Genomic DNA, 53,537 nt, shown 5'->3' with positions numbered 1-53,537 from the left:
CGCAACTCGTGCTGCATCCGGGTGTCGACGATCCCCGGATAGATCGTCGACACGCGCACCCCGGCCTGTCGCTCCTCGTCTCGGAGGGCGTCGGCCAGCGCCTTCAGTGCGTGCTTCGACGCGGCGTACGCCGCGAACATCGGCGACGCCTTCATTCCGGCGCCCGAGTTGACGAAGAGGACGAGGCCGCGTGACGCCCGCAGCGCCGGGAGCAACGCCCGGGTGAGTTCCGCGGGCGCGATCGTGTTGACGGTCAGGTGATCCCGCCATGAGTCCACATCGGTGTATTCGACGGGTGCCGCGTGCGCGATGCCGGCGCAGTGCACGATCACGTCGAGTCGATCGATGTGGGCTACGGCGGTCGCGAGGGAACCGGGTTCGTTGAGGTCCGCGTGGATCGTCGGCCCCGGGTGGTCCTCCAGCGCCGCGCGATCGCGGCCGAGCGCGATCACCGTGTCGCCTCGTTTGGTGAGCAGCGAGGTCAGTTCCGCTCCGATTCCGCGATTCGCTCCGGTTACCAGGATGGTCTTCGTCATGTGCGAAGCGTATTCCCCGGGCCGTCGGTTGTGCCGTGCGGCCGTCGCTCGGACACCTCAATGGACGCGGCGGTCGTCGACCGATGTCGGTGGCGGTTCTCGGTGACGTCGGGTAAGCGTTGGGGCCGAAGCGTTCGGTACTGTCTGGAATCGGGATCGGCTGGAGAAGGAGGCTTGAATGGGTGCTCCCTGGAGATCCTTCGTGGTCGGATCCGTGTGTGTCGCGCTCGTGAGCGCCTGCGCCTCCGATGGTCCGCCGGAACCGGTGGAGACGGTGAAGGCGGAGGAGGAACCGCCGACGTCGGCTTTCGAGTCGATGGACGACGTGATGCGCTTGTGCGGCGCGACCGACGGCTTGGACGGCCACGAGGACTTCGCGGAGTACACGGGGGAGGGACCGCATCCGATCGTGATCGCGACGAACGCGATCGAGTTGGATTCGGCCTATCGGGTGTACGGCGTGGTCGACACCGAGGGCGTCGGCAACTGGGGGATCAACGAGGAGCACGAGGACTACGTTGAGGGCGGGTGGGCGCCGCAGACCCCTACGGACGCGCAACTCTTGGCGTGCGGCGCCACGAGCACGGGCGAAAAGATCCACACCTGTGAGTACGAGGATGTGCTCTTCGGCTACGAGCGGTCGGCCGATCTGGTCGCTCAGACGTATTCTTTCACCGTCTACGAACTTCGCACGGGCCGAGTGGTGGACACAATGGAATACGAGGCGGCGAATGTGCCGTGCCCCTACGAATATCCCGACGGCGCGGAGGCTTCGGATCTCGTGTCGCTCATCTCGGACGGTCAGCTGCACGACCTGTTCGTCGATCTGGTCACGGATCCCGCTCGCGCCGCGTGACGATCGCGGGACTCGTGACGCGAATGGTCTTCGTCATGAGCGCAGCGTGCCCCCTCTAGTCTTCAATGCGTCCCGGTCCGGCCCCCTGTTTCATCTCAGTGGACACAACGGTTGAGGTGCGCGCATGGTCGCCGTGCTGGTGACGCTGTTTCGTTACCTGGGAGTAACCCAATGGTCGGCCCATTCTGTTTCGCTGAGGTGTCGTCCCGATCTTGAGACGACCTGCGTTCGTGGCAGATCACGACCATCCGCCATTTCATGGAGTATTTAAATATGTCCATTCGGACTAAGCGCCTGATCGGTGGTGGCGCCGCCGCCGCCCTCGTTCTGGGCGTGGCCATCGCGACGGTGCCCTCCGCCTTCGCCGATGCCAAGACCACCGACATTCAGCTGTTGGCCATCAACGACTTCCACGGCAACCTCGAACCGCCGTCGGGTTCGTCCGGGAAGGTCAAGGCTCTCGACGACAACGGTGAACTGGTCGAGATCGAGGCCGGCGGCGCCGAATACCTCGCCACCCACCTGGAGCAGGCCCGCGAGGGCCACGACAACTCGCTGACCGTCGCCGCCGGCGACCTCATCGGCGGCAGTCCGTTCCTGTCGGCGGCCTTCCACGACGAGCCGACGATCGAGGCGCTCGAAAGCCTCGGTCTCGACGTCTCCGCCGTCGGTAACCACGAGTTCGACGAGGGCATCGAGGAACTGCGGCGCATCCAGTTCGGCGGTTGCCACGAGGTCGACGGCTGCGTCGACGAGGACAACCCCTACGACGGTGCCGACTTCCCGTTCCTGGGCGCCAACGTCGTCAACAAGCGCACCGGACTGCCCGAGCTTCCCCCCGTGTGGGTCGAGCGGATGCCCGGCGGCGCCAAGGTCGGCTTCATCGGCATGACCCTCGAAGGCACCGGCAACATCGTCAGCCAGGAAGGCATTAAGAACCTCACCTTCAAGGACGAGGTGAAGACCGCCAACCTCTACACCGCGCTCCTCGAGCTGATCGGCGTCAAGTCCGTCGTGGTCCTGTTGCACGAGGGCGGCATGCCCGCCGGCGACGCCTACAACTACGACTGCGACTCGCCCGGTCCCGGCGACGGCATCTCCGGTCCCATCGTCGACATCGCCGAGAACCTGGACTCCCAGATCGACCTGGTCATCACCGGGCACACCCACCAGGCGTACACCTGCACCATCGACGACCCCTCCGGCCAGCCCCGGCTCGTCACGTCCGGTTCGTCCTTCGGTCGTCTCTTCACCGAGATCAACATGGAGTACGACCACCGGTCCCGCGACATCGTGCGCACCAGCATCGCCGCCGAGAACAAGGTCGTCACCCGTGACGTCGCCCCCGACCGCACGCAGTCCGATCTGATCGAGAAGTACAACACCCTCGTCGAGCCGATCGCCAACCAGACCGTCGGTTACATCGCCGAGGACATCCCGATGGGCGAGACCCGCGACGTCGAGTCCCCCATGGGCGATCTGATCGCCGACACCCAGCTCGCCGCGACCGCCGACGAGGCCACCGGTGCCGCTCAGATCGCGTTCATGAACCCGGGTGGCGTCCGTGCCGACCTCAGCTACGAGGCATCCGGCAGCGAGGGCGACGGCGTCGTCAGTTACGCCGACGCGTTCACCGTCCAGCCGTTCAACAACTACCTGGTCACGATGAACCTGACCGGTGAGCAGATCATCGCCGCTCTCCAACAGCAGTTCTCCGGAGCCAACCAGCAGAAGAACCTCATGCTGCAGCCCTCCGAGGGATTCACCTACACGGTGGACTCCACGGCGACCGGCGCTGACAAGGTGATTGTGGACAGCATCGCGCTGAACGGTGAGGCGCTCGACCCGGCCGCGACGTACCGGGTCACCGTCAACTCCTTCCTCGCGGACGGCGGCGACGGCTTCGCCGCGTTCGCCGAGGGCACCGACCGCCTGGTCGGCGCCCTCGACATCGACGCGTTGAAGGCCTGGTTCGCCGAGCACACCTCGGAGTCGAACCCAGCGTCGGCCCCGATCGCCGACCGGATCACCATCCAGTAACGACACCGTCCCCCGGTGTGTCGCCGGGCCGTCCGCACTCGTGGACGGCCCGGCGCTTTCCGTTCCGACCAGCGTGTGGCCCGACCGTTCATCCGCACACCGGTACGGTATGGACATGCCTGGCCGTACACCGGCGGCGAAGAAGACAGCCGCCCGCAAACGCACGACTCCAGCGCGTGCCCGTGGCGCCGGGGCGCCCGCGCGCAAGATGAGCGCGCCCCGCAAGCGCGCCGCGGCGAAGACCACCGCCCGCAAACGCCGCCCAGCCAAGGAGATCCCCGGCCCGCTCGAGGCCTCCGGGATGGCCCTGCGCGGTTTGTGGACCGGCATGTCGCGTTCCGTCGGGTGGGTCGCCCGATCCATCGGCAAGGAGGCCGCGACCGCCCGCGAGATCGACAGCGCGCATCGCCGTGACGGCCTCGGCCTCGCCGTTCTCGGGCTAGCGATCCTGCTCGCGGTCGCGCTGTGGTTCGACTCGGGCGGCCCGGTCGGGTACTACCTGTCGTTCGGAGTCCGCTGGCTCATCGGCGTGGCCGGGATGGCATTGCCGCTGCTGTTGGGGCTCGGCTCCATACGGATTATGCGACAGGCGTCCAATCCGGAGGCTCACGGACGAGGCGTCGTCGGTTGGACGGCACTGGCGATCGGCGCCGTCGGCATGATCCATCTCGGCAACGGCCTCCCATCCGACCCTGCGGGTCTGCGCGGTGCCGGCGGCCACGCGGGGCGCGTGGTCGGCGGCGCCCTGGAAGCCGCCGTCTCGGCGTGGGTCGCCGCGCCGTTCCTGGCTCTCGTCGTCGCGTTCGGACTGCTCGTCATCACCGCCACGCCGGTCAACCAGATCGGGCCCCGACTGAGATCCCTGTGGGAACTGGCGACGCGCGGCGGTCAAGTGGAGGACACCGGTGTCCCCATGGAGGCCGCGGAGGACGAGCCCAAGCCGCGTCGCCGTCCCGCGAAACGCCGTCAAGCCTCCCTTGTCGATGACGGTGACGGGGACGACGCGGGCATCGACATCCTCGCCACCGAACCCGCCACTCCGGTGCGCCGGGACTCGGTGCCCAAGCGCGTTCCGCCGGAGAAGGTCCCCGAACGGCGCGAACCGCCGTCCCACACGGCCCCGCCCGGGAAGGCGCGCCAGCCCGCCCTTTCCGAGGTCGAACCGGGGGACTACCGGCTTCCCCCGCCGGACCTGTTGAGGTCGGGACCACCCTCCAAGTCGCGCAGCAAGGCCAACGACGTCGTCATCGCGGCGCTCCAGGAGGTCTTCGAACAGTTCAACGTGGACGCCGCCGTCACCGGTTTCACCCGGGGTCCGACGGTCACCCGCTACGAGGTCGAGCTCGGGCCGGCGGTCAAGGTCGAGCGAATCACCCAGCTGTCGCGCAACATCGCCTACGCCGTGAAGAGCCCCGACGTGCGGATCCTCAGCCCGATCCCGGGCAAGAGCGCCGTCGGCGTCGAGATCCCGAACACCGACCGGGAGGACGTGTCCCTGGGCGACGTGCTGCGCAGCGGTGTCGCCACGGGCGACAGTCACCCGATGGTGATCGGTCTCGGTAAGGACATCGAGGGCGGCTTCGTCGTCGCGAACCTCGCGAAGATGCCGCATCTTCTGGTCGCGGGGGCCACCGGCTCCGGGAAGTCCAGTTGTATCAACACCATCCTCGTTTCCATTTTGTCCCGATCGACGCCGGATCAGGTACGGCTGCTCCTCATCGACCCCAAACGCGTCGAACTGACCGCCTATGAGGGAATCCCGCACCTGGTCAACCCGATCGTGACCAATCCGAAGAAGGCCTCGGACGCTCTACAGTGGGTTGTCAAGGAGATGGACATGCGCTACGAGGACCTCGCGGCCTCGGGCGTGCGCCACATCGACGACTTCAACCGCAAGGTCCGTGCCGGGAAGATCAAGCCGCCGCCCGGATCAGAGCGGGTGTACAAGCCGTACCCGTACCTGCTGGTGATCGTGGACGAGCTCGCCGACCTGATGATGGTCGCCCCCCGTGACGTCGAGGACGCGATCGTCCGCATCACGCAGCTGGCGCGGGCTGCGGGCATCCACCTCGTCCTCGCCACCCAGCGCCCGTCGGTCGACGTCGTCACCGGGCTGATCAAGGCGAACGTGCCGTCCCGGCTGGCGTTCTCCACGTCCTCCCTGGCCGATTCGCGCGTCATCCTCGACCAACCGGGCGCCGAGAAGCTCATCGGGCAGGGCGACGGCCTGTTCCTGCCGATGGGCGCCAGCAAGCCCGTGCGCATCCAGGGCGGCTGGGTCAACGACGGGGAGATCGAGAAGATCGTCGGTTTCGTCAAGGACCAGCGCGAACCCGAGTTCGCGCCCGACGTGCTCACCGTCGCCGCCCCGAAGAAGCAGATCGACGAGGAGATCGGCGAGGATCTCGACATCCTCCTCCAGGCGGTCGAACAGGTCGTCACGAGCCAGTTCGGGTCGACGTCCATGCTTCAGCGCAAGCTACGTGTCGGTTTCGCCAAGGCGGGTCGGCTCATGGACCTCATGGAGACCCGGGGCGTCGTCGGACCGTCCGAGGGCACCAAGGCGCGCGACGTGCTCGTCAAACCCGACGAACTCGACGCCCTCCTGGAGAAGATCCGCGGCGGAAGCTGAGCCCTCCGAATGGGCGATATATCGACTGCGAGGGCTTGGGGCGCAACGGAATCTTTCTTGCCTCCGTGCCGAGGCGCCGCGCCCGGCGTCGGGTTCGTCGTGTCCTCGGGCACAAGTCGAGGCCCCGCCTACCGGCAAGTTATCCATATAGGATGTGCTGTCTGTCGGTGAAGGGAGTCAGCATGAACGTCGACGTCCTCGGGGATCCGTACCGCGCCCGCGTCATCGACTGCGGCCGGGACGACGAGGGTCCTCTCGTCGCTACGCTCGTGTCCCGTCCGGCCAGGAAACCGACCGGCCGCGCGGTGTTGTTCCTGCACGGTTACGTCGACTACTTCTTCCACACGCACGTGGCCGACGCGCTCGTCGACCTCGGTTTCGACTTCTACGCCCTCGACCTGCGCCGTTCGGGCCGGAGCCTGCGCCCCGGCCAGACTCCGTACTACATGGACAGCGTGGAGGAGTACTTCGAGGAGATCGACGCCGCAGTCGACATCATTCGGCGCGTGGACGGACACGACACCCTCGTCATGCTCGCGCACTCGACGGGAGGCCTCACCGCCGCGCTGTGGGCACACGATCGCCGCCGGGACGGCCTCCTCGACGCGCTCGTCCTGAACAGTCCGTTCCTGGACTTCGCGGGCGGGCCGCTCGCCCGGGCGACGGTCCTGCCCGCGCTCCTGTTGCTCGGACGGTTCCGGCCCCGCGCGCATCTCGCCCGGCGCTCGTCGGGCGTGTACGGGCGGAGCCTGCACGTGTCGCGGGACGGCGCCTGGGACTACAACCTCGACTGGAAGCCCATCGGATCGCTTCCTCCCCGGGCGGGTTGGGTGCGGGCCGCGCGGCTGGCGCAGCGCCGCGTCCACGCGGGCCTCGCCATCGACGTGCCGATCCTCGTCGCCTGCTCGACCGGCAGCTATCTCAAGGGCGTGTGGAACGAGCGGGCGAGCCGCAACGACACCGTCCTCGACACCAATCTGATCGCCCGGTGGGCCCCGATGCTCGGTCGGCACGTGACGGTGACGCGGGTCGACGGCGGGCTGCACGACCTCACACTGTCCGAGGTGGGTGTCCGGCGCGTCCTGTCGGACCGCTTCCGGCGCTGGGTCGAGGCGTGGGTGCCGACCGGGCGGACCGCGGACGCCTGATCGCTCGAACGTCGGTGACAAGCAGTCGACCACCAAGGGGGATTTGCGATAGCCACATCTAGATATTGCTATATATCGCGCCCGAGGTATGCGAGCAGTCGATCGGCGGCGCTCGCCTCGTCCGAGATCGACGTCTCCTCGCTGAAGTTCACCCCCATCGCCGAGCGCGGGAACCCCGCGAAGAACGCTCGCCAACTGGCGAGCACGCGTTCCACGTCGTCGGGGGCGAAACCCGCGTCGGTGCGCAGACCGCGCGCCAGGTCGAGGCCGTGCGTCAGAAGTTCGTTCACGACGTGCTGGACGGTGACCTTCCCCGGCTGCGGGCCGATCGGTGTCGGCGCCACGGTCTCGAGGTAGCCCTCGGCGGCGAACGCGCGACCGGCCCGCGCGGCCTGCACACCGACGGCGGCGATCGGGTCGGGATAGTTGGGTTCGTTGGGCGGCATCTGACCCGTCTCCGCGAGATTCGCGAACTCGTCGTCGATGTCGGCGAGGTGCGTCACGAGCCGCCGGAACGTCCAATCGCCGAGGCCCGACGGTTCGTCCAGCCGCGCGGGATCGACGTCGCCGACCAGGCGGGTCACGGCATCGGTGACACGGCCGTGGGCGGCGAGCACGTCGTCGAAGGTCACATAGCTCTCCACGAAATCGATCATCCGTCTATCGTCACCCGTCGGTGCGACAGGGACGAGGATTTCGGGGGTGCGGACCGCTTTCCCTCGGTTGCCTAGGCGTCGGCGACGAGCGTCGCCGCGCCGAACGACACTCCGAAGCGGACACACCAGATGGACACGCTCGACACCTTGTCGAGGTCCACTGAGTCGGGAACGGGGTACGCCTGGTCTCCCTTGTTGCCCTTCAGTTCCCCGAGCTCGGCGTGGTATCCGTCGTCGAAGACGAACCACTCGTTCGGGTCCACCGCTTGATCGGTGAGCCAGACGCGCAGGTCGGGGCCGTTCGACGTGTCGAGCCCGTGGAAGACGATCTGATGTGTCCCGTCGGCGTTTCGGATCAACTGGGCGGTGCCGGTGGTCTCGTGCTCCTGCGTCACGAATTCGCCATCGGAGACCACGCTCGGCCCGTCCGGTTCGGGATCGTCCTCGCCGTCATCGCGTTCCTCCGGTTCGATCGTCGGCACCGTCTCGTCGACCGTGACGTCGTAGAGCAGGGTCTGCGGGGCGAACCAGTACACCGCGCCACCGATGAGCAGGATCGCGGCGACTACGGCGGCCCAGCGGGGGCCGGTCATGATGCGACGTGTCATGCGTCCATCCGATCAGGGCAAGCGTCCTATCGCCAGGGGTTGGCTCCTTACGTCAGTATTACGTCCCGAACCGGCAGCTCACGACGGTCGCGCCGGTGACTATGGCGGGTGTCGCACCGCTTGGTGGCCGAGACGTTTCGGGGGTCCTCGTACCGATAGGTAGTCTCGTGGGGTGTCAGATGCCGCTCCCGCACAGTCCGTTCGTCGCGTTGCCGTGATGACCCTGGGCTGCGCCCGCAACGAAGTCGACTCCGAGGAGCTCGCCGCCCGGCTCGCCCAAGGGGGTTGGCAGGTCACCGACGACAGCGACGGTGCCGACGTCGTGATGGTCAACACCTGCGGGTTCATCGAGCAGGCGAAACAGGACTCGATCGACACCCTGCTCGACGCCTCCGACACCGGCGCCAAGGTCGTCGCGACCGGGTGCCTCGCCGAGCGCTACGGTCGCCAGCTCGCCGACAGTCTTCCCGAGGCCGACGCGGTCCTCGGCTTTGATCACTACCCCGACATCGCCGCCCGACTCGACGCGATCGTCGCGGGCGAGGAGATCGCCTCGCACGAACCGCGCGATCGACGCAAGCTGCTGCCGATCACTCCGACCGAGCGCAGCGCGACCCAAGCGGTCATTCCCGGCCACGCCCCGGCATCGCGAGCCGACGAGGATGACCACCGACCCCAGCATCTGCCGGTCCTGCGCCGCCGTTTGACGGGCGGACCCGTCGCGAATCTGAAGATCGCCAGTGGTTGCGACCGGCGGTGCGCGTTCTGCGCGATCCCGACGTTCCGGGGCGCCTTCGTCTCGCGCTCGCCGGAGGAGATCCTCGCCGAGGCCGCGTGGTTGGCGAGTGAGGGCGTGCGGGAGTTGACTCTCGTGAGCGAGAACACGACGTCCTACGGCAAGGACCTCGGGGACGTCGCGGCGCTGGACAAGCTGTTGCCGCAGTTGGCGGCCGTCGACGGCATCAGTCGTGTTCGGTTGTCCTATCTGCAGCCCGCTGAGCTGCGGCCGTCGCTGATCGAGGCGATCGCTCGCACCGAGAAGGTCGCGCCGTACTTCGACCTGTCGTTCCAGCACTCCAGCCGCTCGTTGTTGCGTCGGATGCGCCGCTTCGGATCGACTGACGGCTTCCTCGAACTCCTCGAGTCGGTTCGGGCGCTGAGTCCACTGGCGGGTGCGCGGACGAACGTCATCGTCGGTTTCCCCGGCGAGACGGAGGAGGACGTGGCCGAGCTCGAGCGCTTCCTGACGAACGCCCGGCTCGACGCCATCGGCGTTTTCGCATACTCCGATGAGGATGGCACCGAGGGAGTCGACCTCGATGGTCACGTCGACCCCGACGAGATCGCCAAACGCTACGAGCACTTCAGCGTTCTCGCCGAGGAGCTGTCGTCGCAGCGCGCGGCCGAGCGCGTCGGCGAGACGATCTCGGTGCTGATCGACGCCGTCGACGACGACGGTGTGGACGGTCGTGCCGAGCACCAGGCCCCGGAGGTCGACGGCAACACCGCTCTCATCGGTGACGTCGACGACCTGCGTCCTGGCGACATCGTGACCGCCAAGGTCGTTGACAGCATCGGAGTCGATCTCGTGGCCGAGATCGTCTCTTCCGGCTGAGGACGCGTCGGTGCCGTCGCGGGAATTGGTGGCAGGGGATCAGATGACCAACTCTGTCTACAATGTAGCGAATGCGCTCACTGTGCTGCGGCTGGTGCTCGTGCCGGTGTTCGTCGCCTGCTTCATCGAGTCCGACTTCACGAATCGACAGTGGCTGATGATCGCGGCCGCCGTGTTCCTCTTCGCGTCCGCGACGGACTTCGTCGACGGCTGGCTGGCGCGCCGACACGACCTCGTCACGTCATTCGGGAAGATCGCGGACCCCATCGCCGACAAGGCCCTCACCGGAACCGCCCTGGTCCTGCTGTCGGCGTGGGACGCGCTGCCGTGGTGGGTCACCATCGTCATCCTCGTGCGGGAGATCGGCATCACGCTCCTGCGGTTCTGGGTGATCCGCTTCGGCATCATCGCGGCCAGCCACGGAGGCAAGATCAAGACGGTTCTCCAAGTCGTCGCGATCGGCTGGTACCTGTGGCCGACGACCGGCGTCCTGGGCGACATCGGACCGTGGATCATGGGCGCGGCGACGATCGCGACGGTCGTCACCGGGATCGACTATCTCGTCCGGGTCTTCGCGATTCGCCGTCGAGGCAAGGCCGCCTGATACCGTCGCTCTGGTGACGACGGCGACACCTGACACCACCGACGACGACATCTACGCCCTGGCCACCCGCATCGTGGCGCAACTCACGTACCGTCGCGAACGGATCGCGGTCGCCGAATCGTTGACCGGGGGGCTGCTCGCGGCGGCGATCACCGCCGCGCCGGGCGCCTCCGACGTGTTCACGGCCGGCATCGTCGCCTACCTCCCGGAGACGAAGACCGCGCTCCTCGGCGTACCCGCCTCGATCATCGACACGGCAGGCGTCGTGTCGAAACCGGTCGCGGAGGCGATGGCCGTCGGCGCGGCCGAACACGGCAACGCCGACTGGGGGATCGGGACGACCGGCGTCGCCGGTCCCGCCGCACACGGCGGGCGACCACCCGGCGACGTCGTCATCGGCCTGCGCTCGCCCGACGGCTCGGTGCACAGTGTCGAGCACCGGTTGAACGGCGACCGGGGCACGGTGCGACGCCAGTCCGTCGCGGCCGCGTTGCGCTTGCTGCTCACCGGAATGACGGACGTTGCGAATTGATAGAGCCGGGGCGGAGTAATCTGGCCTCCTGCCCGGTTATACGGCTAGTGCCGTTGCACGGCTGCCCTCGGATCAGACAGGAGATGACGATGGTCTTGCTGCGTCGAGTCATCGGTGAGACGCTGCGGAGCCGCAGGCGCGCCCAGCAGCGCACCCTGAGGGACGTCTCTGCGTCCGCGAATGTCAGCCTCGGATACTTGTCGGAGATCGAACGCGGACACAAGGAGGCGTCGAGCGAACTGCTGTCGTCGATCTGCGACGCGCTGGACGTCCGACTGTCCGAGGTGTTGGGCGACGTCACCACGACTGTCGCCAAGGAAGAAGGCGCCGTCGTCGCGCCCGCGGAGCTGCGCGATCGTGTGGGCGCTCTCGTGGGGATGCACGATCTCGGCAAGCCAGGGGAGGCGTTCACGGCACCGAAGCCGTCGACCGCTCCGCAACAGGAGAACCGCCCCGTCTCGGCGCCGACGTCGCTGGCCGCCGTACGCGCGCGGCGTGCCCGTCCCGGTTCGCACCGTTCCGCCAACCCCAAGGCGAGCGTCGCGGCGTGAGATATGGCGGTCAACCCGGCGCGGGTTGGGCGAGATGTTGCCCGGCACCATAGACTTGGTTGATTGAACCGCTGAAGACACTGGAAGGATCGCACCAATGGCCAATCCCTTCGTCAAGGGTTGGAAGTACCTGATGGCGCTGTTCGGCGCCAAGATCGATGAGCACGCCGATCCGAAGATCCAGATTCAGCAGGCGATCGAGGAGTCACAGCGGCAACACCAGGCGCTCGTGTCACAGGCCGCCGCCGTCATTGGCAATCAGCGCCAGCTGGAGATGAAGCTGTCCCGGACGATGTCGGAGGTCGAGAAGCTTCAGGCGTCGGCCCGGCAGGCGCTCGTCCTCGCGGACAAGGCACGTGCCGAAGGCGACGAGAAGAAGGCGGGGGAGTTCGAGAACTCCGCGCAGTCGTTCGCGGCGCAGCTGGTGTCGGCCGAGCAGTCGATGGAGGACCTGAAGACCCTCCACGACCAGGCGATCAACGCCGCCGAGCAGGCCCGTCAGGCCGTCGAGAACAACTCGATGATGCTTCAGCAGAAGCTCGCCGAGCGGACGAAACTGCTCAGCCAGTTGGAACAGGCGAAGATGCAGGAGACGATCGCCACCTCGTTGGAGTCCATGTCACAGCTGGCAGCCCCCGGCAATGTGCCCAACATGGATGAGATCCGAGACAAGATCGAACGCCGTTACGCCACCGCGATGGGCCGCGCCGACCTCGCCAGCAACTCGGTCGAGGGTCGCATGATGGAGGTCCAGAAGTCCACCATCGACATGGCCGGATCGTCGCGTTTGGAACAGATCCGGGCGAGCCTCTCCGGCGAGAAGCTCGGCTCCCAGGACAAGGCGATCGGCTCGTCGACCGACGGCGCCAGCGTCTCCCGTTTGGACGAGATCCGCGCCAGCCTCGGCAAGGACAAGGACTCCGCGACGGGCTGACGACCCGCCGCACACCGACCACGGCACGGCCCGGCTCATCGCCGGGCCGTCGCCCTATTCGAAACGCGAGGTGACATGAACGAGTCGATGCGTCGACGACACGTCGTGCCCTGGTCGGAGAGGGAGAAGTCATGAGGTTGTTCAGCGGTGTGCCCACTCACCTGAAGCGTCTCCGTTCGCGGAAGCGCGCGGCGCGGAGGTGGAGCGTCCTCGCGGGCCTGTTCGGCGGCGTCTCCGCCGTCGCGGTCCCGCTCGGCGGCCTCACCGCGGTCGACGCGGTCTGGACGGGCCTGTTCGGCGCCTCCGCGATCTTCGCGGCGTTCCGCTGGTCGGACTACCGTGCCCTCGCGAAAGCCTCGCCACAGGACCAGCAGCGGCTCAACGAGGTCGGTGTGGGCGCGTTGACGATGGAGGCGCACGCCGTCGCCGGTCAGTTGGCGGGGAAGTTCCGAAAGGGTCGACTCGGCGCCCAGTTCCGGCGTTCCGCCGCCGGGCCCGGCTATTCGAGGCTCGCCGACTGCGCGGCGGCTCTGGACCAGATCGAACCCCAACTGCCCGAGCACGCCCGGGAGACCGTCGAACAGGCACACGGAGCGGCCCGGGAGCTCAAGTCGCTCGCGGAGCGCATCCGCGGGATGGAACAGACTCTGGACGTGACACCGCCGCACCGTCGATCCGCTCTGGAGGAGTCGCACGCGGCGATGGTCGATCAGTTCAACGCCGGCGTCTCCGCCTACGAGGAACTCGTGGCGGCGTGCGCGGAGGTGCTGGGCCAGCACAGCGCTCTCACCGGCTCCGGCCACTCGGGCGCGGATCTGACGATGACCCAGCTCGACGACGCGACCATGAGATTGCGCGGCTTCGCCGACGCGATCGCGGAGATGCGCCAGCACCGTTCGCCGGGCTGACCCCCGCGAGTCCATACGAGACGATCCCGTCCGTGGAAGGTCTCGTCGCGGTCAGCAGGCGCCGCCTCCTCGTCGTCGGCATTGCGCTGTCGTGCCTCGGCATCCCTGAAGTTTGGCGACACCGGTTCGCGGAAGCGCCTTCGTCCCGGACGAGTCGGCCGCCAGGCCAGGGATCATGGGCTAGGAAGGTCTTGCGGCGGATTCACCACCGAGCTGCGCCTGGCTCTCGAACAGGGGCAGAAGCCCACGTCTATCGGGATCGGTGCCGGACAGCGCGGCGACTCGCCTCAGTTCGAACCCGTTTGAAGACTGGGCCATGTCACCCGCCTGAGTCCGGGCGTCCGTGGACCCGGCCCGGCCGGTCCGCGCCGACAAGGCCTATGCGTCCCGAGAGAACCGCGCCTTCTGCACGGACGTGGGGCCTCCGCTGCACCGTCCCGCGACAAGGTTGGCCAGGATCCACAACCGGGAGAAGCCGGCTCGCGTGGTGGCCGACCGCCCAGCTTCGACGCCGAGGACTACGGGGCCCCGGCATGCCGTCTAGCGCGGCATTGATCGCCTCAAAGTGAACTGTGCTGTGACCTCGAGATGCGACAAGTTCGCGGTTCGTAACGGCGCCACTGTCCCCGTAGTGGTCATCAACGAGTAGCACCGTCAGGAAGGGCGGGCGGCGGCCAGTGGAGGCCGGGCGGTTCAGGGGTTGATGGTGTGTTCGGTGAACTGGCCACAGGAGCGGAACCCCAGGCGGCGGTAGACGGGCTCGCCGTCGGCTGACGCCTGCAGGACCGCGATGCGGTGATCTCGGTCGCGGGCCGTGCGGAGTGCCGCGAGCGTGATGGCGCCGCCGTGCCCACGTCGGCGGTGGGCGGCCAGAGTGGAGATGTTGTAGATGCCGGCGACTCCCGCGTGGTGAAACACTTCTGCGGAGCAGACCGGACGGTTCTTCGCGTAGCCGACCAGGTACCGGGCCGGGCAGTGTGTGGCCAGTGCCTGCGGGGCGGCCTGGGCGAAGAAGCGGCGGACGGTGTCGGCGGGCGGGTCCCAGTTCGCGGCGAGAACCGTGGCGTAGTCGACGAGCTGTTCGGGCGTGCCCACCTCCTGGATGTCCAGTCCCTCGGCGGCGGGAGGTGGCAGGGTGTCGTCCAGCTCGGCACACATCGCCGTCTCGCGTTCGGACGCCGGCAGACCGGCCGCCGTCAGGCGGGCGGTGAGGTCCACTGGTGTCGAGGCGGGCCCCACCCACCAGGAGAAGCGACGGCCAGTGCGAGCCAGCGTCCGAGTGGTCTCGGTGATCCGCGTTGTAGCGTCGGCGGCGGTGAAGCGGGCCGCGGCAACGATGTTGAAAGTGTCGTCGTCTAGGCCGCTGTCCGCGACCAGGAGGTCCCCAGCATCTGTGACGGTGGCACCGGTCATGCTCCGGTGCAGGTGACAGGCATGTTCCGCCAGGTTCCGTTCCATCCTGTCCATCAAGTCGGCTTCATTGAGGAAATGATCATTCATATCGATTGATCCCAACATGACTGGGCGAGGATCGCATGCGATTTTGGGTCGCCCGACGGCAGTGTCGCGCCGGCGACGAGCACATTCGAGACCTGCCCCTAGTCGGCGGCCGTCAGTCGGACCATGTCGCCGATACGCACGTCGAGCGACTCCGCCGCCGATCCTCCGTTGCGTGCGATCGTGACGCGATCCGCCGAGTCGACGAGGACCACGAGTTTCCCAGTCTCGACCGAGCCGAACGTCTCCCCGGACTTCGCCGCCGTCCCATTGACGAGAAGCCGCTGCGCCAGTCCCGTCGCTGCGGACCCCGGTGCCGCCGTCTGGACGTTTCCGAACCTGTCGATCGCGATGACCTCGGCCGTCAATCCGTTGGCGGTGATGGACAGCAGGGGATCGGGCAGCCGCACCAGATCGCCCGGGTCGATCGGACCTCCGAGCGACGTCAGCGCGGTCCCCGTCGCCACGGCCGCCGCGACGGGTCCGAAGACGTCCCGACCGTGGAAGGTCCGTGACACCGGTTCACGGTGCCAGCGGGACTCCGTCAACTCCACGGCCCGGTCCACGCCACCGAGCGCGTCCGCCGCCCACGGCAACAGCCCGTTGTCGGGTCCGATGAGGACACCGCGTGGTGCCTCGATCGCGATCGCCCGTCTGTTCGTGCCCACGCCCGGATCGACGACGGCGACGTGGATCGATTCCGGCAGATACGGGACGGTCTGAGCGAGCACGAGAGCTCCTCCTCGCACGTCACCCGGAGGGATCTCATGCGTCACATCCAAAATGGATACATGCGGGGCACTCCACAGCATGGTGCCGTGGCACGCGGCGACGAACCCGTCCCGCGTCCCGTAATCGGTCGTGAAGCTGATCAACCGGTAGGTCATCCCGTCCCGCCTTCGAATCCTGGCCGCGTTACGTCAGTGACGCCGATCGGTACTCCGTCACCGTCCGATAGCCCATCCGGTCGTACAACGCGTTCGCGGTGGTGTTGTGCGCGAACACATGCAGCCGCACCGACGACAGTCCGAGTGTCAACGCGCTGGTGGCGGCGCGACGCATGACGCGGCGGCCGAGGCCCCGCCCGCGCAGCTTCTCCTCCACCACGACGTCTTGGACGTACACCTCGTCGACGTCCGGTCTCGGGTGCAGCCACAGGTACGCCGCCGGTTCGCCGTCGACCGCCAAGGTCCAGAGTTCGTTTCCGCTCGTCGCCGCCTCGTCTGGCAGCATCACCTTGATCAGCTCGTCGGCCTGGGCCAGGGCCTGATCCATCGAGACGCCGTCGCGGGTGGCGAGGCTCGTCGCGAAGTCGTCGATCATGAGACCCAGCCAACGCGGGTACTCCTTGGGAGTCATCGGAGCGATCGCGTCATCCGGCCCGCCGTCCTCCGCGCGGACCGTCAGCCGCTTGTGCCGTGAGGCCACGTCGTAGTCGGCGAAGAGCCGGGTCAAGGCCTCGTTCGTCGGTTCCGTCATCACCCGTATCTGGGTCGCCTCGCGTTCGAGTGCCCATCGCGTCACCAGTTCGCGCGCCGCGCGCCCGTAGCCCCTGCCCCGTTCGTTCGGTTCAATGTGGATGTCGTCGATGAACACGCCCATCGGCAGATCGGACGGCGAGAAGCCGACCGCGACGGTGCCGACGTCTCTCCCGTCGACCTCGACTCCCCATGCCTTCCATTCAACGAACACGCCCCTCCGCGCCGGTTCCCGCCAGCCGGGCCGCTCACGCCACCCGCTTTCCCACTGTTCCCGCCGTTCCCGTGACAACTCCGTCAGCCTCATGGCTGAAGGGTAGCCCTGGCGCACAGCCCGAATCGCCCACGATCAGGCCGTTCGTGATACTGGGGTCATGCCATTGCTGCCGCCATTCGTGATCACCACCATTGACACGTACTTCGGTGACCGCGGTCGGGAATGGATCGACGCCTTGCCCGCGACGATCGCGGCACGCTGCGAAGCGTGGGGTCTCACCGTCACCGGGAGCGCGCTCGACGGAGGCACCCATTCCTACGTGGCGCCGGTCTCTCAGGCCGATGGTTCCCCCGCCGTCTTGAAGCTGCCGATCGTGGACGAGGAGAATCTCGCGGAGGCGACCGCCCTGCGCTTGTACGACGGCGATGGAGCCGTCCGGCTGTACGACTTCGACCCCGTCAGCGGGGCGATCCTGATGGAGGCCGCGATTCCCGGCGGCCCGCTCGTCGTCCAAGGCGATGGGCCGCATCGGGAGGGTCGTCCCGAACACGCCGACGAGGTGCGCCTCGGTTGCGAGCTCTATCGGCGCCTGTGGAGGGTGTCGTCCGACGTCGTGGACGGCTACCCGGCGTTTCCGCTCGTGACGGACCTCGTCGCGCAGTGGGGCGACGACATCCCGAAACTGGCCGCCGCCGCGCCCGCCGGGGCGATTCCGTCGCGGCTTCTCGACCTCGGCGAAGGGGCCTGCGCCAGAATGTCCACACCGGATGGACAGATCGGGGTCGTCAACCGGGACACCCACCTCGGGAACATCGTCGCCGCCGGCCGTGAACCCTGGCTCCTCATCGACCCGAAGCCGCTCCTCGGCGAGCGCGCCTTCGACGCCGGGTACCTCACCGCGATCCAGGTGGAGACCGACCCGACGGTTCGGCAGGCCCGGCTCGCGATCGAGCGCACCGCCCGCTGGCTCGACGTCGACCCCGACCGTGTCGCGGACTGGGCATTTCTACGCGCGCTGGAGAACACCGTCTGGGCGTTCGGCGCCGACACGACCGACGACGCCGATCTGCAACTCGCCGTCGCCGTGGCGCTCGCGGACCGTTGATTTCGGATTCGATGCGACACGTCGGATCGAGAAGCGTGCCGTGTTGGCCACTATGCTCTCGCACTCCGATCACAATGGTCGGCGCATAACGACGGTGCGCGCTCCTCGCGGCGGATATTTCCGTCCGTCACTTCTATTGGCATCGATACCTGCTGTCGCCTCGCCGACAATTCCGCGAGTCGTTCTGTTGTAGCGTTCTTGTGACTGTGCAAGTGGGAATGTGAGCGGAATGGGGACGCAGATGAGTCAGGAGAAAGCCGACGTCGTAGTCGTGGGTCTCGGCGTCGGTGGCGAGGAAACGGCGGGCCGACTCGCCCAGGCTGGTCTCGATGTCGTGGGAATCGAACCGGAATTGGTGGGCGGCGAATGTCCATATTGGGGCTGTGTTCCCAGTAAAATGGCGATCCGCGCGGCGAACCTCTTGGCGGAGACCGCGCGAATCGACGGCATCGCCGGCCGAGCGCATGCTATTCCTGATTGGACACCGGTGGCGGAGCGCATTCGCGACGACGCCACTGACGACTGGGACGACACGATCGCCGTCGAACGGCTGATCGGCAAGGGGGTACGGCTCGTTCGGGGCCGAGGTCGACTCGCCGGTCCAGGCATCGTCGAAGTCGACGACACGACCTACACCGCCACCCGTGGCGTCGTTCTCGCCACCGGGGGCGCCCCCGTCGTGCCGCCGATACCCGGCCTCTCCGACACCCCCTACTGGACTAATCGCGATCTGTTGGCGGCCAAGGAACTCCCGGATTCGCTGCTCGTCCTCGGCGGCGGCGCGATCGGTGTCGAGATGGCGCAGGCACTCGCTCGCTTCGGTGTCGGGGTGACCATTGTCGAGGCACGGGATCGGATGCTGGCGCAGGAGGAGCCCGAGACGTCGGCGCTGATCGCGGACCTGTTGGGCAGGGCCGGGATCGATCTCGTGCACGGCGCGGCGGCGGCCCGGGTGACGTATGACGACGGCTTCGTGATCGCCTTGGACGACGGTCGGGAACTCGCCGCCGAACGTCTGCTCGTCAGCGTCGGTCGGAGGCCGTCGCTCGGGCCGATCGGCGTCGCCTCCGTCGGTCTCGACCCGAAGGCCCTGAGCGTCCCGGTCGACGACCGAATGCGTGCGGGCGAACGACTGTGGGCGATCGGCGACGTCACCGGCAAGGGCGCCTTCACCCACATGGCGATGTATCAAGCGGGAATCGCCGTTCCCGACATCCTCGGTGAGGACGGTCCCCGCGCCACGTACCACGCGGTGCCTCGGGTGACGTTCACCGATCCCGAGGTCGGCAGTGTGGGCATGACCGAGCGCGAGGCGCGCGACGAGGGGCGCAACGTCCACACCGGTACGGCTTCGGTGCCGACCACGACGCGCGGTTGGGTCCACAAGGCCGGAAACGAGGGCCTGATCAAACTCGTCGTCGACGCGGACGAGGATGTCCTGATCGGCGCCACATCCGTCGGTCCGTGGGGCGGCGAGGTGCTGAGCGCACTCGTGGTGGCCGTTCACGCTCGTGTCCCGATCTCGACGCTGCGGCAGATGATCTACGCCTACCCGACGTTCCATCGGGGCATCCTCGACGCCCTCAACGATCTCGGGTGAACGAAGCTGTCTCGTCGAGCCGGGCGACGTACCCGGTGGGGGAGAAGCCGGTCGCGGCGCCAAACTCCCGGATCAGGTGGGCCTGGTCCGCGTAGCCGAGCCGAGCCGCCAACGCCGACCAGTTCACCGCGCCGTCGGCGTGTTCGATCGCCTCGATCGCCCGGTACCGCCGGATCACCCACTTAGGAGAGAGGCCGATGTGGGTCGCGAAGAGTCGTTGCGCGGTGCGAGCCGACACTCGACCGGCGGTCGCGAGATCGTCGACGCGCAGGATCGACCGATCGGTGCGGCAGCGGTGCGCGAGTGCCATCGTCCGAGCGACCGCGTCGTCCACGGCGGACGGCATCGCCCGCTCCAGGAGCTCCTGAACCGCCGCGACTCGGTCCTCATCGGACGCCTCGCTGTCGATGACGGACGTGGCGGCGGCGAGGTCGTCTCCGTCGAAGAGCTCCGCGGCGGAGATCGACGTGTCGACGAGCGTGTGTCCCGGCGCGACCCCGGCGAATCCGCCGGGCCGGAACTGGACACCGAGAACGCGGCCCCGCCCGGACAGGGGACGCCGGGTGAGCGTCCGGCTCGGACCGTGGGCGCGCGGTCGATGGTCGTTCTGCCACACGAGATTGACGCACGGGTGCGCGACGACCTTCTGTTCGATCGGTTCCGTCAAGTCCCAATCGGCGAGCCAACAGTGCTCGACGACGGGGGTCAGCGGTGGGGCCACCGCGACCCGCCGGAAGTCGACGGCGCGCCGCATCCGCTCCGCGAACAGGATGCCACGGTTGTCGCTGCGGGGTCCGGTGTCGATGGTGGTCACGACGCCGTTATAGCTCTCGCGTGTGACATCGAGCCTCCCGGGATTGGCGCGTTTCTTCAAGCCGGGTCGGGCCGTCGGGCGTATGTTCGCCGTCGAGGAAGAGGAGACCCCATGCTGAAACTGTCCGATATGTACGAACAGGCGGCGACGCTCACGGTTCCGATCGTCGCGGCCGTCCGGGACGACCAACTCGCGGACCCGACGCCGTGCACCGAGTTCACGGTGCGCGACCTGTTGGGGCACCTGTTCGCGGTCGTCACGGAGTTCGAGAAGTCCGCACGCGGTGAACCGATGGACTTCGGCGGCACCCACGATTGGTTGACGGGGGAGTGGCGGACCGATTTCGCGACCCGGGTCGACGCGCTGCGGCACGCCTGGATGGCGGAGGACGCGATGTCCCACCCGTCGACGATGTTGCCGCGCGAGGTCGCCGCTCAACTGCCGCCGTTCGATCTGACCATTCATGGTTGGGACCTGGCGCGTGCGCTCGATGTTCCGTTGGTAGTGCCCGCCGAATTGACGGAGGCCGTCGCGGCGCTGAGCGAGACGCTCGCACCGATGCGGGGAGGCAGCGGCATGTTCGCGGAGGCCGTGCCCGTCCCCGCGGACGCGTCGGACTTCGATCGTCTGCTCGGGTCCCTCGGTCGCGACCCCGAGTGGAGCCGGACCGCACGCTGAGACGGTCGCGGGCCGCGACGCCGAGTGATGCGTTCGGCCCACTTGCCCGTCGGCGGTGGCGCGACCTAGAGTTGGCGTGCCCCGTCGACGTTCGAGGAGTCACGACCATGAGCCGCCGTAACGAGAACACCGGCTTCGTGTGCGCCCATTGCGGTGAGGCCGTGAAGGCATTGACGAACGGCAGCTATCGCAACCACTGCCCGTTCTGTCTGCATTCTCGGCACGTCGACGAGATGCCGGGCGATCGCGCGGCCGACTGCGGCGGCGTCATGGAACCGGTCGAGCTGCGCCACAAACCCGGCAAGGGCCTCCAGATCCGTTTCCGGTGCCTGGAGTGCGGAGCGGAGTCGTTCAACCGCGTCGCGACGGACACGGTGCAGCCCGACGACATGACGCGCCTGGCGCCACGTCTGCCCCTGTAACCTCGGCGACGCCTCGTTCATCCGGGCACCGCCAGACCGGCCCCGTGACCGGGGCCGTACGGCCGCTGCGTCAGTGCTGGCGCGAGAAGAACGTCTTCGACGCCAGGTAGATCAGCGTGATCAAAGCAACACCGGTGAAAACCAGTAGGACTATGCCAGTCATAGACAATCACCCCCGATGTGTCTTCCGGCATAACGCCGAGCACGCTCGGGCTATTCCGATGACCACCGAGTCGTCGCGACGAGCGGGTGAAACGGCGCGAGTTATCGGGCAGGCGGTCCAGTTCCAGAGCCGGTCGAGCGAGTGGAGTCGACAGACTCTAGAGGCTCTCTCGTCACCCGGCAGGTCGGCTACGGCGGCGTCGCGGTGTTCATGGTCGAACCGTTGACGCGGTGCGAGGGCCATCGGCCGCGTTGACGAAGCCCCCGCCGTGCTCAGGCACGCCGGAAGACATGGCCGACATCAGCACGTTGGAACCGCCTCGCCGAATGACGCCCGGCCACTCGCCTCACGCGACCCGAGACGACCTCTAGTCACGGCGTTCGATCTTGCGCAGCAGCGCCGACGACGGCAACGGGTACGCGCCGAGCCGTCGCGTCCCGTCCGCGACCTCCTTGTCGGAGGACACGACGATGAGCGGCCGTCCTGGCGGTTCGTTGCGGACGAGCTCCCGGATCAACTCGTCGGCGGTCCTGCCCTTGCGGCTGAACAGGACCCGCACGCCCTTCGTCTGCTGCTTCCGGCTCGCCGTGACGTCCGCGCCGTCGAAGACGACCGTCACTTCGGCCCCGGACTGTGCCCGTAGGCCCGCGACATGGTTCACGAGGCGCTGCCGTTGTTGTTCCAACGTCAACCCGCCGTACCCGCCGATCGTGACGTTGTAACCGTCGATGATCAGGTGCGCTCGCGGCATCGTGAGCAGTTCGTCGAGCCTCGCCGGGTCGTCGGCGTCGAGCGCGCGCGTCCGGGCGCGTCGAGTCGCCTCGCCCTCGTCGGTGAGGCCTTCGGCGTCGGCGACGATATCGGCGGGTGAGCGTTCCGCCGGATCGAGTGCCAACTCCCGACGCAGGCCCGTGGCGGCGCCCGAGATCGTCTCCAGGAGCAGCCACAACCGGGCCTCGTGCAGGGATCGCGCGTCCCGAGCCCCGCGCCGGGCCCGTTCCAGGGCGGTGCTCATCTCGTCCAACTGGGACTGGAGCTGTCGGGTCTCCTCGGAGTGCGTCGTCTCCGCCTGCCGCAGCCGACCGCGCTCCGCCGACAGCATGTCGCTGGCCTTGCGTTCGCGTTGCTTGACGGCGCGGGTCTCGGCGAGCGCCGCGCGATGCTGACGACGCAGCTGTTCTATTTCGGACCGCAGCTCGGCGAGTTCGGTGCGCAGCTTCTCGGCCTCGCGTTCGGCGACGGCCCGATCGTGTTCGGCGGCGGTCGCCCGGCGCTGGGCCTCGTCGACCAGAGCGTTCGAGTCCTGTTCCTCGCGTTGATGGGACTCGGCGTCGCGCGCCACGTCGATCAGGTCCGTCCAGCCGTCCGGGCGCAGCAGGAACGCGACGGCCGCGGCCTCGGCCGGGTCGTCGTTCGTGTCGGTACCGGTGTCGGACACCGTCGCGGGCAGAGGCAGGTCGGAGCGTTGGAGCAGGTCCGCGATCCGTTGCCGGAACAGGGGATCCCCGATGAGTTCGGTGCGCAGCGCCGGTGCGGCGAGTTTCGCTCGACGGGCGGGCGTGAACCGCGCGAAACGGCGCAGCGAGCGCGGCAGGTCGTCGGGGCGCACGGCGGGCAGGACCGTCGCCGCGAGCGGGACGAGTTTCAGCCAGACCGACTCCGGGAGCGTCGTCGGCTCCAGGTCCTCGGTGGCGGGCGAATCGCCAGGGACGTCGCTCATGTCGGGTCCGCCGTTCGCGACCACGCGAGTGCGAGAACGCCACGGTGGGCGCCCGCGTGTGGTGATCTCGAAGCCGACATGTCCCAAGTCTGCCACCGACGCGGGCGTAGACGTCGGCCCACCCGCGATACCGCGCGCCGCGACCGGCGACAATACGGGCGTGGGAACCGTCTTTCGAAACCCGGCCTTCGTCACCCTCCTCGTCGTGTTCGGTCTGCTGGCCGTGGTGGCCGCGATCCTCGTGCCGTGGGGCCCGCCTGCGACGCCGAGCCGCGCCGCCCAACTCGCGGCCGTCGCGAAACTGCCACCCGAGGTCGTCGCCGCCGGTAAGGCCTTCGCGGCGGCCACCCGGCCCGGCAGCTACCTGTCGATGGGGATCGGTCTGGTCGTGGCCCTGGTGCTCGGATTGACCCCGATCGGGGCGACGATCGTCGCGGCCTGCGGTCGAGTGTTCGGCGGCCACTGGCTCGCGGAGGCCGTGCTCGGCGGGCTGGCGATCATGATCATCTCGCAGGCGGTGACCCTGCCGCTGTCGGCGTGGCGCCACACCATTCTCGTCCGATATGGAATGTCAACGCAGGGTTGGGGAGGCTGGATCGCCGACGTCGCGCGGTCCTACGCCGTCACGATCGTCGTCGGCGCGCTGATCCTCGCCGCGTTCTACGGGTTGACACGACTCTCACCTCAGCAGTGGTGGGCCTGGGCCGCAGGTGGTGCCGCCGTCCTCGTCATGCTCGGATCGGCCGTGTACCCGATCCTGATCGAGCCGGTCTTCAACTCCTTCAGCTCTCTCGACGACGGGCCACTCAAGACGGAACTGTTGGAGATGGCCGAACGTGACGGCGTGCCCGTCGGCGATGTCCTCGTGGCCGACGCCTCCCGCCGCACCAACGCCGTCAACGCCTATGTGTCCGGGCTCGGCCCGACCCGTCGCATCGTCGTCTACGACACGCTCCTGACCAAACCGGACGACGAGGTCGTCTCCGTCGTCGCCCACGAACTCGGGCACGCCAAGAACGGCGACGTGTGGATCGGGACGGCCCTCGGCGCGCTCGGCGCCGCCGCCGGAGTGTGCCTACTGGCGCTACTCGGCACAGCGACCGGTTTCCTGCGCCGCCTTGGCATCGACACGATCACGTCGCCGCGCGGCGTGGCGTTGCTGCTCGCGGTGTTCGCCGTGGTAGGTCTGGTGGCGACCCCGATACAGAACATCGTGTCGCGGTCGATCGAGCTGCGCGCCGACGAGCACGCGCTCGAACTGACCGGCGATCCGGACACGTTCATCCGGATGCAGACGACCCTCGCGGAGACCAATTTGTCTGATGTAGACCCACCAGTGTGGTTGCACTGGTACTTCGGCTCGCACCCGACGACGGCGCAACGGATCGCCCTGGCGGAGGGCTTCCCCTGGTGACGCGCGTCCTGCTCGTCACGAACGACTTCCCTCCTCGTCAAGGCGGCATCCAATCCTTCGTGCACGGGATGGCGACGCGCCTGAAGGTCGACCACCTCGTCGTCTACACGTCGACGAGCTCCGGCGCCGTCGCGTTCGACACCGCCCAGCCGTTCCCCGTTGTCCGCGCCGACACGACGATGCTGCTACCGACCCCCGACGCCGCCAGACAGGCCCGTCGGATCGCCGTCGACCACGACTGCGACACGGTCCTGTTCGGCGCCGCCGCCCCACTCGGGCTGCTGGCGCGGGAACTCAAACGACGCACGCCCGTCCGCCGCGCCGTCGCGCTCACCCACGGCCACGAAGCCGGGTGGGCGGCCCTTCCCGGTGCCCGCCAGGCACTCCGGCGCATGGCCGCCGACCTCGACGTCGTCACCTACCTCGCCGAGTACTTCGCCGACCGGTTCCGCCCCGTCATCGGCGGCCTGACCCGGCTCGAACAGCTCACATTCGGCATCGACACCGACCGATTCCATCCGGACGCCGACGGCACGGCGGTCCGCCGCCGCCACGGTCTGACGGGACGACCGACGATCGTGTGCGTCTCCCGTCTCGTCTCCAGGAAGGGCCAGGACCGGCTCATCGACGCGTTGCCGCTCATCCACCGCCGCGTCCCGGACGCGGCACTGCTGTTCGTGGGAGGCGGCCCCGCCGAGACGGTGCTCCGGCGCCGGGTCGCCCGCGCCGGTCTCGGCCCCGACGTCGCGTTCGCGGGTGCCGTCGACGACGCCGACCTGCCGGCGCACTACGCCGCCGGTGACGTGTTCGCGATGCCGTGTCGCACCCGGCGCGGCGGTCTCGACGTCGAAGGGCTCGGCATCGTGTTCCTCGAAGCCTCCGCGACCGGCCTACCGATCATCGTGGGCGACTCTGGCGGCGCCCCGGACGCCGTGCGGCACAACGAAACCGGCTACCTGGTGGACGGCCGGGACGTCGACCGGATCGCCGCGCTCACGTCCCGACTCCTCACCGACCGCGCCCACGCCGACGCGCTTGGCACGGCGGGTCGGGAATGGATGCTCCGGGACTGGACGTGGGACCGCTGCGCCGACCGGCTCGCGGTTCTACTCGACGGCTGACCGCCGGAAACTTCACCCGGACACGATCGCACCCGGTGACCATGTCTGTCACCGGGTGCGATCGTGTCGTTCGGTTAGAACTTGGGCGAATCGGGGGCCTCCAACAGCCCCAGCTTCAATGCCGTCATCAACGCCTGAGCCCGGTTCCCCGCCCCCAGCTTCTCGTACAACTTCGAGATGTGCGTCTTCGCCGTCGACTCCGACACGTACAGCTGCTTCGCGATACCGGCGACGCTCATCCCGTCCGCCAACAGCTTCAGCACCTGGGCCTCGCGCGGGGACAATTGCGGGCCGGTCGGCGTCAGACGACGCTTCATGGCCTCCGCGAGATCCGCGGCGGTGAACGCGTTGGGAGTCGTGGCCGCGTGCCGCGCCGCCGACACGACGTCGTCGGACGGAGCGCTCTTCGGAACGAACGCGCTCGCCCCGGCTTCCAAGGCCCCGAACAACTGGTCGTCTCCGGCGTACATGGTCAATACGACGATCCCCATCGACGGGTGCGCCTTGCGCAGCTTCCGCGTCGCTTCAAGCCCCGACCCGTCGGGCAAACGCAGGTCCATGATCACGACGTTCGGCTGCAATGCGGCGGCCTTGCGCAGGCCGTCCCCCGCCGTGCTCGCCTCGGCGACGACCTCGAACTGCGGGTCACGGCTGAACGCGTGCCGCAGACCCTTGCGGATCAGGTCGTGGTCGTCGACAATGAGCACCGTCGTCGATGATTCGTTCCTCGTAGGGCTATTCATATCTATTACTCCCTTGCAGTTTCCGAGGACACGCTACCTGGCCGCGCTGAGGGCGCTAGCAGCACCGCGACGGTTGTCCCTTGCGGTTGACGTGGCCTTATTTCCAATGAACCCCTGATGCGTTCGGCGCGCTCGGACATGATCGTCAACCCGTACCTGCCGTCACCCGCGTCCTTGGCCAGTCCCTTGCCGTCGTCGGCGACCTCGACACGCGCGTACGGCGGGTCGACTTCGCAGGTGACCCAAAGGTTCTCGGCGCGGGCGTGCTTGCGTGCGTTGTTGATCGCCTCCTGGGCGATCCGGAGAAGTTCGGCCTCCGTGGCGGCGGGCAACCGGGCGCCGCCCTCGTCCAGCGACAGGTGAACACGCAGCCCGGCGGACGAACCGACGGTGCGGGCGTAGTCGGCGATCGCGGTCGTCAGACCGCCGTGCCGGTCGACCTCGCTGCGGAGTTCGAACAGCGACAGTCGCAGTTCCGTGACGAGGCGGGTCACCTCGTCGCGCAGCTCCTGAAGCTGGGACTGGGAGTCCTCGGCGTCGTCGGGCAGTTGGGCGAGCGCGTGGTCGATGCCGTAGCCGAGCATCGCCAGCTCCTGGGCGATGCCGTCGTGGATCTCCCTGGCGAGGCGTTGCCGCTCCTCGGCGGTCGCCAGCGAACGGACCTCGTCGAACAGGAGCGCCGTCTCGAGACGCAGCGACGTGCCCGACAGTTTCTCGGCGACCTGGTCGACGACCTCGGGCGGGTACGCGCCCTGCTCGTCGGTTTCGGCGAGGACGAGACCGACCGTGCGTCGGTCCGCCACCAGTGGCACGACGAGCGCGGACACCTCACCAGTGTGCGATCGAGACAGGGACGACGAGCCGGTGTGCGGTTGCTGGCCGGCCCACGAGTCCGCCAGGAGCGTGTTCGCCGGAAGCGATGTCTCCCAGTCGACACGGTCGGCCGCCGACTGGGCGAGGACGACGAGCCGGTCACCGCCTCCGGCGGCGAGGACGGCCGCCCGCTCGGCGGACACGCTGTCGCGTACCTGTTCGAGGATGTCCGCCGCGATTCCGCCGGGGTCGAGCGTCCCGCCCGGCAATTGTCGGGCGACCGCGCGCAGCTGGGTGAGCAGCGCCGTCGCCTCCGCGTACGGCCTGGACGCCATCGGGACTTCGGTGTGGAGGAGCTGCCGCAGCCAGTGGCCGACGATCAGCGCGATGGTGCCGAGGCCGAGCGCCGTCACCATGCCCGCGAGGTAACGCTGCGAGTCGAAACCGGCCGTCACCCAGGACGCGGCACCGAAAGTGACCGCCGCCGACATGTACAGGACGATCGCTTCGATCGCGCCCGGGTACCGTTCCACCAGGCTGTGCGGCGGAGCGGCGCGAACTCGTTCGCCGCGAAGACCTCCGAAGATGGCCGCGCCGCCCACCGGAACGATGATGAACGGCAGCAGCCAGTTGTTGTAGTCCGCCGCGAGGCAACCCACGACGACGACGGTGACCTCGGCGAACCTACCGACCCGTCCCGCGATGGGATGGGTAGTGGCGAGGATGACCGGCAGCGACGCGATCGCCAACAGCCCGCACCACAGCAGTGCCACAGGGCCTTGCCGGATCAGCCCGGCGAACAGGACCAACAGGAACGCTCCCAGTTGCAGCCCCAACGCCGGCCACATCCAGCGTTGTTTGACCCACAGCAGGTACCTCATGTCCTCCCCATCGCCGGGCGCCGATCACGACGAATAGAGCGCCTCGAAATCGTCGGCATACTTCGCCAACACTACGTTGCGTCGGACGCTCTGTTTCGGAGTCACCTCACCGGTCTCCTCCGTCAACGCGGCGGACAGGACGCGGAACTTCTTGATCGCCTCGGCGTTCGAGACGGTCTTGTTCGCGGCGTTGACGGCGTCCTGAAGCTGTTCCAGCACCTCGGCGTTGTCCACGAGCGTCGAGATCTGCGTGTCGGCGGGGAGTTCGTGCCGCTCCAGCCAGCCGGGCAGCGCCTCCGGGTCGAGGGCGATGAGCGCGCCGATGAACGGCTTCTGGTCACCGACGACGAGCACCTGGCCCACCAGCGGGTGCGACCGGATTTTGTCCTCCATCGGAGCCGGGGCGACGTTCTTGCCGCCCGCGGTGACGATGATCTCCTTGCTGCGACCGGTGATCGTGACGAAGCCGTCGGCGTCGAGTTTCGCGATGTCGCCCGACTTGAACCAACCGTCCGCGTCGAAGGCCTCCTTCGTCGCGTCCTCGTTGTTCCAGTAGCCCTTGAACACCTGGGGGCCCTTGATGAGCAGTTCGCCGTCGTCGGCGATCTTCACCGTCGTCGACGGGATCGGCCGACCGATCGACCCGATCCGCAGCGCCGTCTCCAGGTTGATCGACACGACCGGCGACGTCTCCGTCAGGCCGTAGCCCTCGTAGATCGTCACGCCGACGCCCCGGTAGAAGTGCGCCAGACGCTCACCGAGCGGAGCGCCGCCGGAGACCGCCGACTTGCAGCGACCGCCGAGCGCGGCCCGCAGCTTCGAGTAGACGAGTTTGTCGAACAGGCCGTGCTTGAGCTTCAGGCCGAAACCGGGGCCGCCGGTGTCGAGCGACTTCGAGTAGTCGATCGCCGTCTGCACGGCCTTGTAGAAGATGGACTTCTTCAGTCCGCCGCCGTCGATCGCCTTCTGCTCGGCGCTGTTGTACACCTTCTCGAACACGCGCGGAACGGCCAGCAGGAACGTCGGCTTGAAGTCGGGCATCAACGCCGCGATGGCCTTCGTGTCGGGCACGTGCCCGATTCGCACGCGAGCCTGAAGGGCGCCGATCTGGATGATCCGGGCGAGCGTGTGCGCCAGGGGCAGGAACAGCAGCGTCGTCGCGCCGGGGTGGAACAGCGTGTGCAGACCGGGAAGCGTGTTCCCGATGTCCGCCAGCAGGTTCCGGTGCGTCAGGGTGCAGCCCTTCGGGCGGCCCGTCGTTCCGGACGTGTAGATGATCGTCGCGAGGCCCTCGGCGGTGTGATGGGCGCGCAGCGCGTCGACGTCGGCGTCGCTCTCCTTGCCGGCTTCGCTCAGCTCGGCGACGCAGCCGGCGTCGATCTCCCAGACCTTGGTCAGCTCGGGCAGCTGATCCTTGACCGAGTCCACGATCTCCGTGTGCCTGGGCGCCTCGGTGAAGCACGCGACCGCCCCCGAGTCAGACAGAATCCACTGTGCCTGGTCGGCCGACGACGTCTCATAGATCGGGACGACGACGCACCCCGCGCTCCAGATCGCGTAGTCCAGGAGCGTCCACTCGTAGCGGGTCCGCGACATCAAACCGACCCGGTCGCCCGGCTTGATTCCGGCCGCGGCGAGCCCCTTCGCGACGGCGATGACCTCGTCGCGGAACTGCTGGAGCGTGACATCTCGCCAGTCGTCACCCTCGGGAATCGCGTACACCACAGAGTCGGGGTGGTTGTCGGCGTTTTCCCACAAGATCGTGGTGGTGTTGTGGTCATCGGGCACGGTGACCACGGCTGGTACGGAATATTCGCGCACGGCTGGCTCCATTGACTTCTTTCACGCCGACGTAATGAGCGTGAAACTTCCGTGATGTGGACTTGTGTACGGAAACGCTACCGGTGTGAACGGATCCTTGCATAGGGCAGGGCATGATACGGACGTGCCACAAGTTGATCTCATTATCGATACGTACCTGCACGTAGTCGCCGAGGAGGCGGCCATGCGTGTCGGCGACCCGGCCTTCGGCGTCGAAATTTGGCCATTGTGGAACTGCGTCGTGTCGGAGGAACGGGGGAGCGAGGGCGTCCGGTGGGCACTGGACGACGCCCGTTTCACCGGTACCTGTGAAGTATGGCTCAAACGTCTCTCCGACGACTCGTGTCTGGCTCGCGCGTTCGTCCGGGTCGACCCTCGGCGTCCGTGGCCCGACCTCGCCGTCAAGTGGCACCGTCGTCGTGCGCGGGCGCGTGCGCAGGCGGCGCTGTGGAGCCTGAAAGACCAACTCGAATGCGCCGATTCGGTCGACGCGGGGTAGGGTCTGCGATCATGGCGGACTCGTCGACTCAATCCATAGTCATCACCGCTCCGGTCGTGGACATCGCCGAAGTCATCGCGGATTTCGAGCGTTATCCAGAGTGGATCAGCGATGTCAAGTCAATCGAGATCATCGAGGAATACGAGGATGGATACGCGCACCTCGTCGAGTTCACCCTTGACGCGGGAGTATTCAAGGACTCCTATTCCCTGCGGTATGAATACGCGCCCGACCTGAGCCGAATCAGCTGGACCCTGGATCGGGCGTCCTCGGTGCAGAAAGCCCAGGTCGGCTCCTACGACATTGCCGACAATGGCGACGGCACCTCGACGGTCACCTACACTCTCGCCGTCGACTTGAGTATCCCCATGCTTGGCATGTTCAAACGGAAAGCAGAGCGCATCATCATGGATTCGGCCCTCAAACAGTTGAAGCGGCGCGTGGAGGGCACGGCGTGACCCTCACCATCGGAATCGACATCGGCGGCACCAAGGTCGCCGGGGGAGTCGTCGACGGCTCCGGCGTCGTGCTCGCCTCCACCCTGAGATCCACCCCGGCGTCCGACCCGGCGGCGATCCGCGACGTCGTCGCCGACGTCGTCACCGAACTCCGCGCCAAGCACGAGGTGACCGCCGTCGGCATCGGCGCGGCCGGTTGGATCGACTCCGACCGCTCCACCGTCCAGTTCGCCCCGAATCTCGCATGGCGGGACGAACCGCTGCGCGACGCCCTCACCGAGCGGCTCGATCTCCCCGTCGTCGTCGAGAACGACGCCAACGTCGCCGCCTGGGCCGAGTTCCAGTTCGGCGCCGCGCGCGAGGCCGCCAGCGCCATCCTGTTCACCGTCGGCACCGGCATCGGCGGCGGCATCATCTGGAATGGCCACCTCGTCCGAGGTTCCCACGGAGTCGCCGCCGAGTTCGGCCACGGGCTCGCCGTTCCGGGCGGCCGCGAATGCGGCTGCGGACGTCACGGCTGCCTGGAGCAGTACGCCAGCGGCAACGCCCTCGTCCGGTACGCCCGCGAGACCGCCGCCGCCGACCGGGACGCCGCCGAGTTCATGCTCAAGGCCACCGGCGGTGACGTCGAGGCCATCGACGGCCCGCTCGTCACGCAGGCCGCCGAAGCCGGTGAACCCGCCGCCGTCGCCGCCTTCGTCGAGATCGGCGGCTACCTGGGCGAGGCCATGGCCGACATGGCGCAGTTCCTCGACCCCGACGTCATCATCGTCGGCGGAGGCGTCATCAAGGCCGGAGAGCTCCTGTTGGCACCCACCCGCGAACGATTCACGGCCGCGCTCGGCGCTCGCGCCCAGCTGCCCACCGCCGTCATCACGGCCGCCCAGATGGGCCGACAGGCAGGGATCATCGGCGCCGCCGACCTGGCCAGACACTGATCGAACGCGTGTGGCCGGGACACTCCGGCCACACGCGCAGACCTGCTCCCGACACCGCGTTCCTACGTCGCCCATCCGTTGATAGTCCATAGTGATTGATCTTGTTGGCGGCGTAGGCTCGCTCGATGACCGAATCCGCTTACCTGTCGCCGACGCGCGTCGCCTACGACACCGTCGCCGTCGACTACGCGGCCTTTCTGCGCGACGAACTCGACGCCAAGCCCCTCGACCGGGCGCTGCTGGCGACGTTCGCCGAACTCGTCGACGCGAATGGCACCGTCGCCGACATCGGCTGCGGCCCCGGCAGGGTCACCGCGCACCTCGCGGGCCTCGGTCTCGACGCATTCGGCGTCGACCTGTCGCCCGCGATGATCGAGGTCGCCCGCACCTCGTATCCCGGCTTGCGGTTCGACATCGGATCGATGACCGAGCTGGCCGTCGACGAGGGAACGCTCGCCGGGATCGTCGCCTGGTATTCGATCATCCACATTCCACCCGCAGATCGAAGCGCGGTCTTCGCGCGGTTCCATCGTGCGTTCGCCCCAGGTGCTTCGCTCCTGATGGCCTTCCAGATCGGCGACGAACGAGTGCGGCTCGAACACGCCTACGGCCATGACCTCGCCCTCGACGTGTACCGCGTGCCCGTCGAGGCGACGGTGCGACAGCTGACGGACGCCGGATTCCGCGTCCATTCGCGGCACGAGCGCGAACCCGAGGGCTTCGAGAAGACTCGGCAGGCCTACCTGCTCGTCACGAAGCCACCGATGGACGCCGATTAGCCGTCGGTGCGGCCGCTGGATCGGTTCCGCTCGTCCACCCGCGACGACCGGAGCCGCCGTCCTCACGCATGCAGTCTTATGTGGATTTGATCGAGAATCGTTGCGGCAGTAAGATTGCACGATGCTTGACGACATCGCAAAAACGCTATTCGGCGAGCTTGGGAACCTGGACGGGCCGGGCTGGTGCATTTGTGTACTGCTCGTGGGACTCGCCGTCTACGGCATCTATCGGCTCGTCAACGACTGATCCCGGTTCGGCGACGGCGCATGAAGCTCGGTCGCGTCTCGGTCGTGTGTGGCCGGCGGGCGTCTCTCCACGTTCAAAGGGCCGTCCCCTTGCCGCGATCGCCCCGGACGATCTCCGCTTCGGTCGGAGAGGACCGTCACCCCCGCTTGTAGCCCACGACGAGTTCCGACGCGAGTTGTTCGCAGAACAGGCCGATATCGGTGATGACGCCCGTCGCATGCGCGCTGCCCCGATCGGCGAGCTTCGTCACCGTCGCCGGATTGATGTCCACACTCACCAGAGGGATGCTCGCGGGCAGCATGTTGCCCGTCGCGATCGAATGGAGCATCGTCGCCATCATGATGACGAAACCGACGCCGGGGAGCGCCGCCCGCATCGCCCGCTGACCCTCGATGACATCCGTGTGCACGTCCGGCAGCGGCCCGTCGTCGCGCACCGAACCGACGAGAACGAACTCCTTCCCGTGCGTCACCATCGCGTGCATGACGCCGGATCGCAACACCCCACGCTCGACGGCGCCCGCGATCGAACCGCAGGCCCGAACCCGGTTGATCGCCCGAATGTGGTGCTCGTGGCCGTGCGGCACCCCGTGCCCACGATCGAGGTCGACCCCGAGGGAGGTCCCGAACAGGGCGGCCTCGATGTCGTGCGTCGCCAGGGCGTTCCCCGCGAACAGCACGTCGACGAAACCGTTCTCGATGAGCGCGACCAACGCCGGAGCGGCGCCGGTGTGCACGATCGCGGGGCCGCCGACCCACAGGATCTTGTGCCCGCGCTGCCGAACCTGCCGCATCTGGTCGGCGACCTGCCGCACCAGCAACGCCTGCGGCTTCTCGCTCGACACCTCGGACGACATGAACTCGAAGTTCGGCTCGTTCGGGTCCTCGCGAACCCGCGACGGCAACGGAACCACCTTCACTCCGTCCGCGCCGCACACGACCATGTCCCCGGCGTGGACGTCCGACACCGGGATCGTCCGCGCCCCATCGGCGTCGACGACGATCCCGCAGTCCATCTCCGGGTTGGCTACCCACACCCACGTATCTCCGAGCCGGACCCGAGTGTCGAGATTGGTCGTCGAATAGAAGTCGTCGGGGAACACCCCGTCGGCGGTCGCGGCCCGAACGGTGGCGGTACCGGGGTCGATCTGATTGGCGCCGTGGGTTTGCAGCCGCATCAGGATCCGCTCGAGTTGTTCGGTCTCGTCGGCCGAGACCGTCAACTTCACATAGGACTCATCGGTGTGGGTCCGTCCGACGTCGAGCCGGTCGATCCGATAGTCGCCCCCGTATTCGAGCACGTCGTCCAAGACCCGGGCGAACAGCCCCGAGTCGAGAATGTGCCCGCGGACCTCGACGGTCTCCGTGTGCCGCACCCGTTTCCCCGTTCGTTCGTATCGACCCGCCCACGCTAACGCCGCGGACCGTCGCAACGGGATCGACGCGCCGCCGCCTTCGCGAACGTCGCGATGTCACGGACGCCGGGGCGGGCGCGGCAACGGGCAGTCACCGCACAGGCCGCCTCCGGGGACGCGGTAGTACAGGCAGCAGCTGCGGCGCCGGAAGCCGGTCGACGCCCACTCGCCCGTGTCCGCCAGCTCCGGCGTGCCCAAGGCGACGTCGGCGAGCACCCGCCATTCCATACCGGACAGCGGCGCTGCGAGGCGCAACCCCGAGACGATCGCGGCGGCGGCGTTCCCGCGCAGCAGTCCGGCCGCGAGCCGGTGCCGCGAGGTCAGGGCGTTCGCGAGCGGGTCCAGATGTTCGCGGAAGGCGGCGGCGATGACGTGCCGCAGTACGGCGGGGCGCCCCCCGGCGATCCCCGGCCCGTTCACCCACGCCAGTCGAAGCATCTCGTCGGCCGGGATACGCCACAGTAGATTTTCCGCCGTGACGGCGGGTGCGCACGCGTCGGCCGCGACGCAACCCAGCTGCGGCGACAACAGCCGCGACGCGAAGCCCTGGTACACCAGCGAAGCGGCCACTCTCGGTTCGCAGCTCAGGTTCGCGGCGACCTTCGTGAGGAGTCCGTCGACAGTGTCGACCTCGTACAGCCGTGACATCGGTAGCCAACCGTCGCCGTCCGGTCGGGCGTAGGTGAAGAACATGCCCAGCTTGGCGGCTCGACTCGCGGCCGAGGAGATTCGGTCGGCCGGGGTCGACGTCAGTTCGGTGCTCACCCGCTACCCATCACCGTGGACGGTCGTTTCGACATCGATGACGCGACCTGAAACGGTCGCCATCATCCGTCCACCATGGTGTGGTGCTGCGGCACGATGTCGAAGAGCGTCGTCAGCGCGGCACGGACGTCGTCGAACATCGGCAGGTCCGCGAGCTCAACGGCTGTGCACCAACGGAAGGGGTGCGCGGGCTCGGTCGTCGACACGCCCGTGTCACTGACCCCGACATACTTGTGATCAATGTGGACGTGACGCTCGCGCAGATGGTTGTCGCCCGGGATGACATGCTCCACTATCCACCGCGGAGTAGGAACGATCGTCGCCCCGTCGAGCTTCAAGGGCGCCGCCGAAGGCAACAGCCGGACGTCCGACAACCCCGTCTCCTCGGCCGCCTCCCGCAGCGCCGCCTCCGCCTGATTCTCGTCGTCCTCGACATGCCCGCCCGGCATGATCCACACGTTGAAGAGGGGATGCCACACGAGCCCCGCCCGCCACCCGGCGTCCGCGTCGTGATGGAACACGAAAACGCTCGCCGTCGCGTGCTTGATCAAGGGTCGCTCCTTCGTCGGTGGGGACACGGGAGCGTCGATCATGCCCGGTCCGTGACCTCGCGGCGTCGGCAGGGCACGATAGACGGGTGCGGATCATTGGAATCATGTCGGGCACCTCATATGACGGCATCGACGTGGCGAGCGCCGACATCGACCGGGACGGCGACACCCTGACGCTGCGTCCCCTGGGCGCGTTCACGCTCCCGCATCCGGATCGGGTGCGCGACCTCGTGACCAGCGTGCTGCCACCGCGCTCGACGACGGTCGCGGCGATCACCGAACTCGACACGGCGCTCGGGCAGGCCTTCGCCGACGCCGCGAAGCGCGCCATCGCGGAGCACGCGGACGGCCAAGCCGACCTCATCGTCTCTCATGGACAGACTGTGTTCCACTGGGTGGAAGACGGTCGCGCGCTCGGCACACTGCAACTGGGGCAACCCGCGTGGATCGCGGAGGCGACCAACACGCCCGTGCTGTCCGACCTGCGTTCGGCGGACATCGCGGCGGGCGGTCAGGGCGCGCCGCTCGTGCCGATCTTCGACGCGCTGCTCCTGCCCCGCACGGACGAACCGCGTGCCGCGCTGAATCTCGGCGGTATCGCGAATCTGACCGTCATTCCCCCGGACGGTCCCATTCTCGGCTATGACGTCGGCCCCGCGAACGCCCTCATCGACGCCGCGAGTCTGGCCCTGCTCGGTGACCCGTTCGATCGCGACGGCGCCGTCGCGGCGGCCGGCACCGTTGACGCGGATCTGCTGCGGCTGTTGTTGTCCGAACCGTATTACAACCGTCCCGCGCCGAAGTCGACCGGCAAGGAACTGTTCAACGACGCCTATCTGACCGCTCACATCTCGACCTCGCCGGCCGCCGGGCGTCCGGCGGACGTCATCGCGACGGTCACGGAGCTCGCAGCGGTCACGATCGCCCGGGAATCGGACCAGCATGACGTGTCGGCGCTCATCGCGTCCGGCGGCGGCACCCACAACTCGACCCTGATGGCCCGGTTGCGGCACCACCTGGACGAAGGCCGCACCTTGTCCACGATCGACGAATTCGGGATCGGCGTCGACGAGAAGGAGGCGTACGCCTTCGCCGTCCTCGGATACCTCAGCTGGCACGGAATCCCCGGCGTGATCGAATCCGTCACGGGCGCCGATGCCGCCTCCGTCCTCGGTAGACTCACCATGACGCCGACGACCCCGAGGCCACCCGCTGAGGCGTTCACACCACCGAGCGAACTCCGCATCGTCTGACCACAAGAACAGCTGACCACCAAGTCATCGGCCAGCCTCGACGGGAGTACGCGCGTCCGCGTGACCCCGTATACGGTCCGATCAGGTGACAACTGTGGACGAATCGATGACTGTCCATCATCGAACGATCGTTACGATTCGCCGGTGATTGAAGAACCTCGAACCGTTCCCCCACCGAAGAAGCAATCCGAAGGATCGACTCGGATCCTCGCCGTCGCGCTCGTCGCAGTACTCGCGCTCGCGAGCGTCGGAGTCGCGGTGTGGCGTCCATGGGAGTCCGCTCCCGAAGTATCACCCACCATTGAGGATGTCGCAGCACCCCCGACTCTCGCGGACGGCCCGGTACCCGAGTTCCCCGAACCGATGGCGGCCGTCGCGCACGCCAGCGACATCTATTCCCTTGACGTCATCGAGATCGACGGGCGAGCGGCCATTGTGTCGAGTGCCATGGATACCACCCTCCTCGTCTCGGACGCCGAAACCGGGGAGAAGCGCTGCGCCTTCACTGGATCTGAGTCCGGGTCCGTCATTCTGGACTCGGTTCTCACAGAGGATGGCCCGCTCGTCGCCTCGGCCGACTGGGAACGGGTGTTCCTGTGGAACGCGACCGACTGTGTCGAGCTGACCGCGTTCGACGTCGATGACGTCGCTGAGGCGGATTTCTCTCGGATCGGTGACGAGCTCGTTCTGGTGGCGGCCGAGTCTGACATGGACCTCACCTCCCGGATGGTCGTGTGGGACTTGACAGGTGAGATCGTCTCCGAATGGTCCATCCTGGATGGGTATGTTCTCGATGTCGAGGCGATGGACGACGAGGGCTCGCCTGCGATCGTGATCACGGTTGTCAATGGTGACAAGGAAGCCTTCGGTCGAGTGCATTCGGTCCAGGGCGGTGACCTTCGTCGTGAATGGATCATCTCGGAGGCCTCCGGGGGCCTGTATCCGACTCCGTACGCGGACGCGGTCAACGTCGAGGACGGCGCGGTCGTGATCGTCGCGGATGAAGAAACAGGCGTCGACGTCATGTTCAGCGACGGCCGCCGGTATGGCACCTACGACGAGCATGGCGGCTTTGTCACGAAGGTCGCGGTGGTCGCGGTGAACGACGTCCTTATAGCCATGACGTTGGGCATGGACGGCATCGTGCACATCTGGAACGTCGCCACCCGCGAGCCGATCATGAAGCACCCCGCGTCCATCAGAGAAGTCTCCGCCGCCGTAGTCGGCGATCAGGCCATCTTCGCCTTCTCCTACGCCACGTCCGTCTACACCTGGACCGTCGACATCTGAGTCTCACTTCCCGATGAAGGGTGAACAGGCAGTCGTGCTCGCCCTCGAATAGTCCGTCACCACACGATCTGCGGTAGGCAGTTCAGGAGACAGGAAGAGGGACCATGGAGTGGCATCGGCCGTTTCGGTTGTATCACATGACGATTGGGAGTCGGTCGTTGTTGCTCGATTCGTTCGTCGAGGATGCGTCGCCTCGTCGGGTGTCAGTCGCGTTCTATGGAGTATCGAAGATCAGAATGGACGTGAGAATGACCTCGCTGTCCATTGAAGGCGGAGGAGATCCGGATCCGGGTGTTCGGGTGTTTCGAGTGAATGATGGCGAAGTGTGGGCTGAGTCGATGGCGTGGATTGAGGATGATCCCGATGAACCTCGTGAGCCCTCGGCGTTGGAGGCGTGAGGTGGACGAGTTGGTCAGGTGGGATCGCCCCTTCAAGCTGTGGCACTACTCGCTGTCCCATTCGGCGTTGAAGTTCACCAGCGTCGTCGATCATGTGTCGCCTCACCGAGTCGACGTCGTGTTCTCCAGTGTGGACCATCTGGATATTCGAGACCACTACGATCGCCTCGTCGTGACGAGGGGTGACTCGGATGGTGACTCGACTGTCTTCCTCATCAACGGTGGGGAGGGGAAGGTGGTCGCGGGCTACGTCAGTGATCGGTGGGACTTCCTGTCCAGAAGTAGTTCACCCGCAGTCTGTCGAAATTGGACCGAACCCGACGCGCATCTCCCATGGTGAAGCGCGAGCCTTCCGGGTGGCCCGGCTGTGAGGAAGTCGGTGGGGCCACGTCCTTTGTTGGACGCGGCCCCGTTGCCGTGACCACTGCCGCCAATGGCAGTCGTCGGTCGCACGCCACGCCACAACCGTCTCGCAAGCACCTGGACCAGGTGATGGCCGTCCCCGGCATGGCATGGCCGGGGAGGACCGAGGACGGGGCCGCCTAGACTGGCGCGGATTGTCGTCGCCGTCGACGGAGAGGCCGCCGTGTTCACCCTGAACCGCTTGTTCCAGATCACCGCCATCGCTGAAGCGTGCTCGTGGATCGGGCTCCTCGTCGGCATGTTCTTCAAGTACATCGTCGTGGGCGACGACCTCGGCGTGAAGATCTTCGGCCCCATCCACGGCGCCCTGTTCGTCGCGTACTGCGGGCTCGTGCTGCTGATCGCGCGTCGCGACTCGTGGTCGCTGAAGACCGTCGCGCTCGGTCTCGCGTGCGCCATCCCGCCGCTGACGTCGATCTGGTTCGAGCGCCGGATGGCCCGCACGGCCAAGCCCGAGGCGGTCGAGCCGGAACTCACGCACGCCTGATCCGTCGTCGCGGAGTGACGCGGGCCGCCTGCCCAGCGTCGGACGCCGCGCCCGTCACATCGACAGGACCTCGAACGACGTCGCGTGACGGCCCGAGAAGCGTTGGGCCGTTTGCAAAGCGAGCGCTCGGAGAAACTCCGACGGTTCCGCCATCGGGTGCGCGCCGAGCGCCTCCAGATACGCCTCGTGGGCGTTGAGCGAGGCGATCGACTTGTCGAGCGTGTCGGTGATGTCGACGGCGTGCGTCGCCTCCGGGGACCCGGCGACGGCGACCCTCCGCACTCCCGACCACGGCTCCAGCCTGAGATCGCTGAACAGCCAGCGGTTCGCCGCGTCCCGGACGGCGTCGAAGGTCGCGTTGCCGACGTTGCGGTGGTCGGCCATGTTCAACGCTCCCGGACCCCAGGTCGGGTGGTGGTTGATCGTGATGACGAGTTCGGGCTGGTGCCGTCGGATCGCGGCGGCGAGGTCCCGGCGCAGCGCCACGCTGTGCTCGATGAGCCCGTCGGGGTGGTCCCCGAACTCCACGACGTCGACGCCGACGATCCGGGCGCTCGCGATCTGCTCGGCGACGCGGATCGGCCCGGCTTCGGCGGGCGGTGTGTCGTCCATGCCCGCTTCGCCCTTGCTGGCGAGGTAGTAGGTGATGTCCTTGCCTTGGGCGGTCCATCGAGCGATCGCACCGGCCGCCCCGTATTCGAGGTCGTCGGGGTGGGCGACGATCGCGAGCGCGCGGGTCCAGTCGTCTTCGGGGAACTCGAACAGCGGCGTCGTCATGTCGGTGTCTCCTTCGTCGTGGGGTTCGACGATAACCTCGAGGGACGTTCGATCGTCGCAAAGAGACGTCGGGGGAGTCGGAGTGGGATTCGGCTCGTAGTCCTGGGCGATCCGACGAGTGGGGGAGATGCCGCGTGGTCATCGCGCCCGTTCACCGAACGGCCGAGTTCACGTCTTGTCGAGTTGGACGGTCAGAAGCCCGGTTCGCTCACGAGGTCGAGGTGATCAACCGCGCCAACCGGCAGCGACCAGCCACAATCGACTATCGATGGCGTCGCGGACGACGTTGGGCCATCTGCGCGGCACGGTTGCCCTCGAACAGTTCGGGCGGTCTGGGCAATTGGTTTCTACTGGTTTGCATCCACCGTTCGTCCGGGCTCGGCGGAGAGTGCGGGGGTGGCACCGGTTCGGTTTGGGCTGGTCGACCGTCGCGTCGTCCATTCTCTGGCCCAGACCGTTGACGCGGTCCAACCCGCCCGAACCAACGGGTGAGGTCCTGGGAGGTCGCGGGGTTCATGATGGTTGGCGGGTGCCGTGTGACGACACCCGCCGTGGGCCGACTATCGCTTGCGGAGCACTTCGAGGCGCTCGCGGTATTCCTCTTCGGACACTTCGCCGCGGGCGAAGCGCTCCCTCAGGACACCGACGGCGCCGTGGTTGCGGAACCGTCGCTTGAAGACGATCCCAACGGTGACGAAGACGGCGATCCAGAACAGTGGAATGAGCAGGAACCACGGTCCTCCACCGAAACCGGGGCCGTGTTCGTGCAGGTTGGAGGCAATGACGGCTTCGGTGATGATGTCGGTCATGACGGTCCTTTCGTGGTGTGCCGGTTGGACATCACCAGCGTCGCCGGATTCGACTCCCGCCGCATCGGCTCGCGGGCGGCTTCGGCGCTACCGTCACGGGAGTAGGCGTGCCGAGCCCGCGTCACCTCGTCGGAGTAGCCGCGATGGTCGAACAGCACACGTCTATGTCCGAAGACGCGCGGGACGGGTTGCGCGGCGTGCGCCGGGGGTCGAGCTTTCACGGAGTCGGCGCGAAGGAGCCCCTGTCGATGACGGGGGTTCGGAGCACCGAGCACCCCTCGCGGAGAGGTCGTCGCGGTTGACGCGACCTCCGGCGCGGCTTCGGCGTCCACCAAGGACTAACCCGGGATGCCCGACGTACGCGGGAGCGGCGCTAGGGAGTCCATCCGGGACGGACGAGGCCCGATTCGTAGGCGAAGACGACGAGCTGGGCGCGGTCGCGTGCGCCGAGTTTCGTCATGGCGCGCGAGATGTGCGTCTTCGCCGTTGCGGGGCTCATGTACAGCCGGGCCGCGATCTCGTCATTGGACAGTCCGCCGCCCGCGAGTGTCACGACCTCGCGTTCGCGTTCGGTGAGCGCGGAGGCGTCGCCGCGTGTGGCCGGGGTCTTCGCGCGGTGGGCGTATTCGGCGATGAGGCTGCGCGTCACACCTGGTGAGAGGAGCGCGTTGCCGTCGGCGACGACGCGGACGGCGCGGATCAGTTCGGCGGGTTCGGTGTCCTTGACGAGGAATCCGGACGCGCCGGAGCGCAGCGCCTCGAAGACGTATTCGTCGAGGTCGAAAGTGGTCAGGATGACGACCTTCGTCTCGGCGAGTTTCGGGTCGGCGGTCATGGCGGCGGCGGCTTCGAGACCGTCCCCGCCTGGCATGCGGATGTCCATGAGCACGACGTCGGGTGTCAGTCGCCGCGCGAGGTCGACGGCTTCCGTCCCGCTGGCGGCCTCTCCGACGACGGTGATGTCGTCGCACGAGTCGAGTAGAGCGCGGAATCCGGCGCGGACGAGCGCCTGGTCGTCCGCGAGCAGCACCGATATCGTCGTCACCGGGACCACGTTATATCGATGGCCGGGCAGGGAAGCTCCCACCGTGAGGCGGCCGGGAGCCAGGTCCGTCCACGTCATCGAGTTCCTCCCGCTGGTGGTGTGGAGACCGGTCACAGCGGCAGGCGTGCCCGGACGGTGAAGCCGCCGCCGGTGCGCGGTCCGGCGTGGAGTTCGCCGCCGAGCGCGGTGGCGCGTTCCGTCATCCCCGTGATGCCGTTGCCGAGGAGCGGGATGCCGCCCGCACCGTCGTCGGAGACGGTCACCGCCAACCATTCGTCACTGTAGGACAGTTCGATGTCGACATTCGACGCCTCGGCGTGGCGCAGCACGTTCGTGAGCGACTCCTGGATGATTCGCAGCGCGGCCAGGTCTGTTTGCGGGGTCAGCGCGGCGGGCGTCCCGTGGGTGGTGACGCGGACGGCGAGGCCCGCGCTCCGAACGCTGTGGACGAGCGTGTCGAGCTGGTCGAGACCGGCCGTCGGTTGGCGCGGGGCGGAGTCACCGACGTCGCGGAGGGTGTCGAGCGCTCCGCGCAGCGCCGCGAGCGCCTCCTTGCTGGCGCCCTTGATGGCGGCGAGCGCGGTTCGGGTCTGTTCGGGTTTCTCGTCGATGAGGTGCAGCGCGACACCGGACTGCACGTTGATGAGCGAGATGTGGTGGGCGAGGACGTCGTGCAGTTCCTGGGCGATGCGGAGGCGCTCGGCTCCGGCGCGCCGGGNNGCCTCGGCATCGCGGGCCTGCCGGGCGGCGGCGGTGCGTTCGGCGCGGACTCGCTTGATCCAGATCAGGACGGCGGCGATGACGGACCACAGCGTGGCGGCGGTCGGATAGCCGAGGGCGGCGAACAGTGCGGCGGCTCCGATGGTGACGCCGAGGACGGCGCGGGGATAGCGGTGTGCCCACCACAGGGCGATCGGGCCGATGAGGGCGATGGCGTAGGCCCAGGCGGGCGGGCCGGGGAGCTGTGACCAGTCGTGGTTGTCCCACCAGCGGTTCTGCCCGTGTCTGGGGGCGTACGCCGACATGAATCGCGTGCCGCCGAGTTGCAGCATCGCGATGGGGATCGGCAGGAACGCGCGAAGGACGCGGCGGCCGGTGTGTCGGGTGTCGTGGTGCACCGCTCCACGGTAGGCGCCCGTCGGCGCGGCCGCATGCGTCCGCGGCGGTAGTCGTCTCTACTCCCGGCGTGGTACGTCGACGCTGTTGTCGCGTAGTCCGCTGCGGCTCGGTGGAACGAGCGCGTCGGTTCGTCGAAACCTGCCGGACTCGGGCCGAGTCCCCTCCGCGTGGTTCTGTTGGAGCCGATTGAAGCGGCGGCTGAACAGTCGTTCCCTTGGGACCGTGAGGGGGCGGCGGTGTGTTGGGCCGGTGGGGTTCCCGGCCGGGTGCTTTGGCGTCGTCGATCGGGACTCGCCGCGCGTACTCGGTGTTGAGTGAAGGTCTTCGTCGGCGTCGGCCCCGCGGGGAGCCGTGCGGGCTTCGGCATTCGCGCGATTCCTTGTCTCGGAACGACTCGGCCGGTCCCCTCGAGGGCGCCTGCCGCAGGTCGCTCGCGTCGTCACACATCGCGATGCGCGGATACCTGACGGTGGGTGGGTGATCACGGTGGGCATCGGCGGCGGGGTGGTGCGGGTGGCTCGGGAAACGGTACGCTGCGGCTTCGGTTGTTGCTGTGCCCCGTTCTGGAGAGGGATGTGTCAATGTCGGAATACGACATAGATGCCGCGTACGATCGCGGTGACGCAGTGTGTGTTATTGGTGCGGGTGCATCAGGATTGTTGGCGCTGAAGAACTTGCGCGAACATGGCTTTAATGTGGACTGTTATGAGAAGGACACCGCGATCGGCGGTGGTTGGAACATCAAGCAACGCAATAGTCCGACGTATGTGAATACGCATCTGGTGTCGTCTCGAACGCAGTCGGAGCTGCCCGACTTCCCGATGCCCGACGACTGGCCGGACTATCCGCACCACACCCAGGTGCTGTCCTACTTGGAACGCTACGCGGATCATTTCGGTCTGCGGGAGCACATCTGGTTCGGCAGCGAGATCGAGCGGATCGAGCCCGCCGACCGGGGACGTTTCGACGTCATCATCAAATCCGCCTCTGGCAGCGCGGGTCGGCGGCTCCGGTACGCCGCCGTCGTGATCGCCAACGGCCACAATTGGGACCCGTACCTGCCGGAGTTCGAGGGTCAGCAGCAGTTCCGGGGAGAGATCATGCACTCCTCGGCGTACAGCGACAGCGCCCGCTTCCGGGGCAGGAAGGTCCTGGTCGTCGGGGCCGGCAACTCCGGATGCGACATCGCGTGCGAGGCCGCCGTCGTCGCCGACACCTGCTGGCACTCGACGCGGCGGGGATACTGGTACACGCCGAAGTACGTATTCGGGAAGCCCGCCGACGTCGTCGCGCACCAGCTGTCGTGGCTTCCCGGTGGGCTGCAACGTAAAGCGCGTGAGGCGATCCTCCGTCGGGTCGTCGGTGATCCGCAGCGTTTCGGCCTTCCCGCGCCGGACCACCGGATGCACCAGTCGCACCCGATCGTCAACAGTCACATCCTGCACCACATCGGCCATGGCGCGATCACCCCGAAGCCCGACATCGCGCGGTTCGACGGCCGCAAGGTCGTCTTCACCGACGAATCGACGATCGAGCCCGATCTCGTCGTCATGGCGACCGGATACCGCCCCCGGTTCGACTTCTGCGATCCGGAACTGCTCGGCATGAAGAGCGGCGAAGTGTTCCCACAGCTCTTCGCGCACATGTTCAGCCCGGGGTCGGAGACGTTGTTCGTCGCGGGGTTGCTGCAGGCCGACTCCGGTTTGTTCCCGCTCGTCCACTGGCAGACCGTCGCGATCGCGAAATGGTTGCGGGTGCGTGGCAGCGATCCCGAGCGTGCCAAGGAGTTCCGCCGCCAGGTCGTGTCCGAATCGGACACCCGGTACACCGTCACGCCGATGACCGACTCGGACCGGCACCGCCTGGAGATCTCCAGTGGACGCTATCTCGACTCGGTCGCCCGGATCATCGACACCTTGGACAAAGAAACGGAAGGTGCCCAGTGAGCCTTGAACTGTGGAGGCGTCGCTACCGTAAGGCCCCGATCACGGCGGTCAAACGCGAACTGCTCTCCGTGGAGGCCGACCCGCCCGAGCTCCCCGACGACGCGGTGCCCGCCCCGGTCCTGTGCGTCACCGGTGACGCGGCGGGCGCAGCCGTCTTCGCGGCGAACTGGTTGCCGCACATCGCTCAGCGTGGTCACGCCGCTCACGCCGTAAGCGTGCGCGGTCAGGGCGGAACACCCAAGGGCGACGGCGGTCGAGACGGAAAGGTGCACGACGTCGTTCAGGCGGCGGCCGCGCTCCCGAGTCGGTGCATCCTCATCGGACACGATCTCGGTGCCCTGTGGGTCGCCCACGCCATCACTCGATACCCGGCCGTGTGTGCGATCCTCCTGGCTCCCAAGGGTTTGACGAAGGCGCCCGCGTCGCCGCTCGGCGAGTGTCGGGTCATCGTCGCGGGCAGCCCCGATGACAAGAAATCCGGCCCGAAGGTCCTCGACCGGGCCGCGCAGGCGTACCAGGGCGCGCCGCTGCTGTTCCCGGGCATCGGACACGACGTCATGAACGACCCCAACTGGCAGCAGCCCCTCGACGCGATCCTCGACTGGATCTCGGAACCCGTCGCCACCCCGGTCTCCTGACGAAAGCCCTTATGGAGGGTGATCGCGACGCGGTCACCCTCCACAGTCATGTTCGGGTGCCCTTGGTCGATGAGGCGCGGGTTCGATAGGGAACTCGAAGCATTGCATCACGGTGTCGGTAGGGCGTCGATCAACGCGTCGAGGGCGGGTTCGAAGCGATGCGGTGCGGCGACGGCGTAACCGACGAGCACACCGTCGCGATGTGGCATCGTCGCCTGTGGATGCCGGAACTGGGAGAGGCCGTACAGCCCAAGGCCGCTCCGCCTCGCCGCCTCGACAGTGGAGGACTCCGTGCCGGTCGGCAGTCGCAGTACGGCGTGCATGCCCGCCGCGATCCCCGTGTACTCGATGTGCGGGGCTTTGCTCGCGAGCGTCGACACGAGCAGCTGTTGGCGCTGTCGATATCGCTGACGCATCCGGCGAACGTGTCGGTCATATACGCCCGAGTCGAACATGTCGGCCAGGATCAACTGCTCCGGGACCGGCGTCCACGCCTCCCAATCGCCCTTCACGTTCAACACCGCGTCGACGAGTCGGCTCGGCAGCACCATCCACCCGACCCGAACCGCCGGTGAGAGACTCTTGCTCACCGATCCGATGTAGACGACGTGCTCGGGGTCCATCGCCTGCAACGCCCCGATCGGTCGACGATCGTAGCGGAACTCGCCGTCGTAGTCGTCCTCGATGACGACGCCGCCAACCGATCGCGCCCATTCGACGGCGGCCGTCCGGCGCGACGGCAGCAGCGGTCCGCCCGTTGGAAACTGGTGTGCGGGCGTCAACAGCATCGACCGGGCCGACGGCGCGACGTCGTCGACCCGTGCGCCGTCGTCGTCGATGTCCATCGGCAGCGTGGCGACCCCGGCTTCGGCGAGGAACGACCAGTGCTGCGACAACCCGTACGCCTCGACCGCGAGCGGACCGCGCAGCACTCCGCCGAACAGCAGGCGCAGGCCGTGCCCGAAACCCGCGCACACCACGACATTCTCCGCCGACGCGCGAACCGCGCGTGTTCTGCTCACATAGGACGCCACCGCTTCGCGCAGTTCGATCGTGCCGCGTGGATCACCGGGTCCGAAAGCGTCACGCGGGGCCGCTGCGAACGCCCGTCGAGCGCTCGCCAGCCATGCCGAGCGTGGAAACGTCGCCGGGTCCGTCCTACCGGGACGCAGATCGTGTTTCATCGGCTCGACGCCCGGAATCGGCCGAGCGCGCGTTGCCGCCGGGGAGGCCGGTTCGGGCCTGGCCGCGACGCGCGTGCCGGAACCCTGGCGGGCGGTCAACCACCCCTCGGCGACCAACTCCGAGTAAGCGTTCGAGACGGTGCTTCGGGCGAGACCGAGATCCGCAGCCAGCGAACGATACGGAGGCAAGGTCGTACCCGCCGCGAGTCGTCGATCGCGGATCGCCTCGCGCAGTGCTCGGCTCAATCGTTCCTGTTGTGTTCCCGGGCCCGTCAAGCGCAACGGCAGGTCACTGCCCTCACGCTCCGCCGAATTGACCCACGATTTCTCCACGTGAGTGCACCTTACGCCTGGTCAACCCGCTCGTAGTCTTGGGCACATGGACAACACGACAACTCTTCGACTGAACCTCGCCACCGTCGCCAAGGACGCCTTCAGCGCCCTGCTGCGATACGACAAGGCGGCCACCGCGGGCGTCGACGAGACACTCGCCGACCTCGTCAAGATTCGCGCCTCCCAGATCAACGGGTGCGGCTACTGCCTCGACATGCACTCCACGGAAGCCCTGAAGAACGGCGTGCCGCAGAAGCGCCTCAACGTACTGGCCGGTTGGCGCGAGACCGCCGGAGTCTTCACCGACGCCGAACTCGCCGCGCTGGAGCTGACCGAGGAGGTCACCCTCGTCAGTCAGGGAGGCGTTCCCGATGACGTGTTCGCGGAGGCCGCGAAGCACTTCACCGACGAGGAGCTCGGCGCCCTGCTGCACCTGATCTTCGTGATCAACACGTGGAACCGCATCGCCATCGCCACCGGCAAACACGCCACCCCGTGAGCTCGGATCGCACGCGTTCTCTCGACGTCCGCGGTCGCGCCGCCGAACGCTGGGCCACGGAGTCGCGTCCGCCGGTTCGCCCGCCGGTTCGAGGCCGAGGGGCGGACACTGGCCGACGGGAATCGAAACTCGTCGTCCGAGTGGATCGACCATCGTGGCGGGTCCGTCGTGTCGGGCGATCCGAGCCGGTTCGGGCGCAATCACCCGACCGGTACCCGCGCCTCGACCTCAGCAGTCGAGAACCGACAGAGTCCCGGCACCTCGCGTCGGGCCGTTCGCGTCGACTCAGCGCACCTCGATGAAGTCGAGCTCGGTGAACGCCGAACCGTGCGCGAATCGCAGTGTGTTCCAGCCTGCGGACAGGGTGACGTTCACGTTGACCTGCTTCCAGTTGTCCCAGCCCGTGTGCGGATAGGTGACCACACCGGCGTTCGTTCCGTTGACGGACAGGCGATGCGTGGCACCGGCACTCGAACCGTTCGCGAACCCGACGGCGACCGTGTGACCACCCGCGCTCGGCGTGAACACTCTGATGTCCACATAGCTGTCTCCATAGTCGATGTACGCCACGACCTGTCCCTGGGAGGCCCCTGCCGCGTTGCCGCGTACTGAGCAGTGATTCAATGTTCCGCGTTCGGCCTCGTATCGGACCCGGCTGCCCCGCACCACGGGATAGTCGCCGGCCCAACCGAGATCGGCGCGGTACATGCTGCGCCCACCTCCGACATGGCCGTGGAAGAAGATCGAATCGACGCCGCCGTCACCACGCACGACGTCCGCGCCGCCCGGGCCGTTGACGGCGCCGTCGAGGCTCGCTCCGGTCACGAGTGGCCGGTACGCCTTCGTATAAGCCCCCGTCAGCGACGTCGAGGTCGCGTAACTCGTGAAGTAGCTGTCGTTCCAGTACTCACCACCCGCGTAGAAGAGCACGTAGTGCCCGCCCTGCTTGACGAGCACCGGCGCCTCCAGGATGCCGCGTTCGGCGGCCTGGTCGTTGCGAAGGATCGCGACGCGATTACCGATGAGGCTCAACCCGTTCGCGCTCGTCTCCTGTAGATAGACGATGGGCGGTTGGCCGATCGCGTTGGCGTCGGTCTTGTAGATCAGATAGTGCCGACCGTCCTCGCTGAAGGTCGAGGCGTCGATGGCGCCGCCTTCGTTGGCCGGGCAGACGAGCGGTCCGGAACCGACGGGCGCGAACGGTCCGGTCGGCGCGGAGGCCACGGCCGCTCCGATGCACTGGCGGTCCGGGTTGACGCTGTGAGCCGTGTAGTACAGCAGGTAGCTGCCGTCGGGGCGGCGCGAGACGTCCGGTGCCCAGGTCCGTCCCGGTGTCGCCCACGCGCCGAGATTCGGCAGGGCATCGATGCCGGTGACCGTCCACGGGCCCGTCGCGCTGTCCGATGTGGCCACCGGCACGTTGCGGCCGCTGTTGGTCGAATAGGCGTAGTACTTGTCGCCGAACTTGCTGACGTCCGGGTCGGGGAAGTTTCCGCTGATCGCCAGTTGCGGTGGCACGGCATCGATTCCGATGTCCTCGGCCACCGCTTCCGGTCGGGTGCCGATCCAGCCCAAAGTGGTCGCCACGACGAGGGCGGCGACACCGGCCACGAGGATGGCGCGCTTGCGAGATCGAATGAGGAAGCTGCTGGGCATCGGGCTCGCCTTCACGTCGTCGGTTTGATCCGCGATGGAGTGCGAGGACCATACTGAACACGCGGCGCGCCACGCAATATCGCCCGCCATGAAGGTGCCATAAGTCGAATCGCGGGTTCAGCATCAATATGATCCATAAGGGAACCGGGGCTTCCTCGCTGCCGTGCCCCCGGCAGTCGGCGCCCAGTCGGTGAACCGCGACGGAGGTTCGGCTCGTCTGCCGCGCCCGCATCGGTCTCAACCGATGAGGTTCGCCATGCCGATTCCCACGGCGGCGAGGACGGCGGGGACGGCCATGAGGGCGAGCGCGACGACGGCGCACCCGTTCCGCGCGGGTTGGACGGGCCTGTCGAGTTCTGCCCGGGCCCACTTGACGGCGGGATCGTTCTCGTCATCGTATTCGTAGTCGTTCCAACTGACGATCTTCGCGATGCACAGCATGCAGATGGTTCCGGACTGAGTGGTCGGCATCTGATCGCCGCAGGTGTTGCAGGTCGCCATCGAACCTCCGCGTGATTCCGCCCTATCGAAGGATATCGAAATATTGGAGAGTCGTCACCTAGCGTTCCGATGGCTTGTCGGTTTTGTAGTGGGTGGCGGGTGTTCCGCGAGGCGAAGTCCGTTCGGATCCACGCGCCCCGGACACCGCCGGTCGAAGAGCGGTGCGGTGAAAAGGGATCGCGCTAGGACACCGGCGTTGGGGCCGGTTCCAGCGGCGGTCGCGTTGTGGCGCGCGGCTTCCAGCGCGTCACGGCGACACCGACGAGACAGACGACGCCGCCCGCGAACGCCACGATGGACGGAACCTCGCCGATCGCGATCCACGAGAGCAGCACGGCGACGGCGGGAACGAGGAACGTCGTCGCGCCGAGCTTGCCCGCCGACGTGCGCCGCAATGCGTAAGCCCACGTCGTGAACGCGATCGCGGTCGGGAAGACTCCCAAGTAGACGACCCCGGCGATGGCCGAGGTCGGCGCGGCGGCCAGTTCCGTCACCAGTTGGGGCGCGAACGGGACGGTCACGACCGCGCCGATCGCGCAGCCGAGCCAGGTCGCCTGGATCGGGTTGACCTTGTCGATGACGGGCTTCTGGGCGACGACGCCCGCCGCGTACAGCACCGCCGCGAGCAGCGCCAAGCCGACGCCGGTCAGGCTGATGTCGCCGAAACGGCCGCCCGCCGCGATGATCGCGACACCGGAAAAGGCGATGGCACAACCGATCAGGAGCGGACGAGGGAAGCCCTCCGCCAGGAACAGTCCGGACAGGACGGCGATCAGGATGGGGCCGATGTTGACGACGAGCGCCGCCGTCCCCGCGTCCAGGTACAGTTCGGCGGCGTTCAACGCTAGGTTGTAGCCCCCGAACCACAGCACGCCGTAGACGACGATGAGGCCGAGCGCTCGCCCGCGAGGCATGGGCGCCCGCGCGAACAACGCCATTCCGCCGAGGACGAGCGCGCCGACGGCGAGCCGCCCGAGCGTCAACGCGCCGGGGGAGAAGGACTCCCCGACCATGCGGATTCCGACGAACGCCGACGCCCACAGCACCACGGTCACGGCGGCCGCGACGACGGCCCATTCCTTGGCCGTCCACGACATCTTTCCCATGGCGTGAAACCTATGCCCGCCGTCCGACGCTTCCGACGTCATCGTGATCGGCGTCACTGGTGACGCACGCGGCAGTGGGCCATGGGAATAGCTGAGCCGTCCGATGCCCCGTGGGGATCGAACACTGGCTCACTCAGATGCCGGAGCCCTCGCTCCCTGGAAGTGGCGGCATACGGCTCCCGCAGAGAGCCTTTGGTCGACAGCCAGCACCCGACAGGCAGCGTTCGACGGACGGCACCCGACAGGCGGCGCACAGACAACGCACACCGTCCGCAGTGGAACATCCGGAACGGCCGAGTCGGAGCCACCACTCCCAACGTGTTCTGAACGTTCCGCTTGGTTGGTCAAACGGCTGGCTTGGTTGGGCAAATGTCGGAAACAGGCGTGTTTTCGCAATTTGGCCAACCAAGCGGAACTTTTGCCCAACCAAGCGGAGAGAGGGGGCGAGACTGGGTCGTTGGTTGTTCGCTTCTTTCTTTTTTTTGGGGGGGCGCCGGGGTCGTCCTCGGGGATGGAAGTTCCGGCCCCTCGCCAACATCGGCCTGCGCGGGGGGTGTGCGACGATGCGGCCATGCATGCGGACGATCGAGTCGACGAAGCCGTCACCCCGGAACTGGCCTCGTTCCTGCGGACGGCGGTCGACGACCGGCCGATGGTGATCGCCGGGTCGGTGTGCGCCGCTTGCGGGGGACGGGCGTTCGCCTTGGACTTCGACGAGGTCGAAGGAGTCGCGGCGCGGGAATGCCACGGCTGCGAGGCTCGCGCGTTCATCGCCGACAGCGCCGAGTTCTGGGAAGAGGCCGACACCGGCACCGCCGTGTGCTTCACCTGCGACGGCGAGGACTTCGAGGTTGCCGTCGCGTTCACGATGGGCGACGACGGCACCGTTCGTTGGATCACGATCGGCCTGCGCTGTACTCGCGACGACACAGTGGACGTCTTCGCGGACTGGAAGATCGACTACGCGCCGACCGATCACCTTCTCACGATGGCGTGACGCGGCCTTATTCCGAGGTCGGCCGTGGCCGTCTCCTGCGACCGCTCGTGGGCGGTCGTCAGACGACGGCGCCGTTGCCCGGGTCGTCGTCCTCGTCCTCGGGTTCGGGGCGGAGCCGCCAGATCAGCATCGCCACACCACCGATGAACGCCGCCATGCCGGTGAGCCGACCGAGGTCGGAGCCGACGTCGAGCAGTTCCGGCGAGATGAACAGCGTCAACCCGCCGACGATCAGCAGCACACCGAGGATCGCGGGCGCCGACGGTCGGGGGACCGGCGGGGGCGGCGGAGGCTCGTAGTTCTCCTCCGGCTCGTCGTCGTCCTCGCCGAGATCCGCGTCCCACAGATCCAATAGGGAAGGATCCTGGCTCGGGTGCGCGAGGCGGGCCGCCGAGTCGTCCCGCGTTCGCGGCGGCTCGTCGTCCTCCTCCTCGTCCGCATCGGGCCACTCGGGCGAGTCGTTGAAGTCGGCGATCATCGCCGCGAAGCGCTCGTCCACCTCGGCCGCGTCAAGTTCGGGTTTGCCGGACTCGGACGTGTCGTCGGGTTGGTCGCGATCCGGCTCGTCGTCCTTTGTGCTCATTGTGATGCCTGGAGGCTCGTCAGTCGTTCCTTGATGAACGCGACCGTGTTGTCGAAGATGACATCCGCGTCGTGGTCCAGTGTCGCGACGTGGAAGCTGCGCGGCAGGATCGTCTCGACGACGTCCTTCGACGAGATCGAGGCGAGCACCAGGGCGGTGTTCTCCGGTTCGACGACGTGATCGACGGCGCTGCGGTACACGCGCACCGGGACGTCCACGCGCGCCAGATCCGAGCGCACGAGCTTCCACAACCGCCGCAGCGAGTTCAACGCGGGCAACGGCACCTTGTTGTAGCTCGTCTCCACGGCGTCCGGTTTGGCGATGTCACTTCCGATGCCGGGCACGGTCGCCACGAATCGGTGAATGAAGGGGACGAGGTAGTTCACGGCGAACTTCTTGCTGAACACCGACGGGTTCACCAGCACGAGTCCCGCCAACTCGTCGCCACGCTCCTCCGCGAGCCGCAGCGTCAGCGTCCCGCCCATCGACAGGCCGGCCGCGAACACGGGCACACCCGTGGCGAGCGCCTCGTCGAAGGCCCGGTCCAGTTCGCCGTACCAGTCCTGCCAGCGAGTGCGCGACATGTCCTGCCAACGGGTGCCGTGACCGGGGAGTCTCGGGCAGAACACGTTGTATCCGGCGGCGTGGAGGTGATCGCCCCACGGTCGCATCGAGGAGGGATTTCCGGTGAAACCGTGGCACAACAGAACGGTGGCGGGCGCGTCGGCGCCCGCG

The 53,537-nt window shown here is 67.6% G+C and carries 54 protein-coding genes and 1 pseudogene; 29 read left to right on the top strand and 26 right to left on the bottom strand.

Annotation, left to right across the window (positions count from 1 at the left end; all coding sequences use genetic code 11):
- Positions 1-536: SDR family NAD(P)-dependent oxidoreductase (locus ACM9NP_RS06890; RefSeq protein WP_415645756.1), on the bottom strand; the 536-nt coding region annotated here is incomplete at its 3' end.
- A 178-nt stretch (positions 537-714) separates the two neighbouring features.
- Here ACM9NP_RS06890 and ACM9NP_RS06885 point away from each other — a divergent pair.
- The 4 genes from ACM9NP_RS06885 to ACM9NP_RS06870 all read left to right on the top strand — a co-directional run bounded on the left by ACM9NP_RS06885 (position 715) and on the right by ACM9NP_RS06870 (position 7,212).
- A complete protein-coding gene (locus tag ACM9NP_RS06885) occupies positions 715-1,392 on the top strand; it encodes a hypothetical protein (protein ID WP_415645755.1) in 678 nt (225 codons plus the stop codon).
- A 273-nt stretch (positions 1,393-1,665) separates the two neighbouring features.
- The gene (locus tag ACM9NP_RS06880) at positions 1,666-3,432 is read left to right on the top strand and encodes a bifunctional metallophosphatase/5'-nucleotidase (protein ID WP_415645754.1); all 1,767 of its coding nucleotides are present in this window, start codon (positions 1,666-1,668) and stop codon (positions 3,430-3,432) included.
- A gap of 115 nt (positions 3,433-3,547) precedes the next feature.
- Positions 3,548-6,064 carry an FtsK/SpoIIIE family DNA translocase gene (locus ACM9NP_RS06875; protein WP_415645753.1) on the top strand — a complete coding sequence of 839 codons (2,517 nt, stop codon included), beginning with the start codon at positions 3,548-3,550 and terminating at the stop codon, positions 6,062-6,064.
- 182 nt (positions 6,065-6,246) lie between these two features.
- Positions 6,247-7,212: an alpha/beta fold hydrolase gene (locus ACM9NP_RS06870; RefSeq protein WP_415645752.1), complete on the top strand. Its 966-nt coding sequence runs from the start codon at positions 6,247-6,249 to the stop codon at positions 7,210-7,212.
- Between the two features lie 68 nt (positions 7,213-7,280).
- On the opposite strand, the gene ACM9NP_RS06865 is transcribed toward ACM9NP_RS06870, so the two are convergent.
- Both ACM9NP_RS06865 and ACM9NP_RS06860 read right to left on the bottom strand, forming a co-directional pair.
- Positions 7,281-7,868 (bottom strand): TIGR03086 family metal-binding protein, encoded by a 588-nt coding sequence (locus ACM9NP_RS06865; RefSeq protein WP_415645751.1) that lies wholly within the window; start codon positions 7,866-7,868, stop codon positions 7,281-7,283.
- Between the two features lie 71 nt (positions 7,869-7,939).
- Entirely contained in the window at positions 7,940-8,476 is a 537-nt protein-coding gene (locus ACM9NP_RS06860) for a DM13 domain-containing protein (RefSeq protein ID WP_415645750.1), read from the bottom strand.
- Positions 8,477-8,693: 217 nt separating this feature from the next.
- Here ACM9NP_RS06860 and rimO point away from each other — a divergent pair, with 217 nt between their 5' ends.
- The 6 genes from rimO to pspM all read left to right on the top strand — a co-directional run bounded on the left by rimO (position 8,694) and on the right by pspM (position 13,620).
- Positions 8,694-10,091, top strand: a complete 1,398-nt coding sequence (gene rimO, locus ACM9NP_RS06855) for a 30S ribosomal protein S12 methylthiotransferase RimO (protein ID WP_415645791.1) — start codon at positions 8,694-8,696, stop codon at positions 10,089-10,091.
- A 43-nt stretch (positions 10,092-10,134) separates the two neighbouring features.
- Positions 10,135-10,695: a CDP-diacylglycerol--glycerol-3-phosphate 3-phosphatidyltransferase gene (gene pgsA / locus ACM9NP_RS06850; protein ID WP_415645749.1), complete on the top strand. Its 561-nt coding sequence runs from the start codon at positions 10,135-10,137 to the stop codon at positions 10,693-10,695.
- A gap of 13 nt (positions 10,696-10,708) precedes the next feature.
- Complete coding sequence (locus tag ACM9NP_RS06845) at positions 10,709-11,227, top strand: CinA family protein (RefSeq protein WP_415645748.1); 519 nt, start codon at positions 10,709-10,711, stop codon at positions 11,225-11,227.
- A gap of 89 nt (positions 11,228-11,316) precedes the next feature.
- Positions 11,317-11,778 carry a helix-turn-helix domain-containing protein gene (locus tag ACM9NP_RS06840; protein ID WP_415645747.1) on the top strand — a complete coding sequence of 154 codons (462 nt, stop codon included), beginning with the start codon at positions 11,317-11,319 and terminating at the stop codon, positions 11,776-11,778.
- A gap of 97 nt (positions 11,779-11,875) precedes the next feature.
- Complete coding sequence (locus ACM9NP_RS06835; RefSeq protein WP_415645746.1) at positions 11,876-12,712, top strand: PspA/IM30 family protein; 837 nt, start codon at positions 11,876-11,878, stop codon at positions 12,710-12,712.
- A gap of 131 nt (positions 12,713-12,843) precedes the next feature.
- The gene (pspM, locus tag ACM9NP_RS06830; RefSeq protein ID WP_415645745.1) at positions 12,844-13,620 is read left to right on the top strand and encodes a phage shock envelope stress response protein PspM; all 777 of its coding nucleotides are present in this window, start codon (positions 12,844-12,846) and stop codon (positions 13,618-13,620) included.
- Positions 13,621-14,313: 693 nt separating this feature from the next.
- Here the strand turns inward: pspM and ACM9NP_RS06825 are convergent.
- The 3 genes from ACM9NP_RS06825 to ACM9NP_RS06815 form a co-directional block, all read right to left on the bottom strand.
- On the bottom strand, positions 14,314-15,078 hold the full coding sequence (locus ACM9NP_RS06825; RefSeq protein WP_415645790.1) for a GNAT family N-acetyltransferase: 765 nt from the start codon (positions 15,076-15,078) through the stop codon (positions 14,314-14,316).
- A 140-nt stretch (positions 15,079-15,218) separates the two neighbouring features.
- The gene (locus ACM9NP_RS06820) at positions 15,219-16,004 is read right to left on the bottom strand and encodes an SAM hydrolase/SAM-dependent halogenase family protein (RefSeq protein WP_415645744.1); all 786 of its coding nucleotides are present in this window, start codon (positions 16,002-16,004) and stop codon (positions 15,219-15,221) included.
- Positions 16,005-16,032: 28 nt separating this feature from the next.
- Positions 16,033-16,902: a GNAT family N-acetyltransferase gene (locus ACM9NP_RS06815; RefSeq protein WP_415645743.1), complete on the bottom strand. Its 870-nt coding sequence runs from the start codon at positions 16,900-16,902 to the stop codon at positions 16,033-16,035.
- A gap of 67 nt (positions 16,903-16,969) precedes the next feature.
- Here ACM9NP_RS06815 and ACM9NP_RS06810 point away from each other — a divergent pair, with 67 nt between their 5' ends.
- Together ACM9NP_RS06810 and ACM9NP_RS06805 are read left to right on the top strand one after the other, a co-directional pair.
- The gene (locus tag ACM9NP_RS06810) at positions 16,970-17,917 is read left to right on the top strand and encodes an aminoglycoside phosphotransferase family protein (protein ID WP_415645742.1); all 948 of its coding nucleotides are present in this window, start codon (positions 16,970-16,972) and stop codon (positions 17,915-17,917) included.
- A 241-nt stretch (positions 17,918-18,158) separates the two neighbouring features.
- A complete protein-coding gene (locus tag ACM9NP_RS06805; protein WP_415645741.1) occupies positions 18,159-19,517 on the top strand; it encodes a dihydrolipoyl dehydrogenase family protein in 1,359 nt (452 codons plus the stop codon).
- On the opposite strand, the gene ACM9NP_RS06800 is transcribed toward ACM9NP_RS06805, so the two are convergent.
- Positions 19,501-20,331, bottom strand: a complete 831-nt coding sequence (locus tag ACM9NP_RS06800) for a DUF6597 domain-containing transcriptional factor (protein WP_415645740.1) — start codon at positions 20,329-20,331, stop codon at positions 19,501-19,503. The genes ACM9NP_RS06805 and ACM9NP_RS06800 overlap by 17 nt on opposite strands.
- Before the next feature lie 111 nt (positions 20,332-20,442).
- Between ACM9NP_RS06800 and ACM9NP_RS06795 the strand changes: the two genes are divergently transcribed.
- The gene (locus ACM9NP_RS06795) at positions 20,443-21,009 is read left to right on the top strand and encodes a TIGR03086 family metal-binding protein (protein WP_415645739.1); all 567 of its coding nucleotides are present in this window, start codon (positions 20,443-20,445) and stop codon (positions 21,007-21,009) included.
- A 107-nt stretch (positions 21,010-21,116) separates the two neighbouring features.
- Complete coding sequence (locus ACM9NP_RS06790; protein WP_415645738.1) at positions 21,117-21,431, top strand: RNHCP domain-containing protein; 315 nt, start codon at positions 21,117-21,119, stop codon at positions 21,429-21,431.
- Between the two features lie 530 nt (positions 21,432-21,961).
- Here ACM9NP_RS06790 and ACM9NP_RS06785 read toward each other — a convergent pair.
- A complete protein-coding gene (locus ACM9NP_RS06785; protein WP_415645737.1) occupies positions 21,962-23,314 on the bottom strand; it encodes an NYN domain-containing protein in 1,353 nt (450 codons plus the stop codon).
- A gap of 160 nt (positions 23,315-23,474) precedes the next feature.
- Between ACM9NP_RS06785 and ACM9NP_RS06780 the strand changes: the two genes are divergently transcribed.
- Both ACM9NP_RS06780 and ACM9NP_RS06775 read left to right on the top strand, forming a co-directional pair.
- Complete coding sequence (locus ACM9NP_RS06780; RefSeq protein WP_415645736.1) at positions 23,475-24,728, top strand: M48 family metallopeptidase; 1,254 nt, start codon at positions 23,475-23,477, stop codon at positions 24,726-24,728.
- The gene (locus ACM9NP_RS06775) at positions 24,725-25,849 is read left to right on the top strand and encodes a glycosyltransferase family 4 protein (protein ID WP_415645735.1); all 1,125 of its coding nucleotides are present in this window, start codon (positions 24,725-24,727) and stop codon (positions 25,847-25,849) included. Before ACM9NP_RS06780 ends, ACM9NP_RS06775 begins: the two co-directional genes overlap by 4 nt.
- A gap of 74 nt (positions 25,850-25,923) precedes the next feature.
- On the opposite strand, the gene ACM9NP_RS06770 is transcribed toward ACM9NP_RS06775, so the two are convergent.
- From ACM9NP_RS06770 to ACM9NP_RS06760, 3 genes are read right to left on the bottom strand one after another with little or no spacing between them, the layout of a single operon-like run.
- The gene (locus ACM9NP_RS06770) at positions 25,924-26,592 is read right to left on the bottom strand and encodes a response regulator transcription factor (RefSeq protein WP_415645734.1); all 669 of its coding nucleotides are present in this window, start codon (positions 26,590-26,592) and stop codon (positions 25,924-25,926) included.
- A gap of 5 nt (positions 26,593-26,597) precedes the next feature.
- Positions 26,598-28,253, bottom strand: coding sequence for a sensor histidine kinase (locus ACM9NP_RS06765; protein ID WP_415645788.1), 1,656 nt, complete (start codon positions 28,251-28,253; stop codon positions 26,598-26,600).
- Positions 28,254-28,310: 57 nt separating this feature from the next.
- Complete coding sequence (locus ACM9NP_RS06760; protein ID WP_415645733.1) at positions 28,311-30,107, bottom strand: AMP-dependent synthetase/ligase; 1,797 nt, start codon at positions 30,105-30,107, stop codon at positions 28,311-28,313.
- A gap of 124 nt (positions 30,108-30,231) precedes the next feature.
- Here ACM9NP_RS06760 and ACM9NP_RS06755 point away from each other — a divergent pair, with 124 nt between their 5' ends.
- The 5 genes from ACM9NP_RS06755 to ACM9NP_RS06735 all read left to right on the top strand — a co-directional run bounded on the left by ACM9NP_RS06755 (position 30,232) and on the right by ACM9NP_RS06735 (position 33,028).
- Positions 30,232-30,606 carry a hypothetical protein gene (locus ACM9NP_RS06755; RefSeq protein ID WP_415645732.1) on the top strand — a complete coding sequence of 125 codons (375 nt, stop codon included), beginning with the start codon at positions 30,232-30,234 and terminating at the stop codon, positions 30,604-30,606.
- 11 nt (positions 30,607-30,617) lie between these two features.
- Positions 30,618-31,064 (top strand): SRPBCC family protein, encoded by a 447-nt coding sequence (locus tag ACM9NP_RS06750; protein WP_415645731.1) that lies wholly within the window; start codon positions 30,618-30,620, stop codon positions 31,062-31,064.
- A complete protein-coding gene (locus ACM9NP_RS06745; protein WP_415645730.1) occupies positions 31,061-32,002 on the top strand; it encodes an ROK family glucokinase in 942 nt (313 codons plus the stop codon). The genes ACM9NP_RS06750 and ACM9NP_RS06745 overlap by 4 nt, the downstream gene beginning before the upstream one ends.
- Before the next feature lie 125 nt (positions 32,003-32,127).
- Positions 32,128-32,781, top strand: a complete 654-nt coding sequence (locus ACM9NP_RS06740) for a class I SAM-dependent methyltransferase (protein WP_415645729.1) — start codon at positions 32,128-32,130, stop codon at positions 32,779-32,781.
- A gap of 121 nt (positions 32,782-32,902) precedes the next feature.
- Positions 32,903-33,028 (top strand): hypothetical protein, encoded by a 126-nt coding sequence (locus ACM9NP_RS06735; RefSeq protein ID WP_415645728.1) that lies wholly within the window; start codon positions 32,903-32,905, stop codon positions 33,026-33,028.
- Between the two features lie 136 nt (positions 33,029-33,164).
- On the opposite strand, the gene ACM9NP_RS06730 is transcribed toward ACM9NP_RS06735, so the two are convergent.
- The 3 genes from ACM9NP_RS06730 to ACM9NP_RS06720 form a co-directional block, all read right to left on the bottom strand.
- Positions 33,165-34,403, bottom strand: coding sequence for an ornithine cyclodeaminase, nickel-pincer nucleotide-dependent (locus ACM9NP_RS06730; RefSeq protein ID WP_415645727.1), 1,239 nt, complete (start codon positions 34,401-34,403; stop codon positions 33,165-33,167).
- A gap of 96 nt (positions 34,404-34,499) precedes the next feature.
- The gene (locus ACM9NP_RS06725) at positions 34,500-35,207 is read right to left on the bottom strand and encodes a (2Fe-2S)-binding protein (protein WP_415645726.1); all 708 of its coding nucleotides are present in this window, start codon (positions 35,205-35,207) and stop codon (positions 34,500-34,502) included.
- A gap of 62 nt (positions 35,208-35,269) precedes the next feature.
- Entirely contained in the window at positions 35,270-35,800 is a 531-nt protein-coding gene (locus ACM9NP_RS06720; RefSeq protein WP_415645725.1) for an NUDIX domain-containing protein, read from the bottom strand.
- A gap of 44 nt (positions 35,801-35,844) precedes the next feature.
- Between ACM9NP_RS06720 and ACM9NP_RS06715 the strand changes: the two genes are divergently transcribed.
- The 4 genes from ACM9NP_RS06715 (at position 35,845) to ACM9NP_RS06700 (ending at position 39,609) form a co-directional block, all read left to right on the top strand.
- Complete coding sequence (locus ACM9NP_RS06715) at positions 35,845-37,011, top strand: anhydro-N-acetylmuramic acid kinase (RefSeq protein ID WP_415645724.1); 1,167 nt, start codon at positions 35,845-35,847, stop codon at positions 37,009-37,011.
- 144 nt (positions 37,012-37,155) lie between these two features.
- Positions 37,156-38,301: a WD40 repeat domain-containing protein gene (locus tag ACM9NP_RS06710; RefSeq protein ID WP_415645723.1), complete on the top strand. Its 1,146-nt coding sequence runs from the start codon at positions 37,156-37,158 to the stop codon at positions 38,299-38,301.
- A 399-nt stretch (positions 38,302-38,700) separates the two neighbouring features.
- A complete protein-coding gene (locus tag ACM9NP_RS06705) occupies positions 38,701-39,039 on the top strand; it encodes a hypothetical protein (RefSeq protein ID WP_415645722.1) in 339 nt (112 codons plus the stop codon).
- Positions 39,040-39,285: 246 nt separating this feature from the next.
- On the top strand, positions 39,286-39,609 hold the full coding sequence (locus ACM9NP_RS06700; protein WP_415645721.1) for a DUF3817 domain-containing protein: 324 nt from the start codon (positions 39,286-39,288) through the stop codon (positions 39,607-39,609).
- Positions 39,610-39,663: 54 nt separating this feature from the next.
- Here ACM9NP_RS06700 and ACM9NP_RS06695 read toward each other — a convergent pair whose 3' ends face one another.
- From ACM9NP_RS06695 to ACM9NP_RS06670, 6 genes and pseudogenes are all read right to left on the bottom strand, one after another.
- The gene (locus ACM9NP_RS06695; RefSeq protein ID WP_415645720.1) at positions 39,664-40,386 is read right to left on the bottom strand and encodes a PIG-L deacetylase family protein; all 723 of its coding nucleotides are present in this window, start codon (positions 40,384-40,386) and stop codon (positions 39,664-39,666) included.
- A 560-nt stretch (positions 40,387-40,946) separates the two neighbouring features.
- Positions 40,947-41,195, bottom strand: coding sequence for an SHOCT domain-containing protein (locus ACM9NP_RS06690; RefSeq protein WP_415645719.1), 249 nt, complete (start codon positions 41,193-41,195; stop codon positions 40,947-40,949).
- On the bottom strand, positions 41,192-41,416 hold the full coding sequence (locus tag ACM9NP_RS06685) for a hypothetical protein (RefSeq protein WP_415645718.1): 225 nt from the start codon (positions 41,414-41,416) through the stop codon (positions 41,192-41,194). The genes ACM9NP_RS06690 and ACM9NP_RS06685 overlap by 4 nt, the downstream gene beginning before the upstream one ends.
- 152 nt (positions 41,417-41,568) lie before the next feature.
- On the bottom strand, positions 41,569-42,240 hold the full coding sequence (locus tag ACM9NP_RS06680) for a response regulator (RefSeq protein WP_415645717.1): 672 nt from the start codon (positions 42,238-42,240) through the stop codon (positions 41,569-41,571).
- A 110-nt stretch (positions 42,241-42,350) separates the two neighbouring features.
- Positions 42,351-42,929, bottom strand: a complete 579-nt coding sequence (locus ACM9NP_RS06675) for a sensor histidine kinase (protein WP_415645787.1) — start codon at positions 42,927-42,929, stop codon at positions 42,351-42,353.
- A gap of 31 nt (positions 42,930-42,960) precedes the next feature.
- Positions 42,961-43,358: pseudogene (locus ACM9NP_RS06670) on the bottom strand (hypothetical protein); the annotation flags it as partial.
- Positions 43,359-43,940: 582 nt separating this feature from the next.
- Here ACM9NP_RS06670 and ACM9NP_RS06665 point away from each other — a divergent pair.
- Positions 43,941-45,305, top strand: coding sequence for a flavin-containing monooxygenase (locus tag ACM9NP_RS06665; protein ID WP_415645716.1), 1,365 nt, complete (start codon positions 43,941-43,943; stop codon positions 45,303-45,305).
- Positions 45,302-45,943, top strand: coding sequence for an alpha/beta hydrolase (locus ACM9NP_RS06660; RefSeq protein WP_415645715.1), 642 nt, complete (start codon positions 45,302-45,304; stop codon positions 45,941-45,943). The genes ACM9NP_RS06665 and ACM9NP_RS06660 overlap by 4 nt, the downstream gene beginning before the upstream one ends.
- 107 nt (positions 45,944-46,050) lie before the next feature.
- Here ACM9NP_RS06660 and pdxR read toward each other — a convergent pair whose 3' ends face one another.
- Positions 46,051-47,460, bottom strand: coding sequence for a MocR-like pyridoxine biosynthesis transcription factor PdxR (pdxR, locus tag ACM9NP_RS06655; protein WP_415645714.1), 1,410 nt, complete (start codon positions 47,458-47,460; stop codon positions 46,051-46,053).
- Positions 47,461-47,506: 46 nt separating this feature from the next.
- Between pdxR and ACM9NP_RS06650 the strand changes: the two genes are divergently transcribed.
- Positions 47,507-47,959: a carboxymuconolactone decarboxylase family protein gene (locus tag ACM9NP_RS06650; protein ID WP_415645713.1), complete on the top strand. Its 453-nt coding sequence runs from the start codon at positions 47,507-47,509 to the stop codon at positions 47,957-47,959.
- Between the two features lie 285 nt (positions 47,960-48,244).
- Here the strand turns inward: ACM9NP_RS06650 and ACM9NP_RS06645 are convergent, their stop codons facing one another.
- The 3 genes from ACM9NP_RS06645 to ACM9NP_RS06635 all read right to left on the bottom strand — a co-directional run bounded on the left by ACM9NP_RS06645 (position 48,245) and on the right by ACM9NP_RS06635 (position 51,222).
- A complete protein-coding gene (locus tag ACM9NP_RS06645; RefSeq protein ID WP_415645712.1) occupies positions 48,245-49,615 on the bottom strand; it encodes a family 43 glycosylhydrolase in 1,371 nt (456 codons plus the stop codon).
- A 237-nt stretch (positions 49,616-49,852) separates the two neighbouring features.
- Positions 49,853-50,116, bottom strand: coding sequence for a hypothetical protein (locus ACM9NP_RS06640; RefSeq protein WP_415645711.1), 264 nt, complete (start codon positions 50,114-50,116; stop codon positions 49,853-49,855).
- 182 nt (positions 50,117-50,298) lie between these two features.
- Positions 50,299-51,222, bottom strand: a complete 924-nt coding sequence (locus tag ACM9NP_RS06635; protein WP_415645710.1) for a DMT family transporter — start codon at positions 51,220-51,222, stop codon at positions 50,299-50,301.
- Positions 51,223-51,793: 571 nt separating this feature from the next.
- Between ACM9NP_RS06635 and ACM9NP_RS06630 the strand changes: the two genes are divergently transcribed.
- Positions 51,794-52,219: a hypothetical protein gene (locus ACM9NP_RS06630; protein ID WP_415645709.1), complete on the top strand. Its 426-nt coding sequence runs from the start codon at positions 51,794-51,796 to the stop codon at positions 52,217-52,219.
- 58 nt (positions 52,220-52,277) lie between these two features.
- On the opposite strand, the gene ACM9NP_RS06625 is transcribed toward ACM9NP_RS06630, so the two are convergent.
- Both ACM9NP_RS06625 and ACM9NP_RS06620 read right to left on the bottom strand, forming a co-directional pair.
- Complete coding sequence (locus tag ACM9NP_RS06625) at positions 52,278-52,802, bottom strand: hypothetical protein (RefSeq protein WP_415645708.1); 525 nt, start codon at positions 52,800-52,802, stop codon at positions 52,278-52,280.
- Complete coding sequence (locus ACM9NP_RS06620; protein ID WP_415645786.1) at positions 52,799-53,509, bottom strand: alpha/beta hydrolase; 711 nt, start codon at positions 53,507-53,509, stop codon at positions 52,799-52,801. Before ACM9NP_RS06620 ends, ACM9NP_RS06625 begins: the two co-directional genes overlap by 4 nt.
- Positions 53,510-53,537: the final 28 nt, after the last annotated feature.

Origin of the sequence: Stackebrandtia soli (assembly GCF_965137155.1) — a bacterium.
In the GTDB taxonomy this organism is placed as follows: Bacteria; Actinomycetota; Actinomycetes; order Mycobacteriales; family Micromonosporaceae; genus Stackebrandtia; species Stackebrandtia soli.
This window is presented reverse-complemented; position numbering and strand designations above follow the sequence as displayed.

Coding starts and splice junctions, on each gene's coding strand:
- ACM9NP_RS06885 (WP_415645755.1), top strand. CDS start 715: ATGGGTGCTCCCTGGAGATCCTTCGTGGTCGGATCCGTGTGTGTCGCG.
- ACM9NP_RS06880 (WP_415645754.1), top strand. CDS start 1,666: ATGTCCATTCGGACTAAGCGCCTGATCGGTGGTGGCGCCGCCGCCGCC.
- ACM9NP_RS06875 (WP_415645753.1), top strand. CDS start 3,548: ATGCCTGGCCGTACACCGGCGGCGAAGAAGACAGCCGCCCGCAAACGC.
- ACM9NP_RS06870 (WP_415645752.1), top strand. CDS start 6,247: ATGAACGTCGACGTCCTCGGGGATCCGTACCGCGCCCGCGTCATCGAC.
- ACM9NP_RS06865 (WP_415645751.1), bottom strand. CDS start 7,868: ATGATCGATTTCGTGGAGAGCTATGTGACCTTCGACGACGTGCTCGCC.
- ACM9NP_RS06860 (WP_415645750.1), bottom strand. CDS start 8,476: ATGACACGTCGCATCATGACCGGCCCCCGCTGGGCCGCCGTAGTCGCC.
- rimO (WP_415645791.1), top strand. CDS start 8,694: ATGACCCTGGGCTGCGCCCGCAACGAAGTCGACTCCGAGGAGCTCGCC.
- pgsA (WP_415645749.1), top strand. CDS start 10,135: ATGACCAACTCTGTCTACAATGTAGCGAATGCGCTCACTGTGCTGCGG.
- ACM9NP_RS06840 (WP_415645747.1), top strand. CDS start 11,317: ATGGTCTTGCTGCGTCGAGTCATCGGTGAGACGCTGCGGAGCCGCAGG.
- ACM9NP_RS06835 (WP_415645746.1), top strand. CDS start 11,876: ATGGCCAATCCCTTCGTCAAGGGTTGGAAGTACCTGATGGCGCTGTTC.
- pspM (WP_415645745.1), top strand. CDS start 12,844: ATGAGGTTGTTCAGCGGTGTGCCCACTCACCTGAAGCGTCTCCGTTCG.
- ACM9NP_RS06825 (WP_415645790.1), bottom strand. CDS start 15,078: ATGGAACGGAACCTGGCGGAACATGCCTGTCACCTGCACCGGAGCATG.
- ACM9NP_RS06820 (WP_415645744.1), bottom strand. CDS start 16,004: ATGACCTACCGGTTGATCAGCTTCACGACCGATTACGGGACGCGGGAC.
- ACM9NP_RS06815 (WP_415645743.1), bottom strand. CDS start 16,902: ATGAGGCTGACGGAGTTGTCACGGGAACGGCGGGAACAGTGGGAAAGC.
- ACM9NP_RS06810 (WP_415645742.1), top strand. CDS start 16,970: ATGCCATTGCTGCCGCCATTCGTGATCACCACCATTGACACGTACTTC.
- ACM9NP_RS06805 (WP_415645741.1), top strand. CDS start 18,159: ATGAGTCAGGAGAAAGCCGACGTCGTAGTCGTGGGTCTCGGCGTCGGT.
- ACM9NP_RS06795 (WP_415645739.1), top strand. CDS start 20,443: ATGCTGAAACTGTCCGATATGTACGAACAGGCGGCGACGCTCACGGTT.
- ACM9NP_RS06790 (WP_415645738.1), top strand. CDS start 21,117: ATGAGCCGCCGTAACGAGAACACCGGCTTCGTGTGCGCCCATTGCGGT.
- ACM9NP_RS06785 (WP_415645737.1), bottom strand. CDS start 23,314: ATGAGCGACGTCCCTGGCGATTCGCCCGCCACCGAGGACCTGGAGCCG.
- ACM9NP_RS06770 (WP_415645734.1), bottom strand. CDS start 26,592: ATGAATAGCCCTACGAGGAACGAATCATCGACGACGGTGCTCATTGTC.
- ACM9NP_RS06765 (WP_415645788.1), bottom strand. CDS start 28,253: ATGTGGCCGGCGTTGGGGCTGCAACTGGGAGCGTTCCTGTTGGTCCTG.
- ACM9NP_RS06750 (WP_415645731.1), top strand. CDS start 30,618: ATGGCGGACTCGTCGACTCAATCCATAGTCATCACCGCTCCGGTCGTG.
- ACM9NP_RS06740 (WP_415645729.1), top strand. CDS start 32,128: ATGACCGAATCCGCTTACCTGTCGCCGACGCGCGTCGCCTACGACACC.
- ACM9NP_RS06735 (WP_415645728.1), top strand. CDS start 32,903: ATGCTTGACGACATCGCAAAAACGCTATTCGGCGAGCTTGGGAACCTG.
- ACM9NP_RS06720 (WP_415645725.1), bottom strand. CDS start 35,800: ATGATCGACGCTCCCGTGTCCCCACCGACGAAGGAGCGACCCTTGATC.
- ACM9NP_RS06695 (WP_415645720.1), bottom strand. CDS start 40,386: ATGACGACGCCGCTGTTCGAGTTCCCCGAAGACGACTGGACCCGCGCG.
- ACM9NP_RS06690 (WP_415645719.1), bottom strand. CDS start 41,195: ATGACCGACATCATCACCGAAGCCGTCATTGCCTCCAACCTGCACGAA.
- ACM9NP_RS06665 (WP_415645716.1), top strand. CDS start 43,941: ATGTCGGAATACGACATAGATGCCGCGTACGATCGCGGTGACGCAGTG.
- ACM9NP_RS06650 (WP_415645713.1), top strand. CDS start 47,507: ATGGACAACACGACAACTCTTCGACTGAACCTCGCCACCGTCGCCAAG.
- ACM9NP_RS06645 (WP_415645712.1), bottom strand. CDS start 49,615: ATGCCCAGCAGCTTCCTCATTCGATCTCGCAAGCGCGCCATCCTCGTG.
- ACM9NP_RS06640 (WP_415645711.1), bottom strand. CDS start 50,116: ATGGCGACCTGCAACACCTGCGGCGATCAGATGCCGACCACTCAGTCC.
- ACM9NP_RS06635 (WP_415645710.1), bottom strand. CDS start 51,222: ATGGGAAAGATGTCGTGGACGGCCAAGGAATGGGCCGTCGTCGCGGCC.
- ACM9NP_RS06630 (WP_415645709.1), top strand. CDS start 51,794: ATGCATGCGGACGATCGAGTCGACGAAGCCGTCACCCCGGAACTGGCC.
- ACM9NP_RS06625 (WP_415645708.1), bottom strand. CDS start 52,802: ATGAGCACAAAGGACGACGAGCCGGATCGCGACCAACCCGACGACACG.